Raw genomic sequence first — 53,901 nt, 5'->3', positions numbered from 1 at the left:
TTATACCCCTCAAGTTTGTCAAGTTCGCCAGATTCTTTTGACGATTTCTGAACATTGTCAAAAAGCTGACTTTTCAAAACAACATCATCACACGGTGAAAATGAAATCATAAGACGCTTATCTTCATCGTGATAAAGCATAGGTGTAGGCATAAGTGCCGAGTACGAACAAGACGGACAACGGAACATATTCACCTTACCCGTAAGCAAGTCATGCTTTAAATCTTCACTGTCCTTAACCGTAATCGAGTTCCATACAGTAACTTCACTCATTTGACTGCACTTAGGGCATTTTACATTTTGCTTTAAATTAAGACTCATATTTTTATTCCTTTCTAAGCATTTTATCAGCAGCAACCATTATTCCGAGTTTTGCGCTTTCGTATGTCAAACCGCCTTGCATATATGCAATGTACGGCGGTTTTATAGGTGCGTCAGCCGATAATTCTATCGACGCGCCCTGTACAAACGCACCTGCCGCCATAATTACCTGTGACGAATATCCCGGCATATCCCAAGGTTCAGGTGTAACAAAGCTGTCCACCGGTGCACCTTTTTGTATTCCCTGACAAAATGCTGTAACTTTATCGGGATCACCGAATTTTATTGATTGAATTATATCGTGTCTGATTTCGTTAGGTTTTGGGTCAACCTCAAAGCCGAGTTTCTCAAATACCGCCGAGCAAAGCACTGCTGCTTTTAAAGCCTGTGACACAACGTGCGGTGCCATAAACAAGCCTTGATACATCTGTCTGTTAAAACCGAGTGACGCACCTGCCTCCTTGCCGATTCCGACAGAAGTAAGACGGTATGCGCAAAGCTCTACATACTTCTGTTTACCTGCAATATATCCGCCGGTCGGAGCAAGTCCGCCGCCCGGATTTTTTATAAGTGAGCCTGCTATAAGGTCTGCACCGTATGCGGTAGGCTCTTCCGTTTCGACAAATTCACCGTAACAGTTGTCAACTATACAAATAGTTTCAGGCGAAATTTCCTTTACAAATTCTATAAGTGCGCCTATATCCTTTGCACTGTATGTCGGACGCCAGCCGTAACCCTTTGAACGCTGTATTGTAACGGCTTTTACATTCATATGAGTAAGAGTAAATTTAATCTGTTCAAGGTCAGGTGTTCCGTCATGCTTTAAATCAATCTGAACATATTTTACGCCGAAATCTTTAAGTGAGCCGTTACCCGCCTCACCTTGTATTCCGATTACTTCTTCAAGCGTGTCATACGGCTTGCCTGTTATCGAAACAAGTATATCATTCGGTCTTAAAACAGCAAAAAGTGCGGTTGAGATGGTATGCGTACCAGATATGAAATTGTGACGTACAAGTGCGTCCTCCGCACCCATAATATCCGCATATACTCTGTCAAGCGTATCTCTGCCCAAATCGTCATAACCGTAGCCTGTCGTAGCAACAAAGTGACTGTCAGATACACGATTGTCCGCAAACGCTTTCATAACTCTAAGCTGATTTATTTCACAAATATTCTCTATATGCTTAAACTGCTCTTTGATACTCTCCTCCGCCTCACTTACCAATTTAAGCGTCTTGTCCGATATACCGAAATTATCTTTTATAAATTTATTCTTATCCATAAGTAAATATGTCCTTTCAAAGCTTTATACTAACCTATTAATTATATCACTTATAATTTTTTCCGTCAATCATTATTTATTGGTCTTGTAAAAATTGCACTAATATGGTATAATAAAAATATCTATATTAAGGAGTTGAAATTAATATGATTACTATAATAGCAAAATTCAACGTACTTAACGGCAGTGTTGACGAATTCAAAAAATGTGCTGTCAATGTAGTGCGTGATACACGCAAGGAAAAAGGCAATCTTGCGTACAAGATATACCAAAGCAGAGAAGATGCAACAAAGTTTACATTCATCGAAGAATGGCTTAACGACACTGCAATAGAGCAGCACAACAATGCAAAGCATTTTCTTCAATTTCTTGAGGACATCAAACCGCTTACAGATGGTGACGTTCAAATCGAACAGCTTACAAAAGTACCGTCTGTATTCTGCTGATTGAGGGATTTATGGATATTTACGATAATAACATTAATGTACTTACAAATTATATAGCCGATGGCTCAAAAGGCTGTAATTCAAATGCAGTCGGAGTTGAGCTTGAGCATTTTGTAATTGACAAAAACGGCGATTGTGTGCCGTATATCAACGGTGTTGAAAATATAATCGAACAGCTTGCTCAAAACTTCCCCAAACACGTTTACAGCGAGGGTTTTCTTATCGGTCTTTCGTGTGATAAATACAACATCACTCTTGAACCGGGTGCACAAATTGAAATCAGTATAAAACCGACTGAAAACATTTGTGAGATTGAAAATATTTACGGCGAATTTTTATCGGTGATAAATCCGATACTTGATAAATATTCATACAGACTTACAACACTCGGTTATATGCCTAAAAGCAAAGCAAAGGATATATCGCTTATCCCGAAAAAACGTTATGAATATATGAACAAATACTTTAAATCGGTCGGCACACGCGGAATAAATATGATGCGCGGTACCGCGTCTGCACAGGTATCTATTGACTTCGCCAATGAAAAAGACTGCGTTCAAAAATTCAAAAAAGCAAACATAATAAGCCCTATTCTTTCACTTATATGCGACAACGCACCTGTTTTTGAGGGCAAGCCGTTTTTGGGAAATACGTTGAGAACATATATTTGGAATGATGTTGACAATGACCGTTGCGGTATTGTTCCGACAGTGCTTGACAGTGATTTTTCATTCAAGAAATATGCCGAATACATTTACAATTCACCGGCTATACTCACTGTAAACGGTGACGATATAGAATTTACCGCCGATAAAAAAATATGCGATATTTACAAAGATACTCCTATTGACGAAAGCATAGCGGAGCATCTTCTTTCTATGTTCTTCCCTGACGTAAGACTTAAAAAGTATATTGAAATCAGACCTGCCGACAGTATGCCGATTAAGTATGTTTTAGCTTATGCAACGCTTATCAAAGGTATTTTTATGTCTGACTTTTCACTTGATGTTTCACTAAGTGCCATTACTCAGGCAAAGAACAATATAATATTAAAGGGTTATAATGCCGAAGTTTACGGAACCGATGCACATACGTTGGCTATGAAATTGTGCAGTGCGGCATATAACGCACTTGATTCAAGCGACAGAGAATATCTTCTTCCGCTTAAACAGATTATAGACAACAAACAAACATTAAAGGAGACGATTAACCTTGCAAAAGGCAGAGGAATTTTATAAAAAACTTGTAGACGATAATTTCGCGGAAAGTCTGCAAAGTGCAAAAAAGCAACAGGAATATATCAAAACTTCAACGGCACGTTATCACGGCTATTTTGTACACACGCTTTATATGCCGAAAATGTTTACGGAAGAAATGGCGGCATACTTCAAAAAAGCCGCCGAAAGTATGTACAAAATACTTGAAAAAGTTATTCATGAATATCAAACTAATGCCGAATACAGAAAGCTTTTCGGTTTTGACGAAAAATTGGAAAAGCTAATTCTTCGTCCAAATCACTATGAATGTGCCTTGCCTATCGCAAGAATAGATATATTTTTTAATGAGGACGATTTTTCATTTAAGTTCTGCGAATTTAACGCGGACGGCTCAAGTGCAATGAATGAGGATAAGGAGCTTAACCAAGCCATTCGTCTTACAAGCACTTTTGATAAGTTTACCGAAAAATACAATGTGAGAACATATGAATTGTTCAATTCATGGGTTAAAGCATTTATGGATATTTACCGTACATACGACAGAGCGGTAGAAAATCCGCATATTGCAATAGTCGACTTTTTCGGCGGTGACATAAGCCGTGAATTTACCGCATTTCAAAAGGCATTTGAGGACAGCGGTTTAACGTGTGAAATATGCGAAATAACCGACCTTTCATACGAAAACGGCAAACTTCTTTCGCCAAGCGGCAAGCAAATCAATGCAATCTACCGCCGTGCGGTGACTTGCGATATTATGCGTAATTACGATAAAGTTCAGCCGTTTATAAAGGCTGCCGAAAATAATGATGTATGCCTTATCGGTGATTTTAAAACACAGGTTATTCATAATAAAATCGTGTTTAAGGTACTTCACGATGATATGACTTCCGCATTCCTTACCGACAAAGAAAAGCAGTACGTCAAAGATCACATTCCGTACACCGCGTCACTTACACAAGAAGAAATCGATAAACACGATGTTCTTAATACAAAGGACAAATGGGTCATAAAACCTGAAGATTCGTACGCGTCAAAAGGCGTGTATGCAGGTGTTGAGGGTATGAGTGACCACGCGTGGAAAGAAGAAGTTTTGAGTAACGTTGATAATCACTACTTACTTCAAGAATACTGTACCCCATATGCAACTTGGAATATCGACATCACCCACGATGAAAATGCAAAATATAAAAAGTACAGTAATATAACGGGTATGTACATGTATAACGGCAAACTTGCCGGTCTGTATTCAAGAATTGCCAAAAACAGCATTATTTCAACTCAATACAGTGAAATGTCACTTCCGACGATTGTGGTAAGTGAAAAATAGCACACAAAAAATGCACAGGCAAGCCGTAGGCTTGCCTGTGCATTTTTTGTGTGCTATAAATTAAACTTTAAAATATAAAAAGTTCCGGACAATTTGTCGACATTCTGAGGCGAGCCGTTCGGCTCGCCTTTTATAATGTTATTTACTTTAATTTATAAGCAATATCATTCCAGAAAATTTCTTTTTCAAAATCTTCAACTGTTGTATTTTCACCGATATGCAGGAATTCAATACCCATCATTTCAGCCCAGTCTTTCATCATTTCAGCAGTAACGTCATATGAAAGAACGCTGTGATGAGCACCGCCGGCTTTAATCCAACATTCAGCCGAAACAGCAAGTGACGGAAGCGGTTTCCACATTACACCCGCAACAGGCAATTTAGGCATTGGCTTTAACGGATTACAAGCCTTAATATCATTTACGATTAAACGCATTCTGCCGCCCATATCAACAAGCGAAGCAACGATTGCGTCACCGTTCTTTGAGTCAAATACAAGTCTTGCAGGATCGCTCTTACCGCCGATACCAAGAGGATGTACCTGAATTTTCGGCTTATCTGCCGCAACAAGCGGGCAAACTTCAAGCATATGCGCACCCAAAATATGTTCATTACCTTTTTCAAGATGGTATGTATAGTCCTCCATAAATGCAGTACCGCCTGTCATACCCTCAGCCATTGACTTCATTATAACGTCCATAGCGGCAACTTTCCAGTCACCCTCAGCACCGAAACCGTAACCGTCTGCCATCATATTCTGTGCGGCAAGACCCGGAAGTTGGTCAAGACCGTGCAATGTATCAAAATGAGTAACGAATGCACTGTAATCAAACTGTTCACACATTTTTCTTATAGCGACTTCTTCTTTCGCCTGATAACGAACAGCGTCAATATTATCCGTATCCATTGTATAACGGCTTTCATATTCAGCCATTTTTGCATCGATTTCAGCCTCTGTAACTTCATTCAAAATGTCAACAATATCGCCGATTGGTCTGTATTCAACGTCCCAACCGAACTTGATTTCAGCCTCAACCTTATCACCCTCTGTAACGGCAACTTGGCGCATATTATCGCTGAAACGTACCATTTTAAGTTCTTGGCTGATTGCATAACCGCAAGCACTTCTCATCCAATTTGCAAGCTTTGTCTGAGGTTCTTCGTCCTCCCAATAACCTACGATAACCTTTCTCGCCATTCTAAGTCTTGAACCGATAAATCCGTGTTCTCTGTCACCGTGTGCAGACTGGTTAAGGTTCATAAAGTCCATATCGATTTCATTCCAAGGAATTTCACGATTAAACTGTGTATGGAAATGACAGTAAGGCTTTTTGAAGTCCTTTAGACCGTTTATCCACATCTTTGACGGACTGAATGTGTGCATCCAAGCAATTACGCCGGCACATTTATCATCATATGATGCCTCTTTGAAAACTTTTTTAATTTCAGCCGGAGTTTTCACTGTCGGCTTGTACACAATCTTACAAGGCATTTTGCCTGACGCGTTAAGACCGTCCACCATAGCCTGTGAATCCTTGGCAACCTGTTCCAAAGTTTCAGGGCCGTAAAGATGTTGACTTCCTGTTACAAACCAAAATTCATATTCTTTAATTGATTTCATTGGTTTCTCTCTCCTTAAATACATAATACTCTGTTTTGTGTGTAAATTTCACACTATATATTTATTATATATTAATCGGTTTATTTTTTCAATAGGTTTTTGTATGTTTCATCCAAATATTTTTTCACATTATCGCACTTCATAAATCCCGACATTATACAACCGCCCTTTGCGCCGGTATTCTGTATTTTTCCGATATTTTCGGGCGAAATACCGCCGATACCGTAAACATCAATATCGACGGACGATACTGCATTTTTCAAAAATTCTATGCCGCGCGGCTCAAGACCTTTTTTGCAGTCTGTCGCAAAAATATGCCCTGCCGTCACATACGTTGCACCCATTTTTTCTGCAAGCACCGCCTCATCTGCCGAATGAACAGATACACCGACCGTTTCAAATTCTTTCTCTGCATTTTCGTTCATCAAACGCAAAGGCAAATGTATTCTCTTTACGCCGATTTTTTTTGCAACGTTAATATATGAATGAAGTATCACGTTCGGACAAATTTCAATAACTTTTTTTGCAAGTTCTTCATATTCACTTTCCGACAAGTCTTTTTCTCTGAGTATTACAGGAACATTGTTTTCATAAAGCTCCCCCACTCTTTTAAAAAAGTTTTCGCAAAGTTTTCTGTGCGTCACGCATACAATATTAAACATAGATATAATCACTCATTACCGGCTGTAAGCCCTGCTCCTCAATCGCTTTATACACTTCTTCAACGTTTCTCGGGTCTGAAATTTCAAATTGTTCATCACCCTTTTGCTCTCCCGAATGACCGCCGATACCAACGTCAACTCCGGCACTTATTTTTGTAGCAGCAATATTAATAATATTATTTCTGAATCGCTCACATTCACGCGTTGAAATTGTTATGCTCGCAAACGGCATAAATATTCTGTACGCACATATTACCTGCAAAAGCTGTGGTTCGTGTACGTCTTTCGGATTGATTTTGTCGTTATTTATAATCGGTCTTAAACGCGGACACGAAAACGCAATTTCCGCATACGGATATTTCTTCTGCAACAAATATGCATGCATACCGGTTGCGAAAGCGTCTTTTCTGAAATCGTCCAATCCCAAAAGTGCCGCAAATCCCACACCGCGCATACCGCCGAGTATCGCTCTTTCCTGTGCATAGAAACGATACGGGAATATTCTTTTGTGTCCCTCAAGGTGCAATGTTTCGTATTTGTCGCTGTTATACGTTTCTTGGAATACCGTCACAAAATCTGCACCGCACTTGTGCAGATGTGCGTATTCGTCAGAGTTCATCGGATAAACCTCAACACCGACAACCTTAAAATATTTCTTTGCTATTTTACAGGCATTGCCGATATATTCGACGTCTGACATTTTTCGGCTTTCACCTGTCAAAAGTAAAATTTCCTGTAAGCCTGTTTTCGCGATTTCCTGCATTTCCTTTTCAATTTCTTCTTCCGAAAGTTTTGCTCGGCGAATTTTGTTATAGCAGTTAAAACCGCAGTAAATACAATAGTTTTCACAGTAATTTGCTATGTACAAAGGCGTAAACATCGAAACGGAATTTCCGAAATGCTTCCTTGTTTCAATTTGTGCTCTTTGCGCCATTTCTTCAAGGTGGTTAAGTGCCGCCGGTGAAAGAAGTGCCGCGAAGTCTTCCGTTGTAAGTACATCGTGAGAAAGTGCATTTTTCACGTCTTTATCCGTATATTTATCATAGTCATACGCATTCATTGCCGATATGACTTCATCAAGCAGAGTAGAGTCGATAACCTCCATACCCTCCATATATTCCATATGATTTGTTCTTTCTTTCATTTTCGTAACCTTTCAAAATTAATCGTGTAAAAATCCCGTAAGCGGCGATGACGCTCTCGCACCCTTTTCAACCACATCACCAAAGCCTGCAAGATACGATTCACGTCCTGCCTCTATTGCTTTTTTGAATGCCTGTGCCATTTTCGGCACGTCACCAGCTGTCGCAATCGCCGTATTTGCCATAACTGCCGCCGCGCCCATTTCCATTGCCTCACAAGCCTGTGACGGTCTGCCTATACCTGCATCAACAATAATCGGCAAATCGATTTCGTCAATAAGAATTTTTATAAATTCCTTTGTGCAAAGTCCTTTGTTTGACCCTATCGGTGAGCCTAATGGCATTATACAAGCCGCACCCGCATTTTGTAAATCTCTCGCAAAATTCAAATCGGGATACATATACGGCATTACAACAAATCCTTCTTTCGCAAGAATTTCAGTCGCTTTCAAAGTTTCGTAATTATCAGGCAAAAGATATTTAGTGTCCCTTATCGCCTCAATTTTTATAAAGTCACCGCAGCCTGTTTCTCTTGCAAGTCTTGCAATTCTTACTGCCTCATCGGCATTTCTCGCACCGGAGGTATTCGGCAAAAGCGTTACGCCCTTTGGTATGTAATCAAGTATATTCGCAACGTCACCGCCTGCGGCACGTCTTAGGGCAAGAGTTATAATCTCCGCTCCGGCATTTTCAACCGCCGCTTTTATAAGTTCAAGCGAATACTTTCCCGAGCCCAAAATAAATCGTGATGTAAATTCGTGTCCGTTTAAAATTAATTTATCTTCTTTGTTCATTTATTAAACCTCTTTCTCTCCTATTAAAAGTCTTAAAATCATATTTGCCTCATGTGCGGCACATATTGCCACTCTCGGTGCGGCAAGTGCAAGTCCGTCATTCATATCACTTTCAGCGTCCCCGCATAAATAAAATCTGTCGTTTATTTTTCGCGTAACAATCGTGTTTGAACTGCCGAAACCCGCCATACCGGAACCCGATACAATTTTAGTGTCCCTACATTCAGACAAGATACTGTTTACAAGCATTGCTTTGTTTTCAGCCTTATCAAAAGCCTCACACACTATTTTATATCCGCCGAATATTTCAGCGGCATTGTCTTCGTTTACTTTAACGCATTGCGACATTATTTCGATAAACGGATTAAACCTTTTAATATTCTTTGTAAGCGCGTCTGTTTTCAGTGTTCCCAAATCTGCTATATCGTACTGTTGCCTGTTCAGGTTTGTAATATCCACTTTGTCAAAATCCACAAGGTGCAAATGTCCCACACCGGCTCTTGCAAGATACATTGCAATATTTGAGCCGAGTCCGCCAAGACCGGCTATTGCAACAGACGAATGACTTAATATATTATGTATTCTTTCGCCGTGACGCTGTTTTAAGGCATTTTCATATTCTTCAAAAGTAATCATAAATCAACCGCCTCCCACAAAGCTCACAACTTCAATTTTATCACCGTCATTCAAAACGGTTTTATCATAATCAGACTTTTTGATTATTTCGCCGTTAATTTCAACCGCTATTCTGTCACGTCTGAAACCGCTGTTTTCAAGCAAGACACTAAGATTTTTGCAGTTTTCCGTTTCTTTACCGTTCACATAAATCATAAAGAACAACCTCCTTTTTTATTTTAAAAACAAAAAAGGTTACACAAAGAAGTACTACACCCTGTAAGGTGGTGTACCCCTTTGTGTAACCTTAGGTTTCACTTTGTTTGATATTTTAGCACAAATCAATGATATTGTCAAGCATTACTTTTCTTGTATTCAAGCAGTAAATTACGAAGTTTTGCCGCTTGCTTTGCACTGTTTTCCGCAAAATCATAAAAAGCCTGTTTTGCTTTGTCGTTGTCCTCCGTCAAATCGGCATAGCTTTGAAAATCTCTTACCGCCTCCATAGAATTTTCCCACGCCCTTAATAATCTGTCATACGTTGTTATTTTAATCTGTCTGTGACACATATGCTATCTCCTTTCGATTACATTATAGTTTATTATAACCGAAAAAGAAATATTTTAAGACAAAACCGTAACGGTTTTGTCTACTTTGTTCTTGGGTGTTTGATGGCGTATCGGAAAGACATCCGACGCTCGCAGAGCGGTTTTGCCATAGGCAAAACTACTGAAAAAGCTAACCTCATTAAAAATCATTTCTGCCGACATGTGCGGCAGAAATGGCTTAAAATCTAAAGTTTCGACTTTGGAGGAACTTTACGATTTTTTCTCTGAAAACACTCAAAAATCACATCGCAAGATGTGATTTTTGGAGCTGTCGACATTTTGTCGACAGGCTCACATCTTATATTTCCGGTGCAAGATAATTCTTCTTTGCAAGTGCCTTTTCAATAAGGTCAAGTGTTTCCTCACTGTCGGCTTTTACTGTATGATAGTGATACCCCGATGTGATATTCATAAGTGCCGATGATTTACCGCTGACAAGTCCGTCTATACATTGCTGAACATTTCTTCTTGACGCGACATTAAGTTTAGCCTCGATTTTTCCGTAAACTCTGTGCCACACAAACACATCAACAACCGTTCCGCCTATATCGACAATCGTTGTAAGCTCATCTTCCGTTTGGTCATTCGTATGATATACCTTAAACACTCTCGTATGTGCCGCCACATCATTTATCACATATCCCTTGTTGGTAGATAAAATTTCATATCCTGCCGCCTTTAAAAGTGCTATATCCTGTACGATAACCTGTCTTGAAACGTCAAGTTCTTTTGCAAGCATACTTCCTGACATTGCTTCATCATTTGTGGTTATAAGTCTTACAATTTCCTGTCGTCTTTCGACTGCGTTCATATTAAGTCCCACAACCTTTCTTTAAATTGCGTGAAGATTTTTTAATGACAAATCAAGAATCGGTGACGAATGAGTAAGCGCACCGCTTGAAATATAGTCAACTCCTATATCAACAAGTCTTTCAACATTTTCCTTTGTCACGTTGCCGCTGCACTCCGTTTCAGCTTTTCCGCTGACAAGTTTAACAGCCTCTTTCATATCTTCAACGCTCATATTATCAAGCATTATTATATCCGCACCTGCATCAAGCGCCTCTTTAAGCATATCAAGATTTTCAACTTCAATTTCAATCTTTCTTACAAACGGTGCATATTCCTTTGCCATTTGTACAGCCTCTTTAACTCCGCCTGCGGCACCGATATGATTGTCCTTTAAAAGTATTCCGTCACTCAGATTATATCTGTGGTTATATCCGCCGCCCACTTTTACCGCGTATTTTTCAAATACACGCATATTCGGTGTAGTTTTTCTTGTATCAAGAAGTTTTGTTTTACTGCCTTTTAAAAGGTCGGCTATGGAACGTGTATATGTCGCAATACCGCTCATTCTTTGGAGATAGTTAAGTGCCGTTCTTTCGCCCGAAAGAAGCACGCGTATATCACCTCTTACAACGCCGATTTTATCGCCGTTCTTTACGGTATCTCCGTCTTTTTTTGTAAAAGTAACTTCTGTTTTGCTGTCAAGCAATTCAAATGTTCTCTTAAAAACGTCAAGTCCTGCGATAACGCCGTCCTGCTTACAAATAAGCTCAACTTCACCAAGCTGATATTCACGCATTACCGAATTTGTTGTAATATCTTCGCTTGTAATATCCTCTCTTAACGCACTCAAAATAAGCTCGTCTGCATTAAGCGCCATTGTTATATTATTCATGTTTCTTTCTCTCCCTTTCTATCTCCTCAAGAACTTCATCTTTGTACTTATCTTCGTAATTCTTGTATAAATCCTTATCTATCGTAACTTCTCTGTCACTTGTCTTACTGTATGTTTCAATCATACGTTTTGCCGCACGTTTTGCAAAAACAAGACTTTCAAGAAGTGAATTGCTTGCAAGACGATTTTTGCCGTGAACACCGTTGCACGCCGTTTCACCGACTGCGTACAATCTGTCCATTGACGTCTTGCTGTATTTATCAACGTCGATACCACCCATAAAATAATGTTGTGACGGCACAACGGGAATACATTCTTTTGTAACGTCATAACCTTCTTCAAGGCAATGCTTGTATATATTTGGGAAATGGCTTTTTATCATTTCGGTAGGAATAGGCTTCATAGAAAGCCATACATACGGCTTATTATCCTTTTTCATTTCCTCTTGTATCGCCTTTGCGACAACGTCACGAGGTAAAAGTTCATCAACAAATCGTTCCATATGTGAGTTAAAAAGCACCGCTCCCTCACCTCTGACAGATTCGGAAATAAGAAATCTTCTGCCTTTCTTTGTTGAATAAAGCGTTGTCGGGTGTATTTGAATGTAATCAATATTTTGAAGTTTTATATTGTGGTTAAGCGCTATCGCAAGCGAATCACCCGTAAGGTGTCTGTAATTTGTCGAGTGCTTGTAAAGACCGCCGATACCGCCTGTTGCAAACACTGTAAAATCAGCTTGAATATCAATATATTTGCCGTCCTTGCCGTAACCGATTATACCGAAACATTCATTATTTTCTTCGATTATATCAACCATTGTGAAGTTTTCGATAATCGTTACGTTGTCAAGCTCCTTTACCGCCGTCAAAAGATGTGATGTAATTTCCTTACCTGTTATATCTTCGTGAAACAGTATTCTTGACGTAGAGTGTGCGCCCTCTTTTGTGTACGCAAATTCACCGTTTTCCTTTTCAAAACGCACTCCGTATCCTACAAGGTCATTTATAACGTCCCTTGACGAACGAATCATTATATCAACCGATTCTTTGTTGTTCTCATAGTGACCGGCACGCATTGTGTCCTCAAAATAACTGTCATAATCGTTTTCGTCTTTCAAAACGCATATTCCGCCCTGTGCCAAAAACGAATCGCTTTTATCATCGTCAGCCTTTGTCACCATTACTATTTTTTTATCACGAGGAAGATTAAGCGCACAATAAAGTCCGCTAACGCCTGTTCCTACGATGACTATATCTGTTTTCATATGTATTCTCCTTATTTTGCCATTTCAAGCATTTTATCAAGCGGCACAAGTGACTTTAATCTTGTTTCGTCGCTTACATGCACTTCGTTTTCACCTGTTTTTAAAACGTGACAGACTTTTTCGACTGTGTTTAGTTTCATATTAGGGCAAAAATGTTTTGTACCTGCAAAGTAGAATTTCTTATTCGGATTTTTTGTTCTAAGTTCATAGCCCACTCCGCTTTCTGTACAGATTATAAATTCTTCATTGTCGCTTTCAGTTGCGTAATTTATGATACCCGATGTACTTCCTATGTAGTCGGCAAGGTCAAGCACTTCCTGTTTACATTCCGGGTGTGCAAGCACAAGTGCCTTCGGATATTTTTCTTTTATAGCCTTTAGATTGTCGGCTGTCATTGAAACATGAACGTGGCAAAAACCTTTGTTTAGTATAATGTTCTTTTCAGGTATCTGCTTTGCAACGTGTCTGCCGAGATTTTCGTCAGGAATAAAGAAGATGTTTTTATTCGGCAATGATTTTACAATCTTAACCGCATTTGATGAAGTTACGCAAACATCACTGTGACACTTTAATTCGGCGGTTGAATTTATATAGCATACAACCGCAAGGTCATCATACTTTCCACGCATTTCTTCGATTTTCTCAACTTGTGCCATATGCGCCATAGGACAATCTGCCGACATATCCGGCATTAAAACAGTTTTGTTCGGGTTAAGAATTTTCGCGCTTTCGCCCATAAACGACACACCGCAGAAAACGATAGTCTTTGCGTCAACCTCTCTTGCCACTTTTGCCAAATAGTAAGAGTCACCGATATAGTCAGCTATTTCCTGCACTTCATCATTAACATAATAATGAGCAAGAATTACAGCATTTTTCTCTTTCTTCAGTTGCTCGATTTCTTTTACAAGTTCATTCATAACATATAAACCCCTTATATAATTTATTTTTAACAGTATAGCACTTATCATTACACCTGTAAAGACACCTGTATAAACAATGTGAAAAACATACAAAAAAACGACAGCTTTTAACACTGTCGTTTGATGTATTCGTCAAATCTTTTTATATGATTTTCGGCTGATTTTATTATATTACCGTCTAATTTATAAGGTACTGCATTTAAAATACTTCTCAAAACTTCGTCCGTATCAATATTGTTCACATCATATATTTTACCGCTGTAACCTATTTCGTCAAGTGCATTTTTTGTCTTATCAGAATACGCAATCGGCACAACAGGTATGCCCATTCTGATTGCCAGTATAGTCGAATGAAAACGTATTCCCAAAATTGCTCCGCAACGCTTGATATTTTTCAACATATCATTTATATCTGTGTATCGTATAATTTCGGTCATATGTTTATTTTTCATAATACCGTAAACTTGATTTGCCACCGAAACATCATCTTCCAAGCCTGTATTAAAACACAAAAGACAAACATTTCTGCCTGTTTCGTTAATAAATCTGTCCGCAATTTCTGCCAACAAATTTATATCCGCACTCTTATGCACGCTTATCCCAAGTGCATTTTCACTATGCACATTCGGTATCATTCCGTCACTTAACGACAGCACCATATCGGGATATTTTCCGCATTTTACATTCGGTATATTCTTCGTTATATATTCATACGAATATCTGTCACGCACCGTCACAAAGTCATATCCGCTGATTTGCTTTTGTATAACTTTTTCGGCAACGCGATTAACAAAACCGCTTATATTGCAGTTTATAACGGCTCTGTTTTTTGAATACCGTTTTTCGCGGTACATATCACGCATACGATAAGCTATACCTTTGTTGTTGTGTATCAAAAATCCCGAGCCTGTCACTTTTAAATAACAGTCAAAACCTATTTTTTCTTCAGTATATTCGGCAATATCAAGTTTGGGAGATGTTATATACAGCTTATGTTCTTTAAGTCCGTCAGCCGCAAGATACAGCATAAGGTCATCGCCGAAATTACCATCAATATATCCGTCAAGCAAAATCCTCAATCTTTTACTCATTCCTTAAACTTCCCATCTCCACGCATACAAAGACGCAACTTTCATTCGCCATCTTAGAGGAAAAATCAGCAATGCAAGGAAAAACGCCTTATGCTTGATACTGCATTTTCGTGTAAGCGCGGACTTTAAATATTTTCTGTAAACATGGCTTGTCATAACTCTGTATGCCGATTCATATGATAATTTTGCACATAGTCCTATATTATATGTAACAATCATTGACGCGGTAAATGACACCGCCTTTTTCATTTCAGGCTCCGCCTCTGCCATATAGTCAATGAACAAATCGCATATCGCCGCCAATCTTCGCTCGCCGTTGCTTACATTATGAAAATGACTTGTTTCATACTGATAGTAATTATAATAAGGCTCGGAAATAAAGCAAACTTTTTTTAAACAGCTAAGCATCTTTAAATTAAACATTAAGTCTTCTGAAAAATATTTCTTTGTATCGCAGAATTTCAAGTTGTTTTCCTCAAGAAAACTTCTTCGTATAAGTTTGTTACAAATTTCATAACTGTGATAGCACGTTGAAAAATATTTATCGGCATACTCGCCCTTATCCTCAACGATAACTGTCTTGTCCAGTGGTTTAAGCTGAATTTTTCTTGTTCTGTCGGGATATATGTCATATAAATTACACTGCACCATATCCGCATTTTCCGTTTCGGCTTTTTCATACATTTTTTCAAGCATACATTCCTCTATTGTGTCGTCAGCGTCAACAAATGCAATATATTTACCGCTTGCAACAGACATTCCGTTATTTCTTGCATATCCTTGACCGTAATTAAGGTGAGAAATTATTTTTAATCTATCGTCATTTATACCTTTTAATACCTTCAAAGTGCTGTCGTCCGAACCGTCATTTACCGCTATCACTTCGATATTGGCAAGCGTTTGATTAAGCACGCTGTTTATACATCTTCCCACTGTTTTTTCACAATTATATACAGGTATTATCACACTAACTGCTGTTTCCATACTTTCCTCCGTTCCCGTTTGTTCTATTAATAATATCATAAACATATTTTTTTGTAAATACTTATGATTGACTGTAACCGTTAAAAATGATATACTTAATAAAGTGTTGACACAAACTGTCAATAGCAAAATCATATGTAAAGGAGAACGTGAATGAGCATATTACTTAGTATTATCGTACCTGTCTACAATGTAGGTTCTTTTCTGCCTAAATGTATCAACAGCATTATTTCACAAACCTTTACAGATTTTGAACTTATACTTGTAGATGACGGTTCAACGGACAACAGCGTCGAAATATGTGATGCCGCCGCAAAAAAAGACAGTCGTGTACGAGTTATTCATAAAGAAAACGGCGGCGTTGTCAGTGCAAGAAAAGCAGGGCTTTCCGTTGCGGTAGGCAAATATGCAGGCTATGTTGACGGTGACGATTGGATTGACGAGCATATGTACGAACATATGGTTAATGCAATGGAAAAATATAATTGCGATATGATTATGTGTGACGTTGAACACGAAAACAAGTCCGTTCCGTTTTCTTCCGGCAGCACGCATATCAATATAAGCGGCGGTTACTATAACCGTGAACAGCTTGAAAATAACGTGTTCCCTAAAATGATTTATACGGGTGTGTTTTATAAGTTCGGAATATACCCTGTCATATGGAATAAACTCTACAAAAGAGAAAAACTCATTAAACATCAAATGGCGGTTGATGACGATATTCGCACCGGTGAGGACGCGGCTTGCGTATATCCGTATTTGCTTGAATGTGACAGTCTGTATTTCTTGGAAAATCTGTCTTTGTATCATTACAGACGTTCCCGCACTCAAATGACGGTAAGTTATGACAGTTCATATTTTGACTGTTTCAAGTCACTGTATGAATTTTTGTCAAATTCATCAATCGCAAATTCACCGTATTCAAATCAACTTGAATACTACTATTCTTATCTTGCGAAAACCGCAATAAGCAACGAACTGAAAAAAGCAAATTCAGTTCCGATTAAGACAAAGCTAAATCACATCAGAGAAATATGTATATTTGCCGATGAAAAAGGTTTTATCGATAAAATAGATATTTCCTCCTTGCCGTTTTTCCACCGTATGTACTTCAAACTTATAAAAAGAAACAGACCTTTTTTACTTACCGTCTGTATAAACATTGTGAGATTTTGGCAAAGATTTTTCAGATGAGGTAGCAATATGAGAAATTTAAAATCAGGATTTATACTTTCATATATAGCCATTTTTATACAAAGCATAATCAGCATTTTATACACTCCCGTTATGCTTAGACTTTTGGGTGAAAGCAATTACGGACTTCTTCAGCTTGCTGTCTCCACAATGTCAAGTCTCAGCATTTTAAGCTTTGGTTTCGGAAGTTCGTATATGCGTTTTTATTCACAATACAAAGCCGACAATGACGATAACGCAATATCGGTTCTGAACGGTATGTTTACGATAATATTTATTTCCGTTTCAATTTTGTCGCTTATCGTCGGCGGTTTTATAACGATGAACACATCAACTCTGTTCGGTAAATCAATGACCGCAAGCGAGATAAAATTACTGAAAACATTGCTCGGCATATTGACCGTAAACCTTGCGTTTACATTTCCGTGCAGTATATCCGATTCGTACATAATCGCACAAGAGCGTTTTTCGTTTCAGAAAATTCTGATTATAATATCATCACTTTTAAATCCTATGCTGACTTTTCCTCTGCTGATTATGGGACACGGTGCGGTTTCCGTTGCGATTTGTATGACGGCGATTACCGTTATAAAACTGCTTTGCGGTACGGTGTATTGTATAAAAAAACTTAATATGCGATTTTGCTTTGCATTTGATAAAAATGTTTTCAAACAGCTTTCGGTATTTTCGTTTTTTGTGTTTTTGAATATTATAAGTGACCAAATTAATTGGAATGTCGATAAAATTCTGCTCGGAATGTTCAGCGGTGCAAAAAATGTAGCCGTTTATTCAGTAGGTTCTCAATTCAACGGATATTTCCTTACATTTTCCTATGCACTTTCGTCACTTATGACGCCAAAGGCACATACGCTTATCGCAAACCATGCCGACAACAGAGAAACAAGCAAATTTTTTGCGTCATTCGGCAGAGTGCAGTTTGTCGTTATGGCTTATATTTATTTTATAATAATCGCAGTAGGCAAACCTTTTATCAAACTTTGGTCGGGGATTGACAGCAATATCCCCTACTATACCGCATTACTGCTTATTTCGCCGCTGGTTGTAACTTCAATTCAATCTATCGGTATTGAAATTCAGCGTGCAAAAGATATGCACAAATTCCGCTCGGTTTTGTACTTTGTAATCGCCGCAATTAATATTGCCGTAAGCATTCCGCTGTGTATAAAATTCGGCGAGCTTGGCTGCGCATTCGGTACGGCTTTAAGCCTTGTTGTCGGGAATATAATTATAATGAATATATATTATCATAAACGCGTCGGACTTGATATTAAATATTTTTGGAAAGAGATTTTTAAATTTATTCCGTCTTTGATTATTCCGATTTTGACGATAATCGTAATCCGTCATTTTGTTTCGGATAATTTGTTCTCAATAGCTTTGTGCGGTATTATATTCACCGTCTTTTATGCAGTGTCAATGTGGTTTTTAGGACTTAACCAAAACGAAAAAAAATTATATAAAAAATGATGCACCCCGAAAGGTGCATCACTGCATATTATTCTATTGATTCAATAACAGCATATTTGCCGTCTTTTCTCTTATATACAACATTCATTTCATCAGTTTCCTGATTTTTGAATACGAAGAATGTGTGACCCAACAAATTCATTTGAAGAATAGCCTCCTCAACACTCATAGGCTTAACGGTAAATCTCTTTGTCTTAACAACTTCAAACTCTTTTGTTTCTTCACCCTCTGTATAAGTCGCACCGCTGATTAGGTTTGCGTCAAGAGTAGCATCTCTCTTTATCTTCTTTGAAAGACGTGTCTTATTCTTTCTGATTTGTCTTTCGATAACGTCTACAATCTTATCGATTGCGGCAAGGATTTCTTTATCTGATGCCTCTGCTCTGTACATCATACCTGCAGCATAAATTGTAGCTTCAATATAATCATTATCTTTAATCGTTCCGATTACGACTCTTGCCTCAGATTCATCTTTGAAAAACTTATCAAGCTTTCCCAATTTCTTTTCAACATAATCTCTGATCTTATCTGTCACATCGTATCTTCTGCCAATAATTTTGAACTTCATAAAACTCACTCCTTTTGTGTTTAGCCAAAGATTATTTTTAATAAATTATCTTTGTTACTATATATATACCACCATATTACAAGTTCAAACATTTTTTTTGAAAAAATTTTTATATTTTTTTATGCTTGCATTATATAGGAATATATAGTAAAATAATAAGTTGAGATAATAATTATTAAAATATGAGGTGAAAATATGCTTGGAATTTCATTAACAGTGCTTTTCTCGGCACTCGCCGCTTTTGCTGTATGGTCATATTACATCAATCCGGCACTAAAAAGCAATGTGAAAAAGGATAACAACGCAATGTATATTATTGCCGCCGCGGCTGTGGCATTTATACTTCGTTTAATCCTCGGAGCAGTCTACAGAGGACACAACACTGATATGAGTTGTTTCATAGGCTGGTCAAACGCCGTTTTTGAAAACGGTTTCGGTAAGTTTTACACACTCGATATGTTTCACGACTATCCGCCGGGATATATGTATGTTCTCTATATAGTCGGTGCGATTGAAAAACTGTTCGGTTTCTCCGACGGTGCGCAATACGCACTTGTAAAACTTCCGGCTATTGTATGCGATATTCTCGCCGGTGTACTTATATACAAAGTTGCAAAGAAAAAGTTTTCAGACGGACTTTCAACTGTGTTCGCGTCGCTATACCTTTTCAATCCCGCAACTATAGTAAACTGTTCTCTTTGGGGACAAGTCGATTCGGTATATACATTGTTCATACTGCTTATGATATACTTCATAAGCGAAAAGAAAATGATTTATTCATATTTTATGTTTGCAATATGTATATTCATAAAACCGCAGGCATTTATATTTACGCCTATACTTATATTCGGTATAATCGAAAATGTATTTATAAAAGATTTCAGCAAAGAAAAGCTGTTAAAGAATTTGGGATTTGGTGTCAGTGCAATAATCCTTATGGTGTTGCTTGCACTTCCGTTCGGAATATCAAATGTAATCGGCCAATACACCACGACTATGGCGTCATATCCTTACCTAACGGTCAATGCGTTTAACTTGTGGGGTGCATTGGGTAAAAACTGGGAAGGTCTTTCATCGTTTACAACTGTTATCGGTTATGTATTCCTTATTGCCATTGTCGCATATTCGGTATATGTATTCTTCAAGAGCAAAAACAATGCGAAGTATTACTTTGTCGGTGCATTGCTTGCGTTTATGACATATATGCTTTCAACAAAAATGCACGACCGTTACGCATTCCCTGCAATGGGGCTTTTGCTTTTGGCATTTGTTTCAGTGACTGATTTCAAAAACTTTATTATGTATGCACTTGTTACACTTTCGCAGTTCTTTAACACTGCATGGGTACTGTTTGTATACGAAAAAAGTCCGAACGACTACTTCCGTTCCGCACCTGTTTTGATTGCGTCTTTAATAAATGTTGTACTTCTGATATTTATAGTTTACTTGACGCAAAAACTTTATGCAGGCAACGAACTTAAAGATACGGTAAAAGAAGAAGTTAAGAGTACGAAAAATTCAAAGCAAGCATATCAAAAGAATACAAAAAGTTCTAAAACTTTCGCAAATACTCCTGTTAAGAAACAGGCTAAATTCGCCGTAAGCGAAATATTCCCTAAAATAACCCGTGTAGACGTTATTGCAATGGCGGCTATAGTCGTTGTATATTCATGTATCGCACTTTATGACCTCGGCGATATGCACGCGGCAGAAACGGAATATATGATTTCAGACGCACCTGTAACGCTTGATTTAGGTAAGGACTGCAACATCAGCCAATATAAATTCTTCCTTGGTTCATATGAACTTGAAGACAACCGCAATTTAACAATCACTTTTGCGGACTCATCAAACAATACAACCGCTACAGAAACACTTACAGAGGGTTCTGTATTCCATTGGGAAGAAAAAACAAAGAGCGTTACCGCAAGATATGTTACACTTTCAACAAACGGCACAGAGCTTTCAATGAAAGAATTTGCCTTACTTGATTCTTCGGGCAACCTTATAGAGCCTGTTTCGGCAACACCGTCAGAGGGACAGGCTTTGTTTGACGAACAGCAGGAAGTTCCGGAGCGTTCATCATTCAGAAACGGCACATACTTTGACGAAATTTATCACGGACGTACAGGCTATGAATTTGTACATCATCTAAACGTATACGAATGGACTCACCCACCGCTTGGTAAAGTATTTATTTCAATCGGTATAAGAATATTCGGAATGTGTCCGTTCGGCTGGAGAATTGTCGGTACTGTATTCGGTATATTTATGTTACCGCTTATATACCTTTTTGCAAAGAAATTGCTAAAGAAATCTTGGCTTGCAATAGTTACTTGCCTTTTGCTCACATTCGACTTTATGCACTTCGCACAGACAAGAATTGCAACAATAGACGTATATATCACATTCTTCGTAATGCTGATGTACTACTTTATGTATAAGTATTACAGCACAAGTTTCTATGATTCGTCATTCAAAAAAGGACTTATCACACTTGCATTGTGCGGAATTAGTATGGGACTTGGCATAGCAAGTAAATGGACAGGTATATATGCAGGAGCGGGACTTGCGGTACTGTTCTTCATAACACTTTACAAGCGTTACAGTGAGTACCGTGTCGCAGTTAAAACACCAAATGGCGAAACAAACGGAATAAGTCACAAATTTATAATTGACAACTTCAAGCCGTATATGATAAAAACAATTTTATGGTGCTGTATATTCTTCGTAATAGTACCGCTTATTATATACTGTCTTGCATATATTCCGTACTTGCAAGCACCGAATTCGCAAGGTTTCAAGACGATTATTGATAACCAAAGCTCAATGCTTACTTACCATTCAAAGACCGTTCTCGGCTCAGAGCATCCGTTCTCGTCACGTTGGTATGAATGGATTATTATGAAACGTCCTATATGGTACTATTCGGGAACAATTACATCGGAGGTTAAAGAGGGTATCAGCTCATTCGGTAATCCGCTTGTATGGTGGCTTGGTATTCCGGCATTCTTCTATATGGTATATTTGATTTTCAAAAACAGAGATAAAAACGCATTGTTCCTTGTAATCGCTTACCTTGCACAGCTTGTATCGTGGATACCTGTTACAAGACTTACGTTTATATACCACTACTTCCCTTGCGTACCGTTTATCGTGCTTATGCTCGGTTATTCAATCCTCAACATCTATAACGAGGCGAAGAATAAAAAGGCGGTTATGTACGGTGCATTTGTATATGCAGGACTTGCAATCGTATTGTTTGCAATGTTCTACCCTGTTCTTTCGGGTCATCCGTGCAGTGTAGACTACGTTGACCACTTCTTGAAATGGTTTGACTCATGGGTATTGATATAAGATAAGGAGAAAAATTTATGCGTATTATAAATTCAAATGACATTGCAGAAGTTGTTAAGGGTATGTGTATCAAAGCAAATTGTCACATAAACAAAGACATCAAATCTGCACTTAGCAACAGTGTCAAAACCGAAAAATCGGATATTTCAAAAGGTGTTATAGAAAACCTTTTGAAGAATGCCGAAATTGCTGACAGCAAAGAAGTTCCTATTTGTCAGGATACAGGTATGGCAGTGTTCTTTATCGAAATCGGCAATGAAGTTTTTGTTGAGGGTGACACAATAACAGACGCCGTAAACAAGGGTGTTTCAATGGGATATACAGACGGATATTTAAGAAAGTCGGTTGTCCGCGATCCGCTTGACAGAGTGAATACAAAGGATAATACTCCGGCGGTTATTTACTACGACTTCGTTAAAGGCGATAAAATTAAAATCACATTTGCACCGAAGGGCTTCGGCAGTGAAAATAAAAGCGGACTTAAAATGCTTAATCCGTCAGACGGCATAAACGGAGTTATTGACTTCGTTATTGAAACAGTCAAAAAAGCCGGTGCAAATCCTTGTCCGCCTATGGTAATCGGCGTAGGTATCGGCGGTACTATGGATAAAGCGGCACAAATCGCTAAAAAGGCTCTTACAAGAGATATTGACGTTCCAAACTCAAATCCTTTTTATGCTGAGCTTGAAAAAACGCTTTTAGAAAAAATAAATAAACTGGGAATAGGTCCTCAGGGTATGGGCGGTACAACAACCGCCCTTGCCGTAAATGTGGAAACATTCCCTACCCACATTGCAGGCTTGCCGGTTGCAGTAAACGTAAACTGTCACGCAACAAGACATACTGTGGAAATTATATAAAATTTGAGCCTGCCCGGCAGGTTGATATAAAATTGAATAATCTTGTCCGGATTATAATGAGACTATAGGGTTTTCTGTTTTTGAGTCAAACAGTATTAACCCTATAGTTTTTTTTCGGAATAAATATAAGGAGAATTATTTATGGATCAAACGTTTATGAAAGAAAAAAAGATACTGCCGCTTGTGCTTTCAATGGCTTTGCCTATGATAATATCTATGGCGGTAAATTCACTGTACAATATCATCGACAGTTTCTTTGTCTCAAAAGTGAGCGAAAACGCAATGACCGCACTTTCGCTTGTCTACCCAATTCAAAATCTTGTAAATTCTATCGCAGTCGGATTTGGTGTAGGCATAAATGCGGTAGTTGCATTCCATCTCGGTGCGGGCGAAATGCAGAACGCAGACAGAGCAACAACTTACGGATTGTTTCTAAGCTTTATACACGGACTTATACTTACCGTCTTTTCAATATTCAGTATGCCGTACTTCGTAAAAATGTTCACAACCGATACAGATGTTATCAATCTTGCCGTAATGTACTCAACTATCGTGTTTTCATTTTCAACAATAGTAAATGTCGGCATAGCATTTGAAAAGATTTTCCAAGCAGTCGGCAGAATGAACGTATCAATGATAAGTATGATATGCGGTTGTGTCACGAACATTATTCTTGACCCTATAATGATATTCGGCTTAGGACCTTTTCCCGCTATGGGTATTCAAGGTGCGGCACTTGCCACAGGTATAGGACAGACTATAACGCTTATCATTTACTTCATATTCTACTTTGCAAGTCCTATTCAGGCAAAATTCAGAATAAGTCTGCTCAAATCCGGCAAACGACTTCTGAAAAAGCTATACTCAATCGGTGTACCGGCTATGCTTAATATGGCACTTCCGTCATTGCTTATAACGGCACTTAACGGAATACTTTCCGAATTTTCAGGCTCATACGTTCTTGTACTCGGTGTATACTACAAACTTCAAACATTTATATACCTAACCGCCAACGGTCTTATTCAAGGTATCAGACCTATCATAGGCTATAACTACGGTGCAGGTGAACACAAACGTGTTAAGCAAATATACAACACCGCACTTTTGCTGTCGGCAATAATTATGGCTTTGGGTACTGCACTTTCGTGGATTATGCCGTCTACACTGTTCGGAATGTTTACTGCAAACCCTGATACGCTTAAATTAGGCGTTACGGCACTTAACATTATCAGTATAGGATTTATCGTATCAGCCGTATCCGTAACGTCGTCAGGGGCTTTGGAGGGGCTTGGAAAAGGTCTGCCGTCATTGTGGATTTCGCTTTTCAGATATATAATAATTATCATTCCTGCGGCTTTTGTTTTCAGCAGATTTTTCGGTGCGGTAGGTGTATGGATAAGCTTTCCGTTCGCCGAATTTGTCACAGCCGTTTTTGCGTATTTTATTTATCATAAAGCAAGCAGGAGAATATAAAAAATGTGCGGTCAAATAAAATGACCGCACATTTTGATTATCTGATTTTCTTACATTCAAGATAAAATCTCTTATCTGCCGCCTCACCCATTGAGAAAGTTTTTCGCGGAAGTGAACCGTCCTTTATAACTGTTGTGAACAAGTCGTTTTTCTCCATTGAATCGACCATAAAACCGATTGTATTATCTGCCTTTGCAAGATTTCTTACAACGTCGTTTCCATGGATATAATCAATTTTACCGCCGTTTTCGGCAAGGTATTTATCAAGAAATTTTTGAAGTGTTCCGACAGGAAGATTTGAGTCTGTATTCTTAATATAGATACTGCCCTCATTACCGCCGTATGTATAATCAATACGCTGACCGCCGTTATCTTCATATTCCGCACCGTAAAACGCAACAAGTTCATCAAGCAATTTCTTCGGCTCTGTTTCAAATATTACACGTTGAATAGGTTCAAATTCAAGTGTTTCGTCGTGGATATTCATAAGCTCAACCAACGCAAAACGTGCAGGGTGAGTTTTAATTTCTTCCTCTGAAAGTTTCTTTTTAATTTCTTCCCAACAGGTTTTTGCGGTTGCAAGAGAATGATTTCCGTCACCTGCCGCGAACATCAGCACGCCCTTATCCTTAACACCGTATTTTGCCTCAAAATCAGCCTTATCGCCGAGTTTTTCTATTGCGTCAAGTATATTCTTCTTTGCACTTTCATTTACATTATAACCCACGATATGTCCCGAATTTTTCATAAGGTCAAAATCATAAATCTTTTCAAAATCGTTTATCTGATTTTCAAGCGGTTCAACAACCGCTTTTTCTCTGTCATCAATAAGTATCAGAATGTGCGGTGCCTCAAGCGGTGCATTTTTTCTTATACGCTGTCTTGGCGGAATACGTTCGATAATTGTACCCTCCGTTGCACGAACTTTTGACTGTGAGCCTTTTGAAAAATCATATTCTTCAAGATCAAGCATTCCGACAATACCGTGACGTGTTTTTCCGTTCGGCTGAGTACGTTTTACATATATAAACGTGTCCTTTAACTCTCTGAAAATACCCTTATTTATATACTCCTCCATTGTGCTGTTTATCTTCTTGATACGTTCGTCTCCGTCACCGTCCTCAAGATAAACCTCAGGGAATATAATATTTAGCGTTGACGGACTGTCACCGACAATATTTTTTACATCTTCCCAATATTCTCTTTCAGACGTGTATTGGTCACACGCCACAACGCTCCACTTTGTGAAATCAACATTTTGCGGAATAAGTATGTCCGCCGGTTTAAAAATTGCCATAGTTCTGCCCTCCGTTATTCTTTCGTTATGTCTGCGAATACGCAGTCTGTTGCTTTTTGCACATCATTCGGCGAAAGGATAAGCGTTGTACCGCATCTTCCGCCGCTGATTGCGATTGTTTCAAAGTTTTGTGCCGTTTCGTTTATATATGTCGGATATTTCTTCTTCATTCCGACAGGCGATACTCCGCCTCTGATATACCCCGTAAGTCCCAAAAGTTCTTTGACGTGTATCATCTCAACCTTTTTGTTACCCGAAACCTTTGCAAGTTTTTTTAAATCCACTTCGTGATTTACTGCTATACAGCTAACCATTATACCCGTTTTGTCACCTCTTGCGACAAGAGTTTTAAATGATTTTTCAGCCGGAATACCTGTCATTTCGGCAATAGCCTCACCGAAATGCTCGCCGACTTCATCAGCCTCATATTCAACCGTTTCATATTTTATCTTTGACGCATTAAGCAAACGCATTGCATTTGTTACAGTCTTTTTGTCCTTTGCCATTTATATCACCTTATTTTAATTCTACTATCGTTACACCGTCTTCGCCCTCGCCGTATCTGCCGTTTCTGAACGATTTGACGTATCTGTGTTTTTTCATATATCCCTGCAAGCCTTTACGCAAAATGCCCGTACCTTTACCGTGAATAATGCTTACAGGCGAAATTCCCGCAAGGTAGCAATCGTCAAGGAATTTTTCAACATTCATCCACGCTTCTTCAAGATTTTGTCCTCTGACGTCAACTTCCGTTGAAACGTTCTTTGACTTCGATTCAAAAGCCCTCGTACTTCTGACGTACTTTTCAGCCAATTCCTTTGACTTCTTTTCTTCAACCTTACGCAAGTTCGTTATATGCACGTCCATTTTTATAATACCCGCCTGAACACGAACATTGCCGTTTTTATCAGGCTCTTTTAAAACTGTCGCCTCTTGATTCATATCAACGATTTTAACAGTCGCACCCGGTTTAAGATTTTTAGGCGGTTCGACATATGTTTTCTTCGGCTTTGCCGCACGCGCCATTGCCTTATCAATCGTATCTTCTTTCTTTTTCAGCTTGTCACGCATTGCGGAAGTCTTTTTGTCAAGATTGCCTCCGTTTGAAATACCTTGCTGACGCATTTTTTCAAGGTCGCGAATAATGCTGTTCGCCTCATCCTTTGCGTCCATTACAAGTATTTTCGCCTCACGTCTTGCCTCATCAAGTATTCTTGATTTATTTTCTTTAAGCTTTATTCTGTCATTTTCAATCTGCTTTCTGAGATCGGTAAGTTCACGCTTCATTCTTGCCGCCTCGTCAGCCTCTTTTCTCGCCTTTGCACGGTTTTGTTCAAGGTCTGTTATGACGTCCTCAAATTTTATATCCTCATCAGACAATATATCGTTTGCTCTGTCAATTATTCTTTCGTCAAGTCCGAGTCTGCGTGAAATTGCAAACGCATTTGACTTACCCGGTACACCGATAAGAAGTTTGTAAGTCGGCTGAAGTGTCGCAACGTCAAATTCGCATGACGCATTTTCCACACCGTCAGTCGAAAGCGCGAATAATTTCAATTCACTGTAATGAGTTGTCGCAACGGTTGTAGCCTTTCTTGCACGAAGAAATTCCAATATTGATATAGCAAGTGCCGCACCTTCTGTCGGGTCAGTTCCCGCACCCAATTCGTCAAACAGTGCAAGTGAATTAAAATCAATATTTTCAAGTATGCTCACTGTATTGACCATATGTGACGAGAATGTCGAAAGGCTCTGTTCTATTGACTGTTCGTCACCGATGTCCGCAAAAATATGATGGAACACAGCCGCTTCACTGTTATCCTGTGCCGGAATATGAAGTCCTGCCGCCGCCATAATCGAAAACAATCCGATAGTTTTAAGCGTTACTGTTTTACCGCCTGTATTCGGACCTGTTATGACAAGCGTATCATATTCGCCGCCAAGCATTATGTCATTTGCCACGACCTTCTCTTTGTCAATAAGCGGATGACGTGCTTTTTTATATCGTATGATACCCTTGTCGTTCAGTACAGGCTCATTTGCGTTCATATCAAGCGACAGTCTGCCCTTACAGAACATAAAATCAAGCTCCGTAACATACTTATAATCCACAAAAATTGTATGACTGTTTTCTGCAACAAGTGCCGAAAGTTCCGCAAGTATTCGCTCAATTTCCTGTTGCTCTTTCGTATGCAAATCACGGATTTCGTTGTTGTTGTTTACAACGCTCATAGGCTCGATAAACAGAGTTGCACCGCTCGCGGACGTATCGTGTACAATACCGTTTACTTCACCTCTGTATTCACTCTTTACGGGTATAACGTATCTGTCCGAACGCATTGTTACAATAGGGTCTTGCAAAAACTTTTTGTAATGCGTTGAGTGAATCATAGAATTAAGATTTTCCTTAATCTTGCCGTTTAGATTTCTTATTTTTCTTCTGATTGTGTTAAGTTCAGGTGACGCATCGTCGGCAATTTCATTTTCAGAAACGATACACGAATTAATTCTGTCCTCAAGTTGTTTTGCCGTTATGATAGCCTCCTCTATACCGTGAAGAATTGTACATTCTTCGGCTGATTCGTCTATATACGACTTCATACGTCTTGCTACATACAAAAGTCTTGATATGTTCATAAGTTCCTTTGTATGAAGTACACCGTCACGCTCTGTTCTTTTTACCGCTCCAAGCACATTTTCAACAGACAGATTTACCGGCGGTGAGCCGAGTTTTAATAAGGTTGACATTGCCTCTGTCGTTTCTTTCTGTGCCGCCCTTGCGTCCTCTAATTCCGTATACGGAACTATTTCTTCAATGCGTTTTTTTACGTCTTTGCTCTCCGTATATGATGAAAGCCGTTCAAGTATCTTGTCAAATTCAAGTACCTTGAACGCTTTATTCTGTTTATCCATTTTACCTCTCCTATTTTATATAGAATATACTTTTAGATTAGAATACTCACCAATCATAGGCGCCATTTGTCTGAAACCTATTTTCCCGCCGCCTAAAACAGGACCATATTCCTTTCCGTCGTCTTGCCATGAAAATACAGGCAAATCGTTAATTATAAAATCAATCTTACCGTCTTTTTTTACAAGCTTTATATGATAGCTTTCAAATGCGTCCTCGCAATTCGGAATAGGGTCTGCACCTTGTACAACAAGATGAAAGCCCTTGCTTTTTCTTAAATTGCAGGTATGAAAACCTCTTTCCTCGTCCCACTTTCTGCGGAAATATGAAACATGGTACGCATTTATATCACCCGAATGATACAAATTATACTGTCCGTCCCTTTCCTGCAATGACGGATCAAACAAATCTTCACCGTTCACACCCTTTGCCGAAAAGAACAAAATCGCCAATCCCGGCTCTTCAATCGGTCTGAAGTCCCACTCTATCTGCACATCTGAAGGGAAGTCCTCGTTGCACCAATACACAAAGTTTGACTTTTGTCCCAAATCGGCAGACAACGCATTTTTCATACGCATTTTACCGTTTTCAAAATATATCTCGGCACTTCCCTCAAGAACGAAATCTTTTACGTCATTCTCGCAGGACAATTTGTTTTCATAAACTAACTTCATTGTTTTTAATCCTCCACAAAAAACTCATCTTAACCTATATTATATCAGCAATATTTACTAAATACAACACGAAATCAAAAAAAAGGATTGAAAAATCTGTGAGAATAGTATAGAATGGTATATATATTTTTATGTAAAGCAATATAACATTGCTAGTGGACAATAAGGAGGTACATTATAATATGTGCGGTATAGTAGGATATATAGGTAAAAATCAAGCAGCTCCTATTTTGCTTGAAGGTCTGTCAAAACTTGAATACAGAGGATATGACAGTGCAGGTATTGCTGTTTACAATAATAATGAATTGGAAGTTGCTAAGTCAAAGGGAAAATTAGCGGTTCTTTCAGAAAAAATTGACGGCGGTAAAAAACTTGGCGGTAATATGGGTATCGGTCATACACGTTGGGCAACTCACGGCGAGCCGTCAGACGTAAATGCTCACCCTCATCTTTCACAATCAGGCCGTTTTGCCGTTGTTCATAACGGTATTATCGAAAACTACATTTCATTAAAGAAAAAACTTGAAAGCAAAGGTTTTGAATTTATTTCTGAAACAGATACAGAAGTTATCGCTCACCTTTTTGAATATTACTACAAAGGTGACATAATGGATACAATGATTAAGGTTATCAACAGAGTTGAGGGTTCATATGCTCTTGGCGTACTTTGCGTTGACTACCCTGACCAATTTATCGCAGTAAGAAAAGCAAGTCCTATGATTGTCGGTCTTGGTGACGAAGAAAACTTTATCGCATCGGACGTTACTGCAATTTTAAAGCACACAAGAGATATTTACTACCTTGAAGATAACGAAATCGTTGTACTTAAAAAGGACAGCGTAAAGGTTTACAATACAGATAAAGAAGAAGTTAAAAAAGAAAAGTTCACGGTTGATTGGGACGTAAGTGCGGCTGAAAAAGGCGGCTATGAACACTTTATGATGAAAGAAATCGAAGAACAGCCAAAAGCTATCAGAGATACCATCAGTCCGAGAATTAAGGACGGCAAAATCGTTCTTGACGATATTTCTCTTACAGAAGAAGATATTAAGAATATCAATAAAATTTATATCGTTGCATGCGGCAGTGCATACCATGTAGGCGTTGTAGGCAAGTATGTAATCGAAAAAATGTGCCGTATTCCTGTTGAAGTACAGGTTGCGTCAGAGTTCCGTTACTGCGACCCTATCGTTGGCAAAGACGACCTTGTAATTGTAATCAGCCAGTCAGGCGAAACAGCCGATACAAAAGCCGCTCTTGAAGAGGCGAAAGCTCGCGGCGCAAGAGTGCTTTCAATCGTAAACGTTGTCGGCAGTGCCATTGCAAAAGCGTCTGATGATGTTATTTATACATGGGCAGGTCCTGAAATCGCCGTTGCAACAACTAAGGCCTACAGTACACAACTTACTGTTATATACCTTATCGCCGCATATATGGCTGATAAATTAGGTAAAATTTCTAAAGAAGAATATGCTGACTTTATTAAAGAAATTGAGTCACTTCCGGATAAGGTTGCTGAAATTCTTAAATCTAAAGAAGATGTTCAGTATCTTGCCTCAAAGTTCTATAATTGCCATTCAATATTCTTTATCGGCAGAAACCTTGACTATGCAGTATCTCTTGAAGGCTCACTAAAGCTAAAGGAAATATCATATATTCACAGTGAAGCATACGCCGCAGGTGAATTAAAACACGGTACAATCTCACTTATTGAGGACGGTACACTTGTTGTAGCGCTTGCAACAGGCAAGAATTTGTTTGATAAAACAGTTTCAAATGTTAAGGAAGTTAAAGCAAGAGGTGCGATTGTTATGGGCGTAACAACCGAAGAACATGAACATATGGACGACGTTGCTGACTATACTGTAAAAATCCCTGCAACGCACGAAATGTTACTTCCGTCACTTACAGTTATTCCGTTGCAGTTATTCGGTTACTATGTTGCATCATTAAAGGGCTGCGACATTGATAAGCCGAGAAACCTTGCAAAATCGGTTACTGTTGAATAATCCTGACAGAAATATTTTTTGTGGTATAATAATAATTGATAGAGTGCCTGACAGGCTTTGAATGTCAGACACTCTGTTTTTTTATTTATATTTAATTTGATGAGACGGTTTTATGACGAACAGAAATAATCTTTTTTATGACGCTGTTAATACAGTCGCTCACAATCACGTTAATTGCGCCTGCAATAACGCTTATCGCAACATTTATCCACAGTTTTGCGGGACGTCGAGGCACCGTACTCTCTCTATACGGGCGGCCGATGACCGCCACTACAAATATGCTATGACACCACACATACTTTCTTCGTAGGGGCGATCATTGGTCGCCCCTTAATTCGTATTTTACTTACCCCCTCAGTCGTTTCAACGACAGCTCCCCTCAAGCAAAAAGCCTCTCCTTGAGGAGAGGTGGCACGCAGTGACGGAGTGGTGGTTATCGTGACACCGAGGCATCGTACTCTCTCTATACGGGCGGCCGATGACCACCCCTACAAATATGCTATGACACCACACATACTTTCTTCGTAGGGGCAATCATTGGTCGCCCCTTTAATTCGTATTTTACTTACTCAGTCGTTTCACGACAGCTCCCCTCAAGGGGCGCCACTGTAGTGGCAGCCACTCATCATTTTGCATAAATAAAAAAAAGTTATTCTATTCTAAATTTTGCAAGTTGCATATTGACAAAACTTTATTTAGTGGTATAATTAAAGCATAGAAAACAGTTAGTTAAGACAACTAACCCCATAGATTGAGCGAAGATAAGACAAGGGTGTTTTATATTTTTAAATATAAAATGCCCTTTTTTCGTAAGATACTTATTGTTAGCTCAGCAAAACATTTTGATTGTACTTTTATTATATATGTGCATCAATAATTTCAGGAGGTATTATTATGGAAAACGGAAATGTAGCAGAAATTTTCGGTGAGAAGGTTTTTAATCTTCCTACTATGAAGGCAAGATTGCCTAAGGATATTTACAAATCATTGCTAAAGACTATCAATGACGGTTCAAAACTTGATATATCCGTTGCGGAAGTTGTTGCAAATGCAATGAAGGACTGGGCACTTGAAAACGGTTGTACTCACTACACTCACTGGTTCCAGCCAATGACAGGTCTTACAGCCGAAAAGCATGACTCTTTCATTCAGCCTACAGATGACAGAACTGTCATTATGGAATTCTCAGGCAAAGAGCTTGTTATGGGTGAGCCGGATGCGTCTTCTTTCCCATCAGGCGGACTTAGAGCAACATTTGAGGCAAGAGGTTATACAGCTTGGGACCCGACATCATTTGCATTCATTAAGGATCACTCATTGTACATTCCTACATCATTCGTTTCGTATACAGGTGAAGTTCTTGATAAGAAAACTCCTCTACTTCGCAGTGAGGCTGCAATCGACAAGGCTGCAAGAAGAGTTTTGGCTCTATTCGGTAAATTCCCTAAGAGAGTTGTTTCATATGTCGGTCCTGAACAGGAATATTTCCTTGTTGACAAAAAGCTTAGAAATAAGCGTAAGGACTTACTTTTAACAGGCAGAACTCTATTTGGTGCAAAGCCTGCAAAGGGTCAGGAAATGGATGATCACTATTTCGGTCAAATTAAAGAAAGAGTTGCAGCTTTCATGCAGGAAGTTGACGAAGAACTTTGGAAACTTGGCGTACTTGCTAAGACAAAGCATAATGAAGTTGCTCCTGCTCAGCACGAAATCGCACCTATTTTCTCAACAACAAACATTTCTTCAGATCACAACCAGCTTACTATGGAAGTTCTGAAGAAAGTTGCCGACCATCACGGTCTATACTGCCTACTACATGAAAAGCCATATGAAGGTATCAACGGTTCAGGTAAACACAATAACTGGTCAATCGGTACATCAGACGGCGAACTTCTTCTAAAGCCGGGTAAAAAACCTGAAGAAAACGTTCAGTTCCTATTGTTCCTTGCAGCAGTTATCAAGGCTGTTGACGATTATGCCGATTTACTTAGAGTATCTGTTGCAACAGCAGGTAATGACCACAGACTTGGTGCAAACGAGGCACCTCCTGCTATTATTTCAATGTATCTTGGTGACCAGCTTGCAGCAGTTGTTGACCAGCTAAAGAGCGGTAAGGGTGTTAAGTATGAGGCAGGTAAGCTAATCGAAACAGGTGTTGAATCACTTCCTGATATTGAAAAAGACACAACAGACAGAAACAGAACTTCCCCATTTGCATTTACAGGTAACAGATTTGAATTCCGTGCTCCGGGTTCAAGACAGTCAATCGCAGGTATCAATATCGTTATCAATGCAATCGTTTCCGAAACACTTACAGAAATCGCAGATCAACTTGATGGTAGCAAGGACATTTCAAAAGATGCTCTTGAACTTGCAATCAAGATTTTCAAAGATCACGAAAGAATTATCTTCAACGGTAACGGTTACAGTGATGAATGGGTTGCAGAGGCTGAAAAGAGAGGTCTATATAACTTAAAGACAACTCCTGACGCTATGCCTTACTTCGTAACTCAGAAGTCAATCGACTTGTTCACAAAGCAAGAAGTATTTACTGATGTAGAAGTTAAGACAAGAGGCGAAATCATGATGGAGGATTACAACAATACACTTCATTTTGAAATGCTTACAATGCTTGAAATGGCTAAACAGGAAATTCTTCCTGCTTGCCTAAAATATACAAAGTTCGTTACAGACGATATTGCTTCAAAGAAAGCACTTGGTCTTGACGCTCCTAAGGAACTTGAAAAGGCTCAAAGACTTACAGAGCTTACAGAGGATCTTATGATTAAGATTGATACTCTTGACGCCGCTACAGACGTTCCTGACGTTGACGTATACGCAGTGGGTATGTATTATAAGGATACTGTTCTTCCTGCTATGGACGCACTTCGTGAAACAGCCGATACTCTTGAAACAATCGTTGCAAAAGAATACTGGCCGTTCCCAACATACACAGATTTACTTTATCTTGTATAATCTAAAGAAACTTCTTTCTTTGTTATAAATATAGTAGCAACAAAAAATCCGATGGAACAAACCATCGGATTTTTTGATATTTATATATATTTTATATTTCTCTGTACTTTGCCTGACCTATTTCGTAAAGGTCGTTACCCTCGCAATCTATAAGCACGACTGCCGGGAAATCTTCAACTTCAAGTTTTCTGATTGCCTCCGTACCCAAATCGTCATATGCGACAACTTCGGCTTTTTTTATCGATTGTGCAATCAATGCACCCGCACCGCCGATTGCGCCAAGATACACAACTGTATTACGTTTCATTGCGTCAACAACTTCTTTGCTTCTTGCACCCTTGCCTATCATACAGCCAAGTCCGTTATCTAAAAGCATCGGCGTGTACGCGTCCATTCTGCCGGCTGTAGTCGGTCCGCAAGAGCCGATAACTTCGCCGGGTTTTGCAGGACATGGACCTGCATAATAAATCACGTTGTCGGTCAAATCTATCGGGAACGGTATTCCGTTTTTGAAATTTGTCGTCATTCTTTCGTGTGCCGCGTCACGCGCGGTGTATATTGTGCCTGTTATAAGCACGCTGTCGCCTGCTTTCAGGTCTTTAATTTTATCCTTTGTAAATGGTGTTGTGAGTCGTTTTTCCATTTATTCTCCCTCCACTAAAAAATCTTCTACACTTTTTAAAATATAGTTCGCCCCAAGTTTTTCAAAATAACCTCTTGCTCTCTCGCCTTGTATTCCCGTAAGCACCGCACAAAAGTCAGCACCCATCGCCTGTGCCGCCAGAATATCCGCACCTGCGTCGCCGACAACAAGTGTAGTCTTTATTTTCGCTTTATCATAATCGCCGTCAACAATGCGTTTATTGCTGTAATCAGTGCCGTAAAGTGCCTTTAGGAACATATATGGGTGCGGCTTTGTAAGTGCATTGTTGTTAAGCTCTTTTTCAGCCTCGACAACATTATCATAATTACAAAGTCCGTTTTGTGCAAAATACTGCTTTATCCCCCAATTTTCAATCGGCGGCAGCATTTCTATATACGGTCTGCCTGTACCTGTACACACGCGTTTATTTCGGCTTAAAAGACTCATTATTGCAATAAGCTTATTCTTATCGACAATCGGTTCTTCCTTATATAAAAGCCCCGTTTTGCCCGTATTAATCGGTATATAGCCAAAAGTCTTTTCAAACAGTTCATCACCAAGAAACCACGTCTGAAATATATCTCGCATAGTCGTCCACATAGTTCCGTTGCGTTTCAGCCATTCATAATCAAAACCTGTTTTTTCGGCACATTTAATTGCAAGATTATCGTATTCATCAATAATATTGTCTGACAATGACCTTGCATATTCAAGCACTTTGTCAAAATAATTCCAATCAGTTTTTCCGTTGCATATCCATGCTATAAGCACCGTCACATAACCTAAATCCCAATTTGAATTAACGCCCTTGCCTTTTAAAACGCTTATCAGCTCATCGTCTGAAAAAACGCGGCTTCGGATTTTTGAAATATTTTGCATACACTCTGCGGCATTAATTTTTTGACCGCTGTTGTAATTCAGATATTCCCAGACAGTGAGTGCCGCACAATTCCAATAATTCTGTTCACTTGTTATAACACCGTCCATATCAAATATAACGGTATCGTATTTATCAAGAAATTTTGCGAGTTTCATATTTTTAATACTTTGTTCCTTTCAGATTTTATCTGTTTTCAGAAATAGGGACACTAAATTTTAGTGTCCCTATTTAGTGTCCCTAATATTATTCTATTACCCAATCAATTTTTCCGGCTACACCGCTTGTTTTGCCCTTGCGGCTTTCAGATACTTCAAATACCTTATTCAAAGCACTTCCGAAACTACGGTATATTGCCTCCCAAATATGATGTCCGTTATGACCTTTTACAAGGTCAATATGAAGTGTACACATAGCCCCCTGTGCAAAGCCTTCAAGGAATGTTTCCAAATCCTCCGTATCCATTCCCTCGACTTTTTCACTAAGCTCAATACCGTGATAATCAATATCGCAATATGCTCTTGATTCAAAACTCAACGCACATTCCGCTTTTGCCTCGTCTATAATACCGACTGCGTCACCGAAACCTCTCGCACCGTCTGTACGGTCGATATATTCCTTTGCCGCCTTACCAAGTGCAATACCTAAATCTTCACATATAACGTGTGTCAAAACAAATTCATCAAGCTTTAAGTCAACATCAATATTGACCTCACCGCGCCATGCAATATGCTCAATCATATGATTTAAAAACGGTATAGGTGTCTTTATGTACTTTCTGTAATCCTTTTTAAGCGGTGCAAAATCAAGCACAACGTTCATTTCGGATTCGGTTGTTTTTCGGGTAACTTTTATCTTTTCCATTACTTTCTTTCCTTTACTGCCAAACCATGCGTGTCAAATCCTTCGACCTTTGCAAATCTGTAAGCGTAATCTCTTACATTTTCAAAACCGTCTTTTGACGCATAGCCTACTGATGAACGCTTTAAGAAGTCTTGAACACTTACTGATGAATAAGTCTTTGCAAAACCGCCTGTCGGCAAGATTGCGTTAGGACCTAAAACGAAGTTACAAAGTGTTACAGGTGTGTAATCGCCAAGAAGAATTTCACCTGCATTCTTAATCTTAGGAAGTGTATCAAAAGGCTTTTCTGTCATAACTTCCATATGTTCAGGTGCGTATTCGTTTACGAAATCGATTGATTCGTCAAGCGAATTTGTAAGAATTACACCGCCGTATGTTGTAAGGTTTGTTTCTATAAATTCTTTTCTCTTCGGAGAAATCTTTTCAAGCTGTCTGTTTACAATCGGAACAACCTTTTCAACAAGTTCCTTTGAGTGAGTAACAAGAAGTGCGGCACTGTCAGGGCCGTGTTCAGCCTCAATCATCCAGTCAAGAGCAACCTTTTCAGGGTCAGCCTTTTCATCTGCAAGAACAATAATTTCACTCGGACCTGCCGGCAAACCTGCGTCAATATGGTTTGCAAGAACTCTCTTTGCGGCAGTTGCATAACTGTTACCCGGACCAATAATTTTATGACACTTAGGAATTGTTTCAGTACCGTATGCAACGGCTGCAACGGCTTGAATACCGCCTACTTTATATATTTCAGTGATACCGATTATCTTTGCCGCAGCCAAAATAGCGTCGTCAACTTCACCCTTTTCATTCGGAGGTGTTACAACAACAATCTTAGGAACTTTCGCAACAACTGCCGGTATACCAAGCATACACAAAACTGATGGGAATGAACCCTTACCGTGAGGAACATACAGACATACGTCAACTATTGGAGTAGTCTTTTCGCCTACCATAAGTCCGTCATCGACCATAGTAAACCACATTTCCTCCGGAAGTTGCTTTTCATGGAAATCGTATATGTTCTTATAAGCATATTCAATAGCCTCTCTTGTTTCCTTATCAAGGTTATTGTAGCCTGCCTCTATCTCTTCAGGTGTTACTTTCATTTTATCAGCAGTAAGCTGTACACGGTCAAACTTTGCAGTATATTCCAATACTGCCTCGTCACCACGTGCCTTGACATCATCAGAAACTTCTTTGGCAACTTTCATTTGTTCTGTAATATCAAGCTCTGCACGTTTCATTATGAAATCATACTGCTCTTTTGTCATTTTTGAAAGTTCATAAATATTCGGGTTCATTGTCTTCCTCCTAAGTTTATTTGTTCAAGAAATCTTTCATCTTTTCTGCAAAAGATTTCTTTTGTTTATAATTTTTATCTTCTTCAAATTCACGCAAAAGTTCTTTTTGCTTTGAATTAAGGTTTCTCGGCACTTCTACGTTTACGGTAACGTATTGGTCGCCTCTTACCTTACTTCTGATTGACGGAATACCTCTGCCCTTCATTCTGAATTTTGAACCTGTCTGAGTTCCCTCAGGGATTTTCAGCTCAACAGGGCCGTCAAGTGTAGGTACTTGTACGGTTGCACCCAAAGCAGCCTGTACAAATGATATAGGCATATCTATAAATACATTTGTTCCCTCACGTTTAAACATCTGATGCGGATGTACTCTTATTGTAAGAAGTAAGTCGCCGTTAGGACCGCCTTTATCGCCGGCCTCGCCTTTACCCGAAAGTTGAATTGTCTGACCGTCATCAATACCTGCCGGAATATCAACTTCTATCTTCTTCGACTTTCTTACCTTACCTGTACCGCGACAGTCCGGACAAGGATCTTTTACAATCTTACCTTCACCGTGACAGTGCGGACAAGTCGTAACGTTAGTCATATAACCCAGTACAGTTCTTTGTTGTGTACGGATTTGACCTGTTCCGTGACAATGCTGACAAGTTTGTGCAGTCGTACCCCTTTTAGCACCGCTGCCGCCGCAAGTTTCACATTTTTCCTGTGCCTGTATACTCATTTCTCTGTGACAGCCGAATGCCGCTTCTTCAAAAGTTAGATCAATAATCTTACGAATATCAGCACCGCGTTTTGGTCCGTTTCTTCTTTGACCGCCGCCGAATCCTCCGAAACCGCCTCCGAAGAAATCGCCGAATATATCGCCAAAGTCAAAACCGCCGCCGTTAAAGCCACCGCCGCCCGCTCCGAAGTTCGGGTCAACACCTGCGTGTCCGAATTGGTCGTATTTACTTTTCTTTTCAGGGTCAGAAAGCACTTGATAAGCCTCGTTTACCTCCTTAAACTTTTTCTCCGCCTCTTTATTGTTCGGATTAAGGTCAGGATGGTATTTCTTACTCATCTTTCTGAATGCCTTTTTTATTTCATCATCAGAAGCACCCTTTGAAACTCCGAGCACCTCATAATAATCTCTTTTTTCAGCCAATTTTTTCACCTACCTATGATATTATACTACAATATTTTAGTTTTGTAAAGTGTTAATACAAAGGCTCTGTTAAAAGCCTTAAAAGGACGGACATTTGTCCGTCCTTTTAGCGTTTTCATTATTATTGTTGATTGTTATCGTCGTTGTCAACTTCTCTGTAATCAGCCTCATAAACACCGTCATCATTTGGTGCACCCTGTTGTGCATTAGGATCACCCTGCGGATTAGCTTGCTGATACATTTGCTGTGCAACTGCGTAGAACTTTTCTTGAAGTTCGTCTGTAGCCGCCTTAATAGCTGCCGAGTCTGTACCCTTTAGAGCCTCTTTAACCTTGTTTACTTCAGTTTCAACCATTGACTTTGTATTATCGTCAATCTTATCACCTGCATCTTTAACAGCCTTTTCACATTGATATACAAGTGATTCTGCGTTGTTTCTGATTTCAACTTCTTCTTTACGCTTTTTATCTTCTTCAGCGTACTTTTCAGCTTCTTTAACAGCTCTGTCAATATCTTCGTCACTTAGGTTAGAAGATGCTGTAATAGTAATCTTCTGTTCGTTGCCTGTGCCAAGGTCTTTAGCACTTACGTTTACGATACCGTTTGCGTCAATATCGAATGTAACTTCAATCTGTGGCACACCTCTCGGAGCAGGAGCAATTCCTGTTAGATTGAAACGTCCCAAAGTCTTGTTGTACTGAGCCATTTCTCTTTCACCTTGAAGAACGTGTACTTCAACAGAAGTTTGACCGTCTGCGGCAGTTGAGAATATTTGTGATTTGTTTGTAGGGATTGTTGTATTTCTTTCGATAAGCTTTGTAAATACACCACCCATTGTTTCGATACCAAGTGAAAGCGGTGTAACATCAAGTAGAAGAACGCCTGTTTCTTCACCGCCAAGTACACCTGCCTGTCTTGCAGCACCTACTGCAACACATTCGTCAGGGTTGATACCCTTATTAGGCTCTTTGCCCATTTCTTTCTTAACAGCCTCTTGTACAGCAGGAATTCTTGAAGAACCGCCGACAAGAAGGACTTCATCGATTTGTGATGCGTTAAGACCTGCGTCATTCATAGCGTTTCTGATACATGTAAGTGTTCTTGCTACAAGGTCAGCTGTAAGTTCATCAAACTTAGCTTTTGTAAGTGTAATATCCATATGCTTTGGACCTGTTGCGTCAGCTGTGATGAATGGAAGATTAATGTTTGAAGTTGTTGTTGTCGAAAGTTCAATCTTTGACTTTTCAGCAGCCTCTTTTAATCTTTGCATAGCCATCTTATCTGTTGAAAGGTCTACGCCCTCTGTTTTCTTAAATTCGTCAAGCAAGTAGTTGATAATTGCCTGGTCGAAATCGTCACCGCCAAGGTGAGTATCACCGTTTGTTGAAAGAACTTCAAATACGCCGTCATCAATATCAAGGATAGATACATCGAATGTACCGCCGCCAAGGTCGTATACCATTACTTTCTTACCTGTGTCGCTTACGCCGTATGCAAGAGCTGCGGCAGTAGGCTCGTTGATAATTCTCAAAACTTCAAGACCTGCAATCTTACCTGCGTCCTTTGTAGCCTGACGCTGTGAGTCGTTGAAGTAAGCAGGAACTGTGATAACAGCCTGTGTTACAGTTTCACCAAGATAGCTTTCTGCATCTTGCTTTAACTTTGTAAGAATCATTGCCGAGATTTCTTGTGGTGTATAAGCTTTACCGTCGATTGTAACTTTTTCGCTTGTACCCATTTTTCTCTTAATTGACATAATTGTTCTGTCAGCATTTGTTACGGCTTGACGCTTTGCAACCTGACCTACAATTCTTTCACCGTCTTTTTGGAATGCAACAACTGAAGGAGTTGTTCTTGCACCTTCGCTATTAGTGATAACATTAGGGTTACCGCCTTCCATAACAGCCACACAACTGTTTGTTGTACCTAAGTCTATACCTATAATCTTTCCCATTTTTAATTCCTCCTAATTTATAATTAATTTGCTACTTTTACCATACTGTGTCTGACTACTCGGCCGTCCTTATATATGTAGCCTTTCATCAAATCCTCGACAACCGTATTGTCATCGATTGTTTCATCTTCAATGTGCATAACCGCATTATGAAGATTAGGGTCAAATTGTTCACCCTCTGCCTTAATCGGCGTAACGCCCAACTTTGAAAGTGTTTCATTGAACTGTTTTAAAACCATTTCAATACCGTCTTTCATTTTTTGACCGTCCTCCGACTGAACTTCAGTCGCAAGCGCTCTTTCAAGGTTGTCGCCTATCGAAAGAATTGCACCGACCGTATCAATTACCGCGTCACCGTAACGCATATCTTTTTCACGCTGCGAACGCTTTTGGTAGTTGTCATATTCGGCATACAGACGCATATATTTATCAGTCTGTTCTTTCAGCTTTTCTTCAAGGACTTCCTCGTTTGACTTTTCTGCCTCTTTAGGTTCAGCCGTTTTTTCTGTTTCTTTATCTAATGTCTCCTCATTGACTTCCTCATTCTTCTTAGCCATCTGATTACCCCTTTCTCTACTCATCACTTATATATTCGTTGAGTATTTTATCTATTTCATTTGAAATAAGGTCAAGGCTTGCAAAAACCTTTGAATAATTCATTCGTTTAGGTCCGATAACTCCGATTTTTCCGGCTTTTTTATTGCCAAGTGAATAATTGATAGTTACCAATGAGCAATCCTGCAATATTTCAAAATCGTTTTCTTTACCGATTTTAGCCTCAATTCCGTCAGCGTCGCTTGAGGCAACAAGCTTTTTCAAATTTTCTTTGTCATCAAGGAAAGTAAATATCTTTTCCGCTTTTTCAACATCGTTGTATTCGGGATATTTCAATATTGACTTTGCATTGTTGACATATATTTCTGTTTCACCGCTGTCCGTTATCGTTTCATACACAAAGTGCATTATATCAATCAAAACTTTCGGATGAAGTGAAAGTCTGTTTTCAATATCTTTTTGAATATCCTGTATCTTATCAAACGTTATCTCTCCGGCTTTAAGTCCGGCAAGATGTTCGTTTAATATATTTGCAAGTGACATACACGTTGCACTGTCAATGTCGATATTCATTACCTTGTTTCTTACAGTTCTTGTTACAACAATAAGCATTACCGTTTGCGTGGCAATCGGCACAAGGTCAATCTTGTTAATTTCAAATTCCTGCTCCTTAGGCGCTGTAACAACCGTTGTATATTCGGTAAGATTTGACGCTATTGCACCGGCATATCTAATCAGCTTTTCAAGCTGACTGACACGCGTTTCAAGTACGCTTTGCAGCTGTGCAACTGCCTCCATACCTATCTTATACTTCCGCATTAGCGAATTAACGTAAAATCTGTATCCCTCATCTGACGGAATACGTCCCGCCGAAGTATGCGGTTGTATCAGATAACCCATTTCTTCAAGGTCTGCCATTTCATTACGGATTGTCGCGCTGGACAAACCCAAGTTTTCCTTTTTTGAAATCGACCTTGAACCGACAGGTTCAGCAGTGCCTATATATTCATCAATGATTGCTTGCAGGATTTTTCTTTTTCTGTCGTTCAAATCCATATACAAACATTCCTTTCTATCTTTAAACAAGATGTCATATAAGCATTTTCTTGTTAGCACTCATACACCTTGAGTGCTAACAATTATAAGATACCACTATTATACCCGATTGTCAAGTGATTAATATAACTTTTCATAAAATGTTCATAAATTATCCCATATTGCCAAATTTCTTATACAAACTCGCACAAAATCGAGTTTGACACGTTAATCCCGTCCAATGTAAGACTGTATCTTCCGTCAATATATTGCATAAGTCCGAGCTTTATAAATTTATCAAATTCACTAGCGAATACATCATTTATATCCTTGCCGAAACGCGACTTAAAATCAGTTTCGCTCACTCCCCTGTTCATACGAAGTCCGGTAATCATAAATTCTGCTATCTTATCATTTTCGGTCAATTCAATTACTTCCTTTTCCGCACCGCCGATATATTCGTTTATGTCGGACGTGTTGTAAAAACGGCAGTTTCCGATATATGAATGTGCCGCCGTACCTAAGCCGATATACTCCTCACCTGTCCAATACTTCACGTTATGCCTGCACTCGTATCCGTCCTTTGCGAAATTCGATATTTCATATTGCTTAAAGCCGTTCTTACTGAGAAAATCGACTGTATACATATACATTTCTCTGTCAGTATCTTCATTCGGAATATCAAGCAGTCCTTTTGAATATTCCTTTTCAATAGGTGTTCCGTCCTCTATTATAAGACTGTATGCCGATATATGCTTTACAGGCAAGCTGACAGCTGTGTTTAAAGTATTTTTTAAGCTCTCAAATGTCTGTGACGGAAGTGCGGTCATAATGTCAAGATTTATATTTTGAAAACCCATTTTATCTAAATGACAAATTGTATTATATGCCGTCTTTGCGTCGTGTATTCTTCCGATTTTTTTCAGTTCATCATCATTGAACGATTGTACACCTACGCTTATGCGATTTATACCGCCGTTTAACATTGCTTTAATTTTATCATCATCTATTGTTCCCGGATTTGCCTCTGTCGTAAATTCGCAGTCACTTGCAGCGTCAAATACATCAAAACACATTTTCGTAACTTCTTCGATTTGTTTCGGTGTTAAAATTGACGGTGTACCGCCGCCGATAAATATCGTATCAATTTTTTCTCCCCTGTATTGTTCCGCCTCACGCTTTAGCGCGTCAACGTATTTGTCCGCCGTATCCTCCATACACGGAAATGATACAAAATCACAATACTTGCATTTTTGTTTGCAAAACGGTATGTGAATATAAAGTCCTTTCATAAGTCACCTCAATAAAAAAAGGACTTAACAGTCCTTTTTTATTCAATTCAATATTAATGTTCGTGTCCGCAGTCGCAGTCGTCATCGTCACAATCGCAATCAAACTCAAGTTCGATTTCTTCGTGACAGTTCGGACATACGATAGCGTTATCATCGTCAATCATATCAAAATCAATCATAACGTCTTCACCGCAGTTCGGACATTGAATTTCAAAATAATCATTTCCGTCACTGTCGTAATCATCGTCATCATAATCGTCGATATAATCATCGTCGTCATCGTCATCATAATCGTCATACTCATCGTCACCGTACAAATCGTCGGCAATTTCAAGTACACAATCATCAAGCTCGTCAACAACATCTTCAACATCATCAACTCTTGAGTTTAATTCTTCAATAGTATCAGCCATTTCAGACATAACATCAAGCAATTTGATAATAAGCTTACCTTCGTCACTCTTTGGGCTAAGGTCAAGACCGTCTGCATAACCCTTTAGATATGAAACTTTTTTAATTAAATCTTCCATAATTAATCTCCTTTCATTCAAAAGGCTGAAAGAAAATTGTTCACAACACAAAATAAGTGCCGTGTGCGATTTTATTCAGACTTATTTTACTCTTTCCATGTATTCGCCTGTTCTTGTGTCTACTCTGATAACTTCGTTCATATCAACGAATAGAGGTACTTGAATTGTAGCACCTGTTTCAAGAGTAGCAGGCTTTGTAGCGTTTGTAGATGTGTTACCTGCGAAACCAGGTTCTGTATCAACAACTTCAAGTTCAACGAATGTAGGCGGTTCAACACCGAATACGTTACCCTTGTAAGACATAACCTTACATACGTCATTTTCCTTAACGAACTTCATTTGTTCTTCGATTTCTGACTTAGCAATGTCAAGCATATCGAATGTTTCGTTGTCCATAAAATGATAGAAATCGTCATCACCGTATGAATAAGCCATATCCTTTCTGTCGATATGAGCTTCTTCAAACTTTTCTGTAGGTCTGAATGTCTTTTCAACGACACCGCCGCTGATTATGTTCTTAAGCTTTGTTCTTACGAAAGCAGCACCCTTACCAGGCTTAACGTGCTGAAATTCTACGATTTGAAATACATTACCTTCGTGTTCAAAGGTTCTGCCATTTCTAAATTCACCAGCTGTAATCATAAATTAATCCTCCTGAATCTTTTGTAATTTAATATTAATAATTATATTTTAATATATTTTGTCTAAAAAATCAAGTATTTATTAGTTTTTTTTCCTTTTTATTATTACAGGTTTAAAACTTGTAAATTAATAAAATGATATTAGCGTACTATCGCCGTTCTGCTATCGGCATCCCAATCTACGTCATATCCCATATTTTCCGAAAGGAAACGTAGCGGTACCATTGTTTTATCATTTATCAATCTTGCAGGCACGTCCATTTTAGCGGGTTTATTATTTATTCTTGCGTTGACGTTATCTATTGAAAATGTTATTTCTTTATCACCAAGCGTCGCAGTTGCTGTTTTCGTTTTTCCGTCCCATTCAACATCTGCTCCCATTTGCTCGAACAAAAACCTCATAGGCACAAGCGTGCTGCCGTCCTCGATAACCGGCGGTACGTCAAAGCCGAGAATATTACCGTTAAACTCAATATAAGGCGTATCCGACGGGCATTTTTCATTTAATACATCTTCAATATCTGCCATATCATATTCTATTAATCTTTTTCTTGTCTGTAAAACAAGTTTATCTTTCCACAAAGTACAATTAAAAATATGTTCATCATCACTGTCTGCAGGGATTGCTATATCAACAGAATATACACCGTCACGAGATATTCTGAATGTATCAACATTATCATATTGTGTTTCAACATAGATATTACCCTTTGCTTTATAGTAACATGTTATAGGTCTTTCTTGCACAACTTTAATTAAATCCGACTTATTTTTTTCTATGAACATATCTTTTACTTCAAATCTGTAATCACTTGCATTAAAATTTACCAACTCTCCTTGAAATACAAGATAATTTCTGCCATTGCTTTGTGGCATACTACTCCTTTCATTATCAATTTGCCAATCAATTGCATCATAAGAATAGTAAATAGTATTTTTACTTTCAAATTCTTGTGGTCCTAATTGTGTGTATTCCTGTGTTTCAATATAATAAATACCGTCTATATATTCAAAATCGGTTAACGGTTTATCCAACTGAAATTCGCTTACCAAATTAAAATTTTCATCAAATGTATATATTGGTTTAATTATCGGACCATGTGTTCTTGTCATTTTATCTATAATTATAGAAGGGGTGAAAATTTCATCATATACAATATATTTATCCCCATAATGCTTAATGTTTGTCACATACTGGTGGCGAATTTTTCTACGTACCTCATAGCTAAGATCCATATCACTCCACTCTACCAAATCATCGGATTTTGTAAATTTAGTATCAAAGAGAGAGCATTGTATAAATTCAGTACCCGTCCACCAAAAGAAGTTCCCTTCTTGATTTGACAGAACATGTATATTATGGTAGTCAAAATAAGCATCTCTAATCTTATCATAACTATTTGCTTTTAAAACTACTGTTTCTGCATTGGCACTTAATGTTGTTGATAATAAAACAATAAATAATAATCCTATCATAAACTTTTTCATTCTTTTATCCTCCCCACAATACAAAAAGGGTGCAAAGTCTTATTTGTTGTCAAAGACTTTACACCCTTTAATAAATCATTATGTCCTATGCTGTTTTGTTTAATTCAGCCTTTAACTGATTGATTTTACTGTCTATTTTATCAGTTGTTATTAATATATTTACATTATAACATATATTTTTCAAACTGTAAATACTTTGTCAGTTAAAAACTGCAAGATACATTATCTCGTGCAATGCGATTGGATATATTCGTCAAGTATTTTTGCCGCAAGACCGACTTTATCTTCGCAAGTGCGTTTCTTATAATATTCTTCTGTTCTCTTTGACGGAACGGGACTGTTATCTTTTCCGTCAAGTCCTAAAAGTTCTCGGCATATAATAGAGCCTGTTTCCGCTTTAAATTGATTTGCGAGTTCCTGTACAAGTGCGTAGGTATCTTTTTTACCCTCATAATCTTTCGCGTCGTCATATCCGTACAAAATTCCGATAACCATAAACATTCCCGTTACAGCACCGCAAACTTCTCTCATTCTGCCCATTCCGCCGCCGAATGATGACGCAAGTCTCAGTGCCGTCTTTTTATCCATTTCCATCAAGTCGCTAAACGCCGCCACCATTGCCTGTGAGCAGTTGTATCCCTCTTTAAATGCCTGTCTGGCAAGTTCTTCTCTTTTGTTCATATTAATCACCTTACGTTTTTATTTTAATTATACCACACCTGTCAACAAAAAAACTGCGAGCAACAATACCCGCAGTTTTTCACATTATTCAGCTGTTAATCTTTCATATTCAGCCTGTGTAATCGGCATTACAGTACCGTGACGATATGTACCGTCAAACGAGAAGTCTGAATCTGCCGTAAATTCACCCTTTGTAATATCGGTTGTTACAAAAGGCTTATAGCCCTTACTCTTTGAGAAGTAGTCAAGAAGTAAGCACCATTCATTTTTACCGTTTAATTTATAAATTGTAGGACCTTCATAACCTGTCATACTACTCAAATTATAGTTTGCAACATCTTTCCAATCACCGCTTAGAGATGTACACTCCTGCATTGTGATACTTGATTTTGCCTCATTCTTTGTAAATCTGTAATATGTACCCTCATGGTCGATAATAGTTGTATCAATAACCGCGTTAGGCTCTTCTATATACAATTCAGGAGCAGAGAATGTCTTGAAGTCCTTTGTATAACTTCTGTAAATTCTGTACTTTTGATAGCTGTCATCGCTTACAACCGATGCCCAGAATACCATATATTCATCCTTTTCAGGATCATAGCAAGCCTCCGGCGCCCATGTACAACCGGCATTGTCATTATTAATCTTTACAAGGCTTGCCTCGCTCCAATTAACAAGGTCACTGCTTTCCCATACAACAATGCTCTTTGAGCCTTGCTGTGCGGCGGCTGTCCAGTTATTCTTTAAGTTATAGACGCTTAGGTCTGTTGCGATAATAAAGAACTTACCGTCCTCACCGCGAAGAATATACGGGTCACGAACGCCCTGTGTACCGACATTACTTGTCAAATACGGTTGTTTATTATTAAGCGTTGTCCATGTCTTACCGTCTTTTGATACTGAGAAATAGATTTGTTCACGAGTTGCGTCCTCTTGTGTATCAACGAAGTGAACAAATAAGTACGCACTCATATCATCAAGGTTCTTAATATTAATTGTCTTTTCCACCTTTTTCTTTTCTGTTGTTCCGTCTGATAATGTTGCTGTTATTTTATACTTACCTACTTCAAGATTATCAAAACTGCCTGCCGCATTTGTCTGCTCTGTTCCGACTGCCGTACCGTCTGAATCAGCCAATGAAACCTTTACGGCATACTTATCTTTCGTCGAATCACAGTCACTTGCATAAACGATTTTATTTCCGTCGGCATATGCTTTGAAACTGTCAATAACCGCTGTATATCCCAATACAGTTACGTCGAATTTTCTTGTAAATTCAACACCGTCTTTTGTCATTTTTGCAGTCAAAATAGCTGTTTTTGTTTCGTCACTTCTTGTAATCTTACCTGCCGTTGTAACCACAGCAGCGTCTGAAGTTGACCATGTAACGCCATTTTGCGTAGGGATTGTAATGTCAGATGTAACAGCTGTCAAATCACCCAAATCAAGTGAATTTAAAGGATTTTCGTAAGCATAGTTATAGATTACAAAATCATCTATATAACCTGTTGCATACTCGCCAGAACCCCAGTTAGCCTTACCGATATATGCAACTGAATTTTTCCCGAGCATATCCGAAATATTAACTGTTGAATTAACACTGTTTGTTCTTGTTCCGTTTACATAAACATCCGTTACGCCGTCGGCAATCGAAATGATTACATCGTTCCATTCATTTGTGTTATACGCACCTTTTGCCGCCTCACTTCTTGTACCGGAATTATTATATCTTTCAAATGTAAGTGTGCCGTTGTTTGTCATTGCACCAAGATACTGTTCTTTTTGATATGTCTGTGCACTGCTGTTTGGTGAGGCAAAGAACCACCATGATGTTGTTGTGGTTGTCGGCTTAACCTTAAATGAAATTGTGATATTTTTCTGACCTGTCAAAAGCGAATTGCCGTTTGCGTCTGTAAGCGTAACAACCGTTCCGCTTGTTCCGTCAAACTGAATACACTTCTTATTGTCAACCGTAACAAATTTCGGTGTACCTGTTGCCTTGCCGTATGATGATGTACTTGTTAAGTCGCCGTTATCAAAATTCATATTGATAAGCTCGCCGCTTTCAGGAACCGTCGGTGCTGCGGTTGGTTCAGGAGTCGGCGTCGGTGCCGCCAACTCACTGCTGTATGATATTACATCTGCGTCAAAGTTATCATATGAAACAACTCTTCCTCTTGCACCGTTGTATGAACCTGTTAATTCAAGCGATTTAACGCTTATAGGTGTGCTTATTGTTCCTGTGTAGCTTACATCAGTCTCACCGCCTGTAAAGCTTACGCTTGCCGAACCTGTTCCGTCTATTATGATTTCTACCTTTTTATTAAGTCCCATATTGTTTGCGTACTTCTGCGATGAGGTCTGCCAACCGTTTGCACCACGCAATTTACCGTTTTTGACATCAGTTGATGTACACTGAATTACCGGTTTTTCCGAATTGGCAAGTACATCTGTACCTCCGATACGCATTTGATTAAGATTATATCCGCCGCCTGTGATTGTAAATCCTACAACCTCGTTGCCGTCTGCGTCTTTAACAGAGAATGTATTTTCCTTACCGTTCTGCTCCCAACCTGAGAACATATCGAATGTAAGTCTGAATTTATCCTTGCTTGTAAGTGACTTTGCCTCTGAAAGTTCTGCTTTTGCAGTTGCTTTAACAGGAACAAATACGTTACCGAATCTTTCAAGACCTGTTGCATATACTTGATTTCCGTCTGCCGACAAATCTCCTGCACTTGCATTAAAGATATTTGTTGAATCTTCAAAATCATCGCTCATTTCATCAATATCCGTAACGCTCGGTGCTCCGACTGCCGTTTCCTCCGACGGAGTTGCATCAACCAAAAATTCTGCGATATTTGTCATATTAGTATCGTTAGTATATCTGAAGTAACGATATGCGTTTTGATCAGCCAAATCTGTACTGCTTATTGTTGTGTACTGACCTGACGGAATTGCCGTACTTATTGTATACAAATCAGTCCATGTTATGCCATCGTTTGAAGCCTGAACTTTACCGTCCTTTGTTCTTTCAGGCATACCGTTTCCGCTTCTTGCGGCAAGTTTTACGTTGTTTACTTTAACAGTCTTGCCGAAGTCGTACATTACATAGCCGTTTTGTACGCCGTCAAAATATGTATTAAGATCGCCGTCTGCCGCTTTACGATAATCGTTAGCGTCACTCGGTGCTGTTGTGGCATTTCCCCATGAAGCCGTTCCGCTTAGAGTATACATTGTTACCTTAATATCTTTTGTAGCCTTAACGTCACCGATTGTCGCCGTTATTGTAACTGTTCCTGCTGACACGCCTGTTACTGTACCGTCTTGTGAAACAGTTGCAACTTTTTCATCACTTACGCTCCAAACAGGTGTACCCTCTGCATTTGTGTCAAGAGTATATTGTGATGTTTTGCCGACGCTCACGGTTGCCGCACCTGAAATTGTCGCATAAACAGTGATGTCATAAGTTTTTGAAGTTGTATAGTCTCCTACCTTAACCGTAACAGTTACCTTGCCCGGTTTCTTAGCCTTCAAAAGACCTGTCTGAGAAATTTCGGCAATACCGTTTTCAGTTGCGTCACTGTCAACAGACCAAGTAACATCACCTTTTAAATTTGTGCCAAGTGCAAGTTGTACCTCGTCACCGCGTTTAATTTCAACATCACTGCCTGTAATAACCGCATAATCCGTTCCAAGCTGTGAAGTAGTGTTTGTTACAGTCGCTTTCGGAGTAACTCCGTCCCATGCCATAAATTTGAATGTACAGTCTGTAAAGTCACCTGTTAGTTCTCCTGTCGGTTGGTTTACCGTAACAGCTTTTAGTAAACCGTTCTTATCATACACTGCAAAATATTGGTTATATCCGTTCAATGTTTCGCTCGGTGTATAGCTGTATTTTAGACCTGTGCTTGTAGGTTCAAAACTTGTAACCTTTGCACCTGTTTCAATCAAATATGTTGTTACTGTATTTGCTTTTAAAGTTGTAGTAAGAGTTTTTCCGTCAAGTACGGCACCGTCTTTGATTTCTGCCCACTTTTCCTTGCCTGCCATATCTGTTCTGATTTCTCTTACGTTTGTACCTACCGTATTAAATCCCGAAAGGTCAAATACATAATTAACATCAGACGAATTTGCACCGTTGTTTGCTACGATTTTAATATCGCCTGTATTTTTGTTGTATGCGGCAAGTGTGTTTGCCGATGAGGCGATAATTGTATCACCCGGATTTATGTACTTTGTAAATTGACCGTATGTGTAATACTTATTTGTAAGTACCAATTCTTCGTTATCATGGTCTGCCATACCTACGCCCCATACACTGCCTGTGTATGCCAAAGAATTGTTAGCCTCCGTCTTGTTTCCGCTCGTCGGGTCTACGAATTTTGAGTCCTTATGGAAGTCCACTATATCCCACATTACCCATGCGGACGGTTGCATACCGTTCATATCTTCGATAATCATACTTGCAAGAGTTGCACCGTTACCGCCCTTGTCAACTTCACTCTGCCATAGGTTTTTGCCGAGTTCAAGTGCCTTTGCCTTAACCTGTGCGTGATAGCCACGGTCTGAATATGTGTGAGTATCAACTCTGCCAAGTGCAGTCTTTGCCTCGTCTGTAAGACTTCCGAGATTGTTTGCGGTTTTCTTCAAACTTGTTTCGTCCATACCTGCCACAAGTACGTCCGTAAATCCTGCATTGTCAAGTGCTTTTCTTGTTTCCGTAATCATCTTTGACTGACTTGCACCCGGATCAAAGTGACAGCCCTCTTGTTTTGGTGAGCCGTAACCCCAATAATCCGTATCAGGCTCATTCATAGGCGAATAGCTCTTAAACTCTATGCCGTTATCTTTGAAAAGCTTTGTTGCGTCTGCAATAAACTTGGCAAAATCATCATACATATCGTCATTTAAGTTATTCAATTTTCCGTTTGACGTAACCGTTCCATCACTGTTTACAGTACCGCCGCCGCTTGTACAGCCTGTTTTAGTCATAAAATACGGCGCGGAATTTGAAAATCCTTCAAAATATAAATCAGGATTTGCTTTTAGTGCCGCTTTTGCGATATTTAATTGGTTTTGGTCTTTCGTGATGTCATATGTAATGCTCTCTACATCTTTGCCGTCACTTGACAATTTGTAATCACTGTACACGCCGGGTACTTTTGAGTCAGAACGGTTGATGTGATTATGTGTCGGATCGTCACCGCCGCCTAAGTTGTAACGTGCGATGTCAAGTCCTAATCCCTCGTCTGAGAAAAATGCCTCTGCCGCCGCATTGGTAAGTTTTTCACTGTAACCTAGTCTGTTTGCCCACCAGCAAAGTGCAGTACCCCAGCCTTGGAACTCACCGTTGTTAAAAGGTGATGCGTCAGCCGGATTAAGCTGTACATATGTCGGTTTTGTATCTTGAGCAGATGCACTGATTAAGCCGCCAAAAGGAAGCATAGCACATGCCAAGATTGTGCTTATAATCTTTTTCTTATTCATTGGTTTTTTCTCCTCCTTAAGATTACATTATCCGTTAATTATATTATAGCACTCCCACATAGTGCATTACAATTATAAGATTTCTAAAACAGTTGTAAATTTTCTAACTGTTTTGCTTTACTTTTGTACTTAGATATTTTATAATAGATATTAGATTAAAGACGCGTCTGTTAACACTTTGCCGACAGACTCAACAGATATATTGGAGGCGGATAATATGTTCAAACCTGTATCAGCAAAAGAAGAACGACTTTTACCGGTGTATGTCTACGGCTCGGAATCGCTTGAACATCAAGCACAAATAAGTCGCGGCAAAGGTTTTATGCTACATTCTCAAATTTCCGTTTGTTACAGCGGAGAAGGTGTTTTTACAGACCATAACAATGTTTCGCACAAAGTTCAGAGCGGAGATATTATGTACTTTACTTCCGCAACATCAAATTCATATAAGCCCACCTCTGTTCCATGGAAAACAGACTACATCGTTATGGGCGGATATGCTCTGATTGAGCTTATGATGTTTTTGGGATATTCAAAAAGCGGTGTAATTCATCTTACCGAAAATATTAAAGAAAAAGTATATCAAAATTTTAAAACAATTATTGAACTAAAC

45 protein-coding genes are annotated in these 53,901 nt (G+C 39.0%); 11 read left to right on the top strand and 34 right to left on the bottom strand.

Annotated features, from left to right (window positions below; translation table 11 throughout):
• Both ACLTU0_RS01430 and ACLTU0_RS01425 read right to left on the bottom strand, forming a co-directional pair.
• On the bottom strand, window positions 1–320 hold a 320-nt coding region (locus ACLTU0_RS01430), incomplete at its 3' end, for a CpXC domain-containing protein (protein ID WP_412321114.1).
• A gap of 4 nt (window positions 321–324) precedes the next feature.
• Entirely contained in the window at window positions 325–1,605 is a 1,281-nt protein-coding gene (locus ACLTU0_RS01425) for an aminotransferase class I/II-fold pyridoxal phosphate-dependent enzyme (protein ID WP_022229356.1), read from the bottom strand.
• Between the two features lie 146 nt (window positions 1,606–1,751).
• On the opposite strand from ACLTU0_RS01425, the gene ACLTU0_RS01420 reads away from it, so the two are divergent.
• The 3 genes from ACLTU0_RS01420 to ACLTU0_RS01410 are packed head-to-tail and all read left to right on the top strand — an operon-like array spanning window position 1,752 to window position 4,595.
• Complete coding sequence (locus ACLTU0_RS01420) at window positions 1,752–2,051, top strand: putative quinol monooxygenase (RefSeq protein WP_022229355.1); 300 nt, start codon at window positions 1,752–1,754, stop codon at window positions 2,049–2,051.
• Window positions 2,052–2,062: 11 nt separating this feature from the next.
• Window positions 2,063–3,289, top strand: coding sequence for a glutamate-cysteine ligase family protein (locus ACLTU0_RS01415; protein ID WP_412321112.1), 1,227 nt, complete (start codon window positions 2,063–2,065; stop codon window positions 3,287–3,289).
• Entirely contained in the window at window positions 3,264–4,595 is a 1,332-nt protein-coding gene (locus ACLTU0_RS01410) for a hypothetical protein (RefSeq protein ID WP_412321110.1), read from the top strand. The genes ACLTU0_RS01415 and ACLTU0_RS01410 overlap by 26 nt, the downstream gene beginning before the upstream one ends.
• Before the next feature lie 142 nt (window positions 4,596–4,737).
• On the opposite strand, the gene araA is transcribed toward ACLTU0_RS01410, so the two are convergent.
• The 13 genes from araA to ACLTU0_RS01345 all read right to left on the bottom strand — a co-directional run bounded on the left by araA (window position 4,738) and on the right by ACLTU0_RS01345 (window position 15,983).
• The gene (gene araA / locus ACLTU0_RS01405) at window positions 4,738–6,216 is read right to left on the bottom strand and encodes an L-arabinose isomerase (protein ID WP_412321108.1); all 1,479 of its coding nucleotides are present in this window, start codon (window positions 6,214–6,216) and stop codon (window positions 4,738–4,740) included.
• A gap of 80 nt (window positions 6,217–6,296) precedes the next feature.
• On the bottom strand, window positions 6,297–6,878 hold the full coding sequence (locus tag ACLTU0_RS01400) for a thiamine phosphate synthase (RefSeq protein WP_412321106.1): 582 nt from the start codon (window positions 6,876–6,878) through the stop codon (window positions 6,297–6,299).
• Complete coding sequence (gene thiH / locus ACLTU0_RS01395; RefSeq protein WP_412321104.1) at window positions 6,871–8,022, bottom strand: 2-iminoacetate synthase ThiH; 1,152 nt, start codon at window positions 8,020–8,022, stop codon at window positions 6,871–6,873. The genes ACLTU0_RS01400 and thiH overlap by 8 nt, the downstream gene beginning before the upstream one ends.
• An 18-nt stretch (window positions 8,023–8,040) precedes the next feature.
• A complete protein-coding gene (locus ACLTU0_RS01390; protein WP_117966978.1) occupies window positions 8,041–8,814 on the bottom strand; it encodes a thiazole synthase in 774 nt (257 codons plus the stop codon).
• Between the two features lie 3 nt (window positions 8,815–8,817).
• A complete protein-coding gene (thiF, locus tag ACLTU0_RS01385) occupies window positions 8,818–9,450 on the bottom strand; it encodes a sulfur carrier protein ThiS adenylyltransferase ThiF (RefSeq protein WP_412321102.1) in 633 nt (210 codons plus the stop codon).
• Between the two features lie 3 nt (window positions 9,451–9,453).
• The gene (gene thiS, locus ACLTU0_RS01380; RefSeq protein ID WP_022229349.1) at window positions 9,454–9,645 is read right to left on the bottom strand and encodes a sulfur carrier protein ThiS; all 192 of its coding nucleotides are present in this window, start codon (window positions 9,643–9,645) and stop codon (window positions 9,454–9,456) included.
• 137 nt (window positions 9,646–9,782) lie between these two features.
• A complete protein-coding gene (locus tag ACLTU0_RS01375; protein WP_022229348.1) occupies window positions 9,783–9,998 on the bottom strand; it encodes a hypothetical protein in 216 nt (71 codons plus the stop codon).
• A 337-nt stretch (window positions 9,999–10,335) separates the two neighbouring features.
• Complete coding sequence (locus tag ACLTU0_RS01370; RefSeq protein ID WP_022229347.1) at window positions 10,336–10,848, bottom strand: transcription repressor NadR; 513 nt, start codon at window positions 10,846–10,848, stop codon at window positions 10,336–10,338.
• Window positions 10,849–10,869: 21 nt separating this feature from the next.
• Entirely contained in the window at window positions 10,870–11,721 is an 852-nt protein-coding gene (nadC, locus tag ACLTU0_RS01365) for a carboxylating nicotinate-nucleotide diphosphorylase (protein ID WP_022229346.1), read from the bottom strand.
• Window positions 11,714–12,985 (bottom strand): L-aspartate oxidase, encoded by a 1,272-nt coding sequence (locus tag ACLTU0_RS01360; protein ID WP_412321100.1) that lies wholly within the window; start codon window positions 12,983–12,985, stop codon window positions 11,714–11,716. Before ACLTU0_RS01360 ends, nadC begins: the two co-directional genes overlap by 8 nt.
• Before the next feature lie 11 nt (window positions 12,986–12,996).
• Complete coding sequence (gene nadA, locus ACLTU0_RS01355; protein ID WP_022229344.1) at window positions 12,997–13,905, bottom strand: quinolinate synthase NadA; 909 nt, start codon at window positions 13,903–13,905, stop codon at window positions 12,997–12,999.
• A 110-nt stretch (window positions 13,906–14,015) separates the two neighbouring features.
• On the bottom strand, window positions 14,016–14,999 hold the full coding sequence (locus ACLTU0_RS01350) for a polysaccharide pyruvyl transferase family protein (RefSeq protein ID WP_412274168.1): 984 nt from the start codon (window positions 14,997–14,999) through the stop codon (window positions 14,016–14,018).
• Window positions 15,000–15,002: 3 nt separating this feature from the next.
• The gene (locus tag ACLTU0_RS01345) at window positions 15,003–15,983 is read right to left on the bottom strand and encodes a glycosyltransferase family 2 protein (protein WP_412321098.1); all 981 of its coding nucleotides are present in this window, start codon (window positions 15,981–15,983) and stop codon (window positions 15,003–15,005) included.
• Window positions 15,984–16,136: 153 nt separating this feature from the next.
• Here ACLTU0_RS01345 and ACLTU0_RS01340 point away from each other — a divergent pair, with 153 nt between their 5' ends.
• A complete protein-coding gene (locus tag ACLTU0_RS01340) occupies window positions 16,137–17,180 on the top strand; it encodes a glycosyltransferase (RefSeq protein WP_412274172.1) in 1,044 nt (347 codons plus the stop codon).
• A 9-nt stretch (window positions 17,181–17,189) separates the two neighbouring features.
• Complete coding sequence (locus ACLTU0_RS01335; protein ID WP_412321096.1) at window positions 17,190–18,668, top strand: oligosaccharide flippase family protein; 1,479 nt, start codon at window positions 17,190–17,192, stop codon at window positions 18,666–18,668.
• Between the two features lie 28 nt (window positions 18,669–18,696).
• On the opposite strand, the gene hpf is transcribed toward ACLTU0_RS01335, so the two are convergent.
• Window positions 18,697–19,236, bottom strand: coding sequence for a ribosome hibernation-promoting factor, HPF/YfiA family (gene hpf / locus ACLTU0_RS01330; protein ID WP_022229339.1), 540 nt, complete (start codon window positions 19,234–19,236; stop codon window positions 18,697–18,699).
• 195 nt (window positions 19,237–19,431) lie between these two features.
• Between hpf and ACLTU0_RS01325 the strand changes: the two genes are divergently transcribed.
• From ACLTU0_RS01325 to ACLTU0_RS01315, 3 genes are all read left to right on the top strand, one after another.
• A complete protein-coding gene (locus ACLTU0_RS01325) occupies window positions 19,432–22,593 on the top strand; it encodes a glycosyltransferase family 39 protein (protein ID WP_412321094.1) in 3,162 nt (1,053 codons plus the stop codon).
• 17 nt (window positions 22,594–22,610) lie between these two features.
• A complete protein-coding gene (locus ACLTU0_RS01320) occupies window positions 22,611–23,453 on the top strand; it encodes a fumarate hydratase (protein ID WP_337870171.1) in 843 nt (280 codons plus the stop codon).
• Between the two features lie 141 nt (window positions 23,454–23,594).
• On the top strand, window positions 23,595–24,926 hold the full coding sequence (locus ACLTU0_RS01315) for an MATE family efflux transporter (RefSeq protein WP_412321092.1): 1,332 nt from the start codon (window positions 23,595–23,597) through the stop codon (window positions 24,924–24,926).
• A gap of 37 nt (window positions 24,927–24,963) precedes the next feature.
• Here the strand turns inward: ACLTU0_RS01315 and ACLTU0_RS01310 are convergent, their stop codons facing one another.
• The 4 genes from ACLTU0_RS01310 to ACLTU0_RS01295 are packed head-to-tail and all read right to left on the bottom strand — an operon-like array spanning window position 24,964 to window position 29,808.
• On the bottom strand, window positions 24,964–26,223 hold the full coding sequence (locus tag ACLTU0_RS01310) for a DUF1015 domain-containing protein (RefSeq protein WP_412321090.1): 1,260 nt from the start codon (window positions 26,221–26,223) through the stop codon (window positions 24,964–24,966).
• A 14-nt stretch (window positions 26,224–26,237) separates the two neighbouring features.
• Window positions 26,238–26,729, bottom strand: a complete 492-nt coding sequence (ybaK, locus tag ACLTU0_RS01305) for a Cys-tRNA(Pro) deacylase (protein ID WP_118446244.1) — start codon at window positions 26,727–26,729, stop codon at window positions 26,238–26,240.
• Between the two features lie 10 nt (window positions 26,730–26,739).
• Window positions 26,740–29,136, bottom strand: a complete 2,397-nt coding sequence (locus ACLTU0_RS01300) for an endonuclease MutS2 (RefSeq protein ID WP_117964848.1) — start codon at window positions 29,134–29,136, stop codon at window positions 26,740–26,742.
• A gap of 15 nt (window positions 29,137–29,151) precedes the next feature.
• Entirely contained in the window at window positions 29,152–29,808 is a 657-nt protein-coding gene (locus ACLTU0_RS01295; RefSeq protein WP_147513630.1) for a YesU family protein, read from the bottom strand.
• A 182-nt stretch (window positions 29,809–29,990) separates the two neighbouring features.
• On the opposite strand from ACLTU0_RS01295, the gene glmS reads away from it, so the two are divergent.
• Both glmS and ACLTU0_RS01285 read left to right on the top strand, forming a co-directional pair.
• Window positions 29,991–31,817 (top strand): glutamine--fructose-6-phosphate transaminase (isomerizing), encoded by a 1,827-nt coding sequence (gene glmS / locus ACLTU0_RS01290; RefSeq protein WP_412321088.1) that lies wholly within the window; start codon window positions 29,991–29,993, stop codon window positions 31,815–31,817.
• 894 nt (window positions 31,818–32,711) lie between these two features.
• Window positions 32,712–34,793 carry a glutamine synthetase III gene (locus tag ACLTU0_RS01285; protein ID WP_412293681.1) on the top strand — a complete coding sequence of 694 codons (2,082 nt, stop codon included), beginning with the start codon at window positions 32,712–32,714 and terminating at the stop codon, window positions 34,791–34,793.
• Window positions 34,794–34,884: 91 nt separating this feature from the next.
• On the opposite strand, the gene ACLTU0_RS01280 is transcribed toward ACLTU0_RS01285, so the two are convergent.
• From ACLTU0_RS01280 to ACLTU0_RS01215, 14 genes are all read right to left on the bottom strand, one after another.
• Window positions 34,885–35,436, bottom strand: a complete 552-nt coding sequence (locus ACLTU0_RS01280) for a Fe-S-containing hydro-lyase (protein ID WP_412321086.1) — start codon at window positions 35,434–35,436, stop codon at window positions 34,885–34,887.
• Window positions 35,437–36,471 carry an HAD family hydrolase gene (locus ACLTU0_RS01275; RefSeq protein ID WP_412321084.1) on the bottom strand — a complete coding sequence of 345 codons (1,035 nt, stop codon included), beginning with the start codon at window positions 36,469–36,471 and terminating at the stop codon, window positions 35,437–35,439.
• 88 nt (window positions 36,472–36,559) lie between these two features.
• Complete coding sequence (locus ACLTU0_RS01270) at window positions 36,560–37,177, bottom strand: imidazoleglycerol-phosphate dehydratase (protein WP_022229878.1); 618 nt, start codon at window positions 37,175–37,177, stop codon at window positions 36,560–36,562.
• Window positions 37,177–38,475: a histidinol dehydrogenase gene (hisD, locus tag ACLTU0_RS01265; protein WP_022229877.1), complete on the bottom strand. Its 1,299-nt coding sequence runs from the start codon at window positions 38,473–38,475 to the stop codon at window positions 37,177–37,179. Before hisD ends, ACLTU0_RS01270 begins: the two co-directional genes overlap by 1 nt.
• A gap of 16 nt (window positions 38,476–38,491) precedes the next feature.
• Window positions 38,492–39,622 (bottom strand): molecular chaperone DnaJ, encoded by a 1,131-nt coding sequence (dnaJ, locus tag ACLTU0_RS01260; protein WP_412321083.1) that lies wholly within the window; start codon window positions 39,620–39,622, stop codon window positions 38,492–38,494.
• A 121-nt stretch (window positions 39,623–39,743) separates the two neighbouring features.
• Window positions 39,744–41,576 (bottom strand): molecular chaperone DnaK, encoded by a 1,833-nt coding sequence (dnaK, locus tag ACLTU0_RS01255; protein WP_022229875.1) that lies wholly within the window; start codon window positions 41,574–41,576, stop codon window positions 39,744–39,746.
• 23 nt (window positions 41,577–41,599) lie between these two features.
• A complete protein-coding gene (gene grpE, locus ACLTU0_RS01250; protein WP_308456201.1) occupies window positions 41,600–42,133 on the bottom strand; it encodes a nucleotide exchange factor GrpE in 534 nt (177 codons plus the stop codon).
• Window positions 42,134–42,149: 16 nt separating this feature from the next.
• Window positions 42,150–43,187, bottom strand: a complete 1,038-nt coding sequence (gene hrcA / locus ACLTU0_RS01245; RefSeq protein WP_147513624.1) for a heat-inducible transcriptional repressor HrcA — start codon at window positions 43,185–43,187, stop codon at window positions 42,150–42,152.
• A 173-nt stretch (window positions 43,188–43,360) separates the two neighbouring features.
• Complete coding sequence (hemW, locus tag ACLTU0_RS01240; protein ID WP_412293688.1) at window positions 43,361–44,458, bottom strand: radical SAM family heme chaperone HemW; 1,098 nt, start codon at window positions 44,456–44,458, stop codon at window positions 43,361–43,363.
• A 53-nt stretch (window positions 44,459–44,511) separates the two neighbouring features.
• The gene (locus ACLTU0_RS01235) at window positions 44,512–44,988 is read right to left on the bottom strand and encodes a CD1247 N-terminal domain-containing protein (RefSeq protein WP_117964874.1); all 477 of its coding nucleotides are present in this window, start codon (window positions 44,986–44,988) and stop codon (window positions 44,512–44,514) included.
• A gap of 81 nt (window positions 44,989–45,069) precedes the next feature.
• Entirely contained in the window at window positions 45,070–45,630 is a 561-nt protein-coding gene (gene efp, locus ACLTU0_RS01230) for an elongation factor P (protein ID WP_022229870.1), read from the bottom strand.
• A 140-nt stretch (window positions 45,631–45,770) separates the two neighbouring features.
• The gene (locus tag ACLTU0_RS01225) at window positions 45,771–47,117 is read right to left on the bottom strand and encodes a copper amine oxidase N-terminal domain-containing protein (RefSeq protein ID WP_412321082.1); all 1,347 of its coding nucleotides are present in this window, start codon (window positions 47,115–47,117) and stop codon (window positions 45,771–45,773) included.
• A 222-nt stretch (window positions 47,118–47,339) separates the two neighbouring features.
• Window positions 47,340–47,798: a C-GCAxxG-C-C family protein gene (locus ACLTU0_RS01220; protein ID WP_412321080.1), complete on the bottom strand. Its 459-nt coding sequence runs from the start codon at window positions 47,796–47,798 to the stop codon at window positions 47,340–47,342.
• Between the two features lie 84 nt (window positions 47,799–47,882).
• Entirely contained in the window at window positions 47,883–53,288 is a 5,406-nt protein-coding gene (locus ACLTU0_RS01215; RefSeq protein WP_412321078.1) for a LamG-like jellyroll fold domain-containing protein, read from the bottom strand.
• Window positions 53,289–53,505: 217 nt separating this feature from the next.
• On the opposite strand from ACLTU0_RS01215, the gene ACLTU0_RS01210 reads away from it, so the two are divergent.
• Window positions 53,506–53,901: hypothetical protein (locus ACLTU0_RS01210; RefSeq protein WP_412321076.1), on the top strand; the 396-nt coding region annotated here is incomplete at its 3' end.

Source organism: Hominilimicola sp. (genome assembly GCF_046972485.1).
Taxonomy (GTDB): domain Bacteria; phylum Bacillota; class Clostridia; order UBA1381; family UBA1381; genus Hominilimicola; species Hominilimicola fabiformis.
This window is presented reverse-complemented; position numbering and strand designations above follow the sequence as displayed.

What these genes read in the sequence shown, in the direction of transcription:
- ACLTU0_RS01225 (WP_412321082.1), bottom strand. Translation starts at nt 47,117, where the DNA reads ATGAAAAAGTTTATGATAGGATTATTATTTATTGTTTTATTATCAACA.
- ACLTU0_RS01375 (WP_022229348.1), bottom strand. Translation starts at nt 9,998, where the DNA reads ATGTGTCACAGACAGATTAAAATAACAACGTATGACAGATTATTAAGG.
- ACLTU0_RS01270 (WP_022229878.1), bottom strand. Translation starts at nt 37,177, where the DNA reads ATGGAAAAGATAAAAGTTACCCGAAAAACAACCGAATCCGAAATGAAC.
- dnaK (WP_022229875.1), bottom strand. Translation starts at nt 41,576, where the DNA reads ATGGGAAAGATTATAGGTATAGACTTAGGTACAACAAACAGTTGTGTG.
- ACLTU0_RS01315 (WP_412321092.1), top strand. Translation starts at nt 23,595, where the DNA reads ATGGATCAAACGTTTATGAAAGAAAAAAAGATACTGCCGCTTGTGCTT.
- ACLTU0_RS01235 (WP_117964874.1), bottom strand. Translation starts at nt 44,988, where the DNA reads ATGGAAGATTTAATTAAAAAAGTTTCATATCTAAAGGGTTATGCAGAC.
- ACLTU0_RS01275 (WP_412321084.1), bottom strand. Translation starts at nt 36,471, where the DNA reads ATGAAACTCGCAAAATTTCTTGATAAATACGATACCGTTATATTTGAT.
- ACLTU0_RS01400 (WP_412321106.1), bottom strand. Translation starts at nt 6,878, where the DNA reads ATGTTTAATATTGTATGCGTGACGCACAGAAAACTTTGCGAAAACTTT.
- nadA (WP_022229344.1), bottom strand. Translation starts at nt 13,905, where the DNA reads ATGAATGAACTTGTAAAAGAAATCGAGCAACTGAAGAAAGAGAAAAAT.
- nadC (WP_022229346.1), bottom strand. Translation starts at nt 11,721, where the DNA reads ATGAATAATATAACAATGGCGCTTAATGCAGACGAGCTTATTTTGAGT.
- hemW (WP_412293688.1), bottom strand. Translation starts at nt 44,458, where the DNA reads ATGAAAGGACTTTATATTCACATACCGTTTTGCAAACAAAAATGCAAG.
- ACLTU0_RS01215 (WP_412321078.1), bottom strand. Translation starts at nt 53,288, where the DNA reads ATGAATAAGAAAAAGATTATAAGCACAATCTTGGCATGTGCTATGCTT.
- ACLTU0_RS01425 (WP_022229356.1), bottom strand. Translation starts at nt 1,605, where the DNA reads ATGGATAAGAATAAATTTATAAAAGATAATTTCGGTATATCGGACAAG.
- ACLTU0_RS01280 (WP_412321086.1), bottom strand. Translation starts at nt 35,436, where the DNA reads ATGGAAAAACGACTCACAACACCATTTACAAAGGATAAAATTAAAGAC.
- thiF (WP_412321102.1), bottom strand. Translation starts at nt 9,450, where the DNA reads ATGATTACTTTTGAAGAATATGAAAATGCCTTAAAACAGCGTCACGGC.
- ybaK (WP_118446244.1), bottom strand. Translation starts at nt 26,729, where the DNA reads ATGGCAAAGGACAAAAAGACTGTAACAAATGCAATGCGTTTGCTTAAT.
- hisD (WP_022229877.1), bottom strand. Translation starts at nt 38,475, where the DNA reads ATGAACCCGAATATTTATGAACTTTCAAAAATGACAAAAGAGCAGTAT.
- ACLTU0_RS01390 (WP_117966978.1), bottom strand. Translation starts at nt 8,814, where the DNA reads ATGAACAAAGAAGATAAATTAATTTTAAACGGACACGAATTTACATCA.
- ACLTU0_RS01415 (WP_412321112.1), top strand. Translation starts at nt 2,063, where the DNA reads ATGGATATTTACGATAATAACATTAATGTACTTACAAATTATATAGCC.
- ACLTU0_RS01420 (WP_022229355.1), top strand. Translation starts at nt 1,752, where the DNA reads ATGATTACTATAATAGCAAAATTCAACGTACTTAACGGCAGTGTTGAC.
- thiS (WP_022229349.1), bottom strand. Translation starts at nt 9,645, where the DNA reads ATGATTTATGTGAACGGTAAAGAAACGGAAAACTGCAAAAATCTTAGT.
- efp (WP_022229870.1), bottom strand. Translation starts at nt 45,630, where the DNA reads ATGATTACAGCTGGTGAATTTAGAAATGGCAGAACCTTTGAACACGAA.
- hpf (WP_022229339.1), bottom strand. Translation starts at nt 19,236, where the DNA reads ATGAAGTTCAAAATTATTGGCAGAAGATACGATGTGACAGATAAGATC.
- ACLTU0_RS01300 (WP_117964848.1), bottom strand. Translation starts at nt 29,136, where the DNA reads ATGGATAAACAGAATAAAGCGTTCAAGGTACTTGAATTTGACAAGATA.
- ACLTU0_RS01285 (WP_412293681.1), top strand. Translation starts at nt 32,712, where the DNA reads ATGGAAAACGGAAATGTAGCAGAAATTTTCGGTGAGAAGGTTTTTAAT.
- hrcA (WP_147513624.1), bottom strand. Translation starts at nt 43,187, where the DNA reads ATGGATTTGAACGACAGAAAAAGAAAAATCCTGCAAGCAATCATTGAT.
- ACLTU0_RS01350 (WP_412274168.1), bottom strand. Translation starts at nt 14,999, where the DNA reads ATGAGTAAAAGATTGAGGATTTTGCTTGACGGATATATTGATGGTAAT.
- grpE (WP_308456201.1), bottom strand. Translation starts at nt 42,133, where the DNA reads ATGGCTAAGAAGAATGAGGAAGTCAATGAGGAGACATTAGATAAAGAA.
- glmS (WP_412321088.1), top strand. Translation starts at nt 29,991, where the DNA reads ATGTGCGGTATAGTAGGATATATAGGTAAAAATCAAGCAGCTCCTATT.
- ACLTU0_RS01220 (WP_412321080.1), bottom strand. Translation starts at nt 47,798, where the DNA reads ATGAACAAAAGAGAAGAACTTGCCAGACAGGCATTTAAAGAGGGATAC.
- ACLTU0_RS01345 (WP_412321098.1), bottom strand. Translation starts at nt 15,983, where the DNA reads ATGGAAACAGCAGTTAGTGTGATAATACCTGTATATAATTGTGAAAAA.
- ACLTU0_RS01310 (WP_412321090.1), bottom strand. Translation starts at nt 26,223, where the DNA reads ATGGCAATTTTTAAACCGGCGGACATACTTATTCCGCAAAATGTTGAT.
- ACLTU0_RS01335 (WP_412321096.1), top strand. Translation starts at nt 17,190, where the DNA reads ATGAGAAATTTAAAATCAGGATTTATACTTTCATATATAGCCATTTTT.
- ACLTU0_RS01370 (WP_022229347.1), bottom strand. Translation starts at nt 10,848, where the DNA reads ATGAACGCAGTCGAAAGACGACAGGAAATTGTAAGACTTATAACCACA.
- ACLTU0_RS01340 (WP_412274172.1), top strand. Translation starts at nt 16,137, where the DNA reads ATGAGCATATTACTTAGTATTATCGTACCTGTCTACAATGTAGGTTCT.
- ACLTU0_RS01295 (WP_147513630.1), bottom strand. Translation starts at nt 29,808, where the DNA reads ATGAAGTTAGTTTATGAAAACAAATTGTCCTGCGAGAATGACGTAAAA.
- ACLTU0_RS01325 (WP_412321094.1), top strand. Translation starts at nt 19,432, where the DNA reads ATGCTTGGAATTTCATTAACAGTGCTTTTCTCGGCACTCGCCGCTTTT.
- thiH (WP_412321104.1), bottom strand. Translation starts at nt 8,022, where the DNA reads ATGAAAGAAAGAACAAATCATATGGAATATATGGAGGGTATGGAGGTT.
- ACLTU0_RS01320 (WP_337870171.1), top strand. Translation starts at nt 22,611, where the DNA reads ATGCGTATTATAAATTCAAATGACATTGCAGAAGTTGTTAAGGGTATG.
- araA (WP_412321108.1), bottom strand. Translation starts at nt 6,216, where the DNA reads ATGAAATCAATTAAAGAATATGAATTTTGGTTTGTAACAGGAAGTCAA.
- ACLTU0_RS01360 (WP_412321100.1), bottom strand. Translation starts at nt 12,985, where the DNA reads ATGAAAACAGATATAGTCATCGTAGGAACAGGCGTTAGCGGACTTTAT.